The organism is Methanoregula sp., from assembly GCF_041645475.1.
GTDB lineage: Archaea > Halobacteriota > Methanomicrobia > Methanomicrobiales > Methanospirillaceae > Methanoregula.
In genome coordinates, this window is the sequence record NZ_JBAZQA010000004.1 from 115,344 (window position 1) to 171,458 (window position 56,115).

Here is a 56,115-nt window from a genome sequence, read left to right on the forward strand (position 1 = left end):
CGTTTGAAGGTAACCATATAGAGCCGGTCGCCCATGAACCGGGTAGAGTAGATCTTCTCCTGCTCGGCGATGTGCGTTAAGGAGCCGATGGTCTTCATCGCGGGGTCCAGGACAAAGACGCTGTTGTACTCGTACTGCCCCCGGGTTGTCCAGACATCGGAAGTTGTTGCAACGCGGAGGTTGCTGTTGTACTCGTCCAGGGCGAACTGGTTTTTCAGGTATCCCGGCACCTCGCCTTTGGCAGCATAGGCTATCGCACCGTTATCGATCGCAATCCTGTGGATGACGGTCGTGGTCTGGTCGATCTCCTTTTTGAGGAGGCTTTCCTCTTCCGCACCCTTCATCTCGGTTATCAGGCGCTGCTTATCGGTCTCACTTAATGCATTGAAGTTTTCCATGACCACAGGCACCGAAATCCCGACTGATGTACCAGCAGTGCCGGCCCGTGCAACCGCCGGCTCCGCCCCGCCCCGCATCGTCCGGTAGATCGGGTGGTATTTCTGGTAACTCAGGTAGATGGCGTCGGGTGAGACATAGAGGATATTGCCACTGCCGGCAAGGTATGTCTTTGCGTCCTTCTCGTTTCCGCTCGAGATATCAAACGAGGTTACTGTGGTAAAGGCGTACTGCCGCTCGGGGTTGTCGAAATAGTAAACATCCGGGGATGCGACAATGTTCCCGCTCTCTTTTATGACCGGGACCGTGAACTCCGCATCGCGATACAGGGAGATCTGCTCGCGGGTGATGAGGTAAAGGCTGCCGCCAATAAGACGGGCATCGATATAATCCCCGTCAATGGTGTAATCCTTTACGGGCCGGGGGTTCTTCCGGTCGCTGATATCGTAGAAGATCACGTGGGTGACCGGGGAATATCCCCCGTAGTAGGGCATGGACTTCATCTGCGATGCATACATGGGCCGGCTGCTGTCCGAAGCAACTGCGCTCCCTGTTGTAAAAAGAACAAGCCGGTTGCCCGAGACAAAGATCTCCCGGGGGGTATCTTCAAGAGCGGTCCTGGAGATGACCGAGGCGGAGGTTGCCGGGTACGCATCTGCGATCGTGAGGGTGTCCCCCGAGATAGCATAAATATACCGGCCATCGTTTTTCACAAAATCCGGCTCATCCACCCCGGCTACCTGGACGTTCGTCTCCGAATATCCTGTGGCTCCGGATGAGGGGAGGGCCGAGCCAAGACCTTTGGAAGTCGCGGTTGCCTCGGCCCGCTGGGGTACCGAAACTCCGGACTCCCCGACAAATACCGCATTGCCTGTCGCGAAACTTTCGCCCCAGGTATCCGTGACGATCCGGGAATTGTTCTCGATGTACTGGCGGATTTCGGCCGCTGAACCGAATTTTTTTATCTCCCCGGTGGCCGGTGTTTTCTGGTCAGTGCAGCCCGCGGTAATAAGGGCTGCGGTAAGGAGAGCCAGAAGAGCAAGGGAGATGAAGAACCTGCGGGACATAGTGGATCAATGACCCTTGGGGGGCGGAGCTCATCAATCTGGCGTTAACTGCGAAAAATCCGGTAGTTATCGGTTTTTTCCCGGGCCCGGAATGGCCAGGCCGGCTCTGTTACCCGCACCCGGCCGTTCCCGCCAAATCTTCATCTTGAGAAACGTCAAAAGGTAATGCGAAAGCATGGATGCCCCTCCCACGGATAAGCAATCCCTTGACAAACTCAAGGAAAAGACCGCCCACCTCTCCATCATCTCCAATACCGGCCTCGTGCTGATGAAATTTGTTGTCGGGTTTGCGATAGGTTCCGTCAGTATCATATCGGAAGCGATCCACTCCTCGATGGACCTGATCGCAGCCGTGATCGCATTCTTTTCGGTCCGGAAATCCGCAGAACCCCCGGATGCGGGACACTCGTTCGGGCACGGGAAGTTCGAGGATGTGTCAGGTCTTATCGAAGCCCTGCTGATCTTTGTTGCAGCCATCCTGATCATCCGCGAGGCGCTCATAAAACTGCTGGGGCACACACCGGAAGAGCTCAAACCCGAACTGCTCGTTGCCGGTATTGCCGTCATGGGAATCTCGGCTCTTGTAAACTGGTATGTCTCCCAGCGGCTCATGAAGGTGGCAAAACAGACGGAGTCCATAGCACTCGAGAGCGATGCCTGGCACCTGCGGACCGATGTTTACACCTCCCTCGGCGTATTCCTTGGCCTTATCCTCATCCGGCTGACAGGAATTACCCTCTTCGACCCGATCTTTGCCATCGGGGTTGCCATCGTGATCATGAAGGCCGCCTACGACCTCACCGTGCGGTCATTTGCCGACCTGATCGATCACAGCATTCCCGAGAAGGACGAACAGCAGATCAAGAAGATCATCTGCGAACACGCAAACGACTATGCAGGGTTCCACGACCTGAGAACCAGGCGCTCGGGTCCTGAGATCTTCATCGAGTTCCACCTGGTGATGCCGGGCGAGATCACGGTGTTGCAGTCCCACGACTTTGCCGATCACCTGGAGGCCGATCTCATGCTGGAATACCCGAGGGCGAATGTGACTATCCATATCGAGCCCTGTAACAAGGGATGCACCCGGTGCGGATCGTTCTGCACGTTTTATAAAAAACAGGGAAAGAAATAACCTCACAGACCAGGGACAATTCCCTGCTTTTTTTTATTATCCCCGTAACGCTCCTCAGTTGAGGCATCCCGTACCAGCCGGCAGATCGGATAATCGTATTCTCCCGACACAAAACACACAAAAATCCAGGTATAACTGCCTCATTGTGGAGACCATCCGGCAATCAAGCCAATAGAGCAGGAGCAGTACCCAAAAAAAAGCGAACCGGGTGAAAACTCCTTACCCAATCCACCCGGAAACGATAACCAGACCGATTGCCACCATCGCAATCCCGATGATCATCCGGAGGAGCCGCCGGTTCCCGAGCCGCCAGCGGTCCGCCTGCCGGGGGGAGAGGCCATACGCCACGAGGAGAACGACAAGGGCAAGGGGGAGAACAAAAATCACGTTATAGAGAATCAGGTAGGGGAGGCCGGTAAGGAGCGTGAAACTGCGGCCCATGAGCCCGAGGATGCTGATGTAGATCCCCCCGGTGCAGGAGAACCCGAACAGTCCTGCAAGAATACCGAGGATAAATGCCGCAGGCACGGACACTTTTTCCAGGTACCGTCCGAGAATGCCTTTTTTCGAATCGGGAACCGACAACAGGTAGGTCTCCTTATTCCTGATCACATCGAGAATGGTGACAAGGCCGAGCGCGATCGCAACAGCTGCGCCGATAAGCGAGAACATCCGGGAATATCCCGACAGGGAAATCACCGAGAAGAGGCCGATCCCGACAAGCAGGTGGAACAGGAACATCGCTGCTACATACGAACCGCCAACGAGCAAAATCCTCCGCCGGTTTCCTGCCACCGTCAGGGAGACCAGTAAAAAGATCAAAATGGCAAAGGCACAGGGATTGATGCTGTCGATCAATGCAGAAACGATCACCACCGGTATCGTGAGTGAGGTCATTCCTGCCGGATAGTCAAAGCCGGATGGCCGGATCTGACCAGGGGCCGCACCATTGCCCGCCGCCAGCCGATCCCTTTCGGCAAGGATGCTCTCTTCCAGATGATCCCGGATCTCAATATCCCCGATCAGAGCCTTGTTCCCGATGATGATGAGGGGGATGCCGGCATTCCCGAGGCCGTACTGCAGGTTCACTGCTGAAAAATTCTGCTGGTTAGTGGCATTGTTGTACACTTCCCGCATCTCAATTCGGAGATCCGGGTATTTTGCACGAAGAGTGGCAAGGACCGGCTTCACATTCTCGCAATGGCTGCAGCCGTCACCGTAATAATAGAGCGCGGAAATAGTTGTGCCGGGAGCCGGAATCCCGGGTCCGGGCACTGGGGATTTGAGCGTTTCAGCGGCGATCAGCGCTTTTTTTTTAACTGGTCAATAATGGCCTGTTCCAGTTTTTCCGGGATATCTTTCTCACCGATGAGGACGACATCTCCCACAACAGCTTCAGGCACGGCAGCGTAACGGACTCCCAGATCCTGGTTGACCTGAGTATACAGGATATAATTCGTCTGGTTGTGCCAGGTTTCCAGGAAGAGAATATCTGCCGCTGGATATTTCTGCTGGAGGGACTGCACAAAAGGCATAATTTTATGGCAGTGGGGGCATTCTTTCCCGTAAAAATAATACACGGTCACATTGCCGCCAGGACCAATGCCAGTACTCCCCTGAGAGGATTGGCCGGGGCTGGCAGCGGGATAGACGAATACCAGCGCAGCGCAGAAAATTATGACCGCAAACAATCCCACGGAGATCTTGATTATTTTATCCATAGATTACAATTCCAGTATTAAGTGTGGCAGTTACTGATTTAATAAAATACCCAGATTTTTTTAAAAATTACCTGAGCGAGATCATCGTGCCCACCCCGTCGTGGGTGAACAGTTCCAGGATGAGGTTGTGCTCAATGTTGCCGTTAATGACGTGGGAGTAGACAACGCCGTTCTCTACCGCTTTTACAACGGAGTTCACTTTCGGGATCATTCCTTCCCCGATTGCCCCGGTTTTCTGCAGTTCGCCTGCTTCAGCAATGGTGAGTTTCCGGAAGACTTTTGTCCGTGCCTTGTCCATGACACCGTCAACGTCTGTCATGTTGACCAGTTTGTATGCCCCAAGCGCGATAGCGATATCCCCGGCCGCAGTATCGGCATTGATATTGAGACTGCCCCCGTGCTTGTCGATGGCTATGGGAGAGACCACCGGGATGTAATTCTTATCCAGCAGGGTGTTGAGGATCGTGGGATCGATATATTCGATCTCCCCGACGTGCCCGAGATCGACTTCGGTCTGGACGCCGCCGACCTTGATCTTCTGGATCTCCATCTTCTTTGCAAGGATCAGGTTCCCGTCGCTCCCGGAGAGCCCTACCCCCCGGGCGCCGCACTTGGCAATGAGGGAGACGATGCCCTTGTTGATCTTGCCGACGAGCACCATCTGGGCGATCTCGAGGGTTTCCTGATCGGTGACCCGGAGACCTCCCACAAAGACCGACTCCTTTCCCATCTGCTTCATCTTCTCGCTGATCTCAGGGCCCCCTCCGTGGACCAGCACGACCCGGATACCCACATAGTGCAGAAGGACAGCGTCGCGGATGGCATTTTCCAGAACAACCGGGTCCACCATGGCGTGGCCTCCGAGCTTGATTACTATGGTCTTCCCGTGGAACTGCTGGATGTACGGGAGGGCCTCCATGAGAACGTCTTCGCGTTTCATTATGTGGTATACCTCCCGTTGATCTCCACGTAGCGCTCGGTCAGGTCGCAGCCCCATGCGCTCGCTTCTTCCCTGCCGGCTGCGAGATCGAGGATGAAGATCACGGTCTTGCCGCTCATTGCCTGCTTGGCCTTCTTCAGGTCAGCGATGATCTCGCCGGATTTGACGAGAGGGTACTTGTTCTTCCCGTCGCTTATCCAGAGGGAGACCGCATTCGGGTCGAACTTTACCCGGGCCCGCCCGGCTGCCGCAACAACGCGGCCCCAGTTGGGATCTTCCCCATAAACAGCGGTCTTCACCAGGGGGGATTCGATGACAGTCCGGGCCACTCTTGCTGCATCGGATTCCTTTACTGCTCCCGTAACCCGGATTTCAAGGAGTTTTGTTGCCCCCTCGCCGTCTGCGGCAATCTGCTTTGCCAGGGAGCGGCAGCACTCCTCAAGGGCGGCAGAGAACTCCTCTTCCCTGACTTTACCGGCTTCTCCGGTGGCCGTGCAGAGCGCGATATCGTTGGTACTCGAATCCCCGTCAACCACGACCCGGTTGAACGACCGCTTGGTTGCGAGCTTCAGGGAGTCCCGGAGCTGTTTTGCCCCGACATCAGCATCGGTATAGATGAACGCGAGCATGGTGCCCATGTTCGGGGCGATCATGCCGCTTCCCTTGCAGATCCCGGCAACGGTAAAGGTCTCTTTTTCAACAAGGGCATGCTTCTGGACAGTATCCGTGGTCATGATTGCAGCGGCGGCATGCGTCTCGGCTTCCGCGCTGGAGGCAAGAGCCGGTGCAACCGCGACACACTGCTTCCGGATGAGTGGAAGATCCAGGTAACGGCCGATAACCCCGGTGCTTGCAACACCGATACGGTCCGGCTCAAGCCCGAGAGCCGAACTGGCGTACTCGGTCATGACGACAGCATCCTCGTACCCTTTCTGCCCGGTGTAAGCGTTCGCACATCCGCTGTTCACGATGACCGCATCCAGTTTTCCTTTGCGGATCTGGGTGCGCATGAGCTGGATGGGCGCGGCCTTGACCAGGTTTTCCGTGAACACACCGGCGGCCGTCCCGGTTGCGCGGATCAGGGCCAGGCCGAACTTTCCTTCTTTCATCCCACAGGCAGTCACACCTTCAACTGCACAGATACTTCGTTTCTTCATTATTGATCAGATCCTTCAGCGGTATAGGACGAACCGACCGCGTTTATGATGTCTGCACGGGTAATGATACCCACGAGAGTCTTGTCGTGGAGGACCGGCAGGCGCGAGACCCCTTCCTTGAGCATCAGGGATGCTGCAGCCTCGATGTCCATATCCTCGCGGGCCGATATAATCCGGCGGGTCATGACTTTTTTTGCCGGCATATCACCGATATTCCGGAGTGCGTGCTTGGTCTTTTCCCAGTTGACGTACTCCCGGATGGGTATCTCGATGACCTCGAACGGGGACGGGAGCCAGAGATCGTCTGAGATCCGTTCCGTCTCTAAGAGGGAGATGAGATCGGATTCCGTGACCATCCCGACAAGTCTGCTCCCGTCCATGACCGGCAGGCCACCGATGTGGTGCTTCTTGAACAGCGCCACGACTTCGCGGAGCGGGGTATCAGCCTTGCAGGTTACCGGGTTTTTTGTCATAGCTTCGCAAACGAGCATCAGATCCTCCTATGGCAGCATCCCCGGGTGCATGAGTCCGTCCTGTTCCTTTAATCCGCACATCAGGTTCATGTTCTGGATAGCCTGGCCGCTTGCCCCTTTCACGAGATTGTCGATTGCGGATACTGCCACTACGCGGCTGCCCTCGCTCTCGACCATGATATCGCAGAAGTTGCTGCCCCGGACTGCCGCAAGCGAGGGCTTCTGGAACCGGACAAAGTATTCATCCTTATAATAATCCCGGTAGAGGTTCTCCACGTCTTTCTGGTCCATGGGTTCGTTCAGCAGGATATGTGCAGTAGTCAGGATGCCGCGGTTGACCGGGACGAGATGGGGCGTAAAGTAACATTTCGCAGCGGATCCCAGGTGCGAAAGCTCCTGCTTCATCTCGGCGAGGTGCCGGTGGGAGGTCAGCTTGTAGGGTCCGATGTTGTCCCCTACGTTGGGGTAATGGGTTGTTGCTGACGGATTGTCCCCGGCTCCGCTCACGCCGGTCTTGGAGTCATAGATCACCGTATGCGCGTATCTGGCGAGCGGCGCGGCGGCAAGGGTTGCACCGGTCGGGAAACAGCCGGGATTCGAGACGAACTTTGCACCAATACAGTCCTTGCGGTGGATCTCGGGAATGCCGTACGGTGCAGGGAAGTAATCCGTATGGGGGACCCCGTACGCTTTCTCATAGATCTCCTTTGGCAACCGGTAATCCGCGCTCAGGTCCACAACTTTGATCCCGCGGGAGAGCAGTTTGCCGGCATACGTCATCGCTGCAGTATGGGGAACCGCAAGGAATGCCACATCTGCATCGATGGCATCGATCTCGGGGTTCTCGAAGTTGAGGCTGGTAAATCCCTTCAGCTGGGGATGAACCTGATCCAGAGGGGTTCCCGCAAGTTTACGTGACGTGGCGCAGACAACATCTGCGGTGGAGTGGTGAACGAGGAGGCGAATCAGCTCACCACCGGCATAGCCGGAGGCCCCGATAATCGCAATTTTCATAGAAGAGTTTCAGGTTGTGGAAATTTAATGCTTTTTAGACGGGCAATCGATCGGTCCCCATAAAAAAAAGGTTTCAGACTACATCTGTTCGAGTTTCCGGTTATGGAGGTTATACAACCGCTGGCCGAGCAGTTCTATCCTCTGCCGGTCCTCAAGACCTTCGAGAAGATCGGCAGGCAGGGCATCCATGCCACGGGATGCACCGAGGTAGGCACCACAGAGGAGGGCGATGGTATCGGTATTTCCTCCGGCATTCGCCGACACGGTGAGGAGATCCGGGGGGTGGGCATACCGGCTGATGAGGAAGAAGGCGATGGGGAGGGTCTGGAACACCGAGACATCGTTGCCAATCTTCAGGAGCGCAGTTTCTGTATCCATGCCATCCTTTTCCATCATAAGGGCGTTCCTTATCTTACCGCCCAGGACTTCATCTTCCACCTGGGCCTGTTCAACGGCTTTCCTTATCGGGTCAGGTGTTTCGTGCAGGGTATGGTAGATGAGGGCGACAAACGTTGAAACCGCAGCATGGGCTGCCGGGTGGGTATGGGTGACGTTACAGGCGCGGACTGCCCACCCGGATCCTTCACTTATGCCCGGGAACGCCAGGGCAAACGGGATAGATCCCGGAAGGCAACCGGAGGTTGTGGACTTGACACCCTGGAGCGGGCCGTTTCCCTTACCCTGGTGCTCACAGACTGCCGAGATCGAGCCGTCGGGGAACCGGAGGGCTCCCCGGGAGTAGAGCTCGCGGAGAGCCGCGGCATACCGTTCTTCATTGTACTTGCCATCAGCAAGAAGGGTTCCGGTCAGGAGCATCAGCTGGGTATCATCGGTAAACTGACCGGGGTTGAGCCCTTCATTGGGGTGACCTTTGTACGGGCGCCGGTACCCGTATTTCATCTTATTGAGGTTGGGGGCATTACTCTCGTTGGGCATGCCGAGCGCATCGCCCATTGCAGCACCAAGCAGGCACCCCTTGAATTTGCTGAGCATCGATCTTATATTGAAAAACCCGGATAGATAACCCTTCGTATCACCATTCGTCAAGCGAGGGTAGCGGAAACTCTTGTATAATTTATCACGATTCTACACGATGTGGGAAATATTTAAGTCCCGGTAATCCAATTGTTCTTCATCACCACCAAATTATAAATATCATGTCCTACATGATTAATAATGTAGAATTGGAGACTGTATGACAGAAGACTTTGATGTCAGGCTGGTAGAGAGTACCGTCCGTTATACGCCCGACCCTTCCTACAAACGGAACTCCCGGGTGGGTGACTATGAAAAAGCGTACAAGGATTTCCTTGCGGATCCCGATGCATTCTGGAGATCCATTGCACAGGACCTGGAGTGGATACGCCCCTTCGATACCGTCAAGGAATGGAACTTCCCGTATGCGAAATGGTTTGTCAATGGAAAACTCAACATAACCGCCAACTGCCTTGACCGCCATGTCCGGGGAGACCGGCGCAACAAGGTTGCACTGATCTGGAGGGGTGAGGATGGCAAAGAACGCGTCTTCACCTACCAGAAACTGTTAACGGATGTGATGCGGTTTGCAGCCGGGCTTCGGAAAATAGGTGTTCAGAAAGGTGACAGGGTCTGTATCTACATGCCGATGGTCCCGGAGCAGATCATAGCCATGCTGGCCTGCGCCCGTATCGGGGCGGTCCACAGCGTAGTATTTGCCGGATTCGGCGTGACTGCCCTCAACATGAGGATTCGTGAAGCCGAAGCAAAAGTGGTCATCACGGCAGATATTTCCATCCGGCGCGGCAAGGCCATCCCTCTCATCACCACGGTCCAGGAATCGATCCTGAACGCCCCGAGTGTCGAGCACCTCATCATCCTGAGGCGGCGGCGGGAACCACCCATAGACATCCGGCCGGACTTCGAGATCGACTTCTACGGGCTCATGGAAGATGGGGGCACGGTCTGCCCCCCCGAGGTCATGGACGCCGAGGATCCCCTCTTCATGCTCTACACGAGCGGGTCGACCGGGACACCGAAGGGGATCGTCCACACCTGCGCCGGGTACATGGTCGGGACGTACTACACGACAAAATACGTCTTTGACATCAAGGAGAATGACATCTACTGGTGTACTGCCGACCCGGGATGGATCACCGGCCACAGTTACATAGTGTACGGCCCGCTTGCCGCGGGGGCAACGGTCTTCATAACAGAGATGACTCCCGACTACCCGGATCCGGGGATCTGGTGGAAACTCATCGAGGAGCAGAAGATCAATATCCTGTACACCGCCCCGACCGCCATCCGGATGTTCATGAAGATGGGGGAGGAGTGGCCGGACAAATACGACTTAAGTTCCCTCAGAGTCATCGGTTCCGTGGGAGAACCCCTGAACCCGGAAGCGTTCGTCTGGTACCACCATGTTATCGGAAAAGACCGGTGTCCCATCATCGACACGTGGTGGCAGACCGAGACCGGCATGCAGATGATCACGACCATGGTCGGAGAGCCGATGCGCCCGGGATTTGCCGGAAAACCCATACCCGGCGTTGTGGCCGACGTGGTCGACAAGGACGGGAAGTCCGTGCCACCGGGAACCGGGGGGTTCCTTGTCATAAAGGAGCCCTGGCCCGCAATGTTCCGGACCGTGTACGGCGACGATGAACGCTACCGAAAATACTGGTATACGATCAACGGGATGTATACGGCAGGCGATCTTGCGGTCAAAGGCAAGGACAATTACATCATGGTTCTCGGCCGGGCTGACGACATCATCATTGTTGCCGGGCATAACATCGGCACTGCCGAAGTGGAAAGTGCCCTTGTTTCGCACCAGGCCGTTGCTGAAGCGGCAGTTATCGGCAAGCCGGATCCCATGAAAGGCAACTCGATCAAGGCGTTTGTCATCCTGCGCCACGATCACAAACCCAGCGAAAAACTCATCCACGACCTGATCTATCACGTCCGGATGACACTGGGCCCGATAGCCGTTCCGCACGAGATAGAGTTTGTCGACAAACTCCCAAAGACCCGCAGCGGCAAGATCATGCGCAGGGTGCTCAAAGCAAAGGAGATGGGCATCGACCCGGGCGACATTTCCACCTTAGAGGACTGACGCCACAATTTTTTATAATGAGAAAAGAATGGAAATTCAACAATCATCCACCACACACGGAAGGGAATTATGACGCAGGAATCAAAAACAGAATGTGTTTCGGTAAAGAATCTTGACATAACCGCAAACCCGGCGCCGCTCGGGCTCATAGCGTTTGGTATGACCACCGTGCTCTTAAACCTCCACAATGCGGGGTTCTTTGCACTGGGATCGATGATCCTTGCCATGGGGATCTTCTACGGGGGACTCGCCCAGATCATTGCCGGTATCGAGGAGTGGAAGAAGAACAACACGTTCGGGGCAACCGCCTTTACCTCGTACGGGCTGTTCTGGCTGACACTTGTCGCCATTCTCATGCTGCCAAAGCTCGGCCTCGCAGATGCAACGGACAAGACCGCCATGGCTGCATACCTCTTCATGTGGGGGTTGTTCACCGCGGTCATGTTCATCGGGACGCTGAAGGCAAACAGGGCGCTCCAGTTCGTGTTTGCAACGCTTGCGATCCTGTTCTTCCTGCTCGCCCTCGGGGACATCACCGGTAACGCGACCATCACGGTGATTGCGGGCTACGAAGGGATCATCTGCGGATTCTCTGCAATCTACGCGGGTCTTGCCCAGGTCCTCAACGAGATGTACAAGCGGACGGTTGCCCCATTAGGATAACCCCTGTTCTTTTTCTTTTTTTATTCCATTGTGGAAAAGGTTTCACCGGTACCCGTTCCATTCCGGGCAGGGACCGGGTGAATTCGTTTCCGCTGGGCTATCCGGTATCCTGATATAACCTGTATGGACGGCCCGAATGCCGCATCGAGAGCCTGATCCCCGGAATCGATATAGAGCTCGGGTGTTTCCTGCAGTTTATGCGGGGTTGCGACAACGATGAGGTTTTTTATCCCCGCAAGCCTGACAAGACCCGCACTGATCTGCTGGTTGCCCCGGCCAAGGATGAAACCCTGTGCGCCGATAGGGCTGATAAGGATCCGGACCTCCTCTTCCTGCCGGGCCAGTTCAAGAAGGGTTTTCTCATCCGCATCCGCGGCAACGAGCACCCCGTCCCGGATGGCATCGACACCGAGAAGGGTCTTCTTTACGCCGATACGATGCGCTATCGCTTCCGTTGTTGTCCCGGCCCCGAGGATATAGAGCGTGTCCGGCAGGATCACTTCCTGCATGAACCGGGCGATCTCCTGCTTGGCGCGTTCTTCGTCGGGTTCCTCGTACACCTGTTTTGATACCTGCACCTTCCCCGGGAGGGCGGGTGTCCGGGCAATACCGAAGATCCGGGTCTTCAGCACTCCCGCCCGGTAGGCCTCTTCATCCACGTCAAGGATCTCGGAGTCCCGGAGGTGTTTCGTACCGGATACCTGCACGAGTTCGGCAGCCGTTGCCGGATCAACGGCAAAGACTGCGGAGTACATCTTGACTCCCGCCGGAATCCCGAGCAGCGGCAGATCCCTGCCGACAATGGCGAAAATATCCCGGGCGGTCCCGTCGCCGCCACAGAACAGGATCAGGTCAGCACGGGCAGCCAGGAAGAGACGGGCTGCGGCCATGGTATCCCGGGCGCTGCTTTCCCCGGAAAACGTGTACCCGGTTTCGAAATCCCCGATACCGGCTTCCCGCAGGAGATCCTCTCCCATTGCACCGGAACACGTGAGGAAATGCAGGTCTTTTGCCCGGGCAAGATGCCTAAGGGTGATGAGCGCCCGGTTCTGGGCCCGGGGGAGTGCCCCGCGCCGGCGGGCCTCGTCCACATTGCCATCGGTCCCCTTCAGCCCCACCGGGCCGCCCATCCCGGCAACCGGGTTGACGATGAGACCGATCCGTTTCATAAAAGAGATGGGGGGACTCCTTTATTGGATCTTGGGTATCCGCCCGATGGCCTGTTTGATGAGCTCATCGGGATACTCGTAGTCCACAAGCTTTCCCGAATAATAGTCATCATAGGCCGTCATGTCGAAATTGCCGTGGCCCGAGCAGTTGAAGAGGATCGTCTTCTCCTCACCGGATTTTTTGCATTTCATGGCCTCGTCAATTGCACATTTCACCGCGTGGGAAGTCTCGGGGGCCACAATAATTCCTTCGGTCCGGGCAAAGGTCTGGGCCGCTTCAAAGACTTCGCTCTGGTGATAGGAGACCGCCCGCATAACGCCGTCATGCACGAGACGGGATACAATCGGGGAATCCCCATGGTAGCGGAGCCCCCCGGCATGCATGGAGGGCGGGACAAAGTCGTGGCCGAGCGTGAACATCTTCATGAGCGGGGTGAGGCCGGCCACATCGCCGAAGTCATAGGTGTAGAGACCTTTTGTCAGGGTCGGGCAGGATGCCGGTTCAGCCCCGATGATATCCACGTCCTTGTGTTTGCCGGTCATCTTGTCGCCCGCAAACGGGAACCCGATCCCACCAAAGTTCGATCCGCCGCCGACACACCCGATCACGACATCCGGGTAGCTATCCACCATAGCCAGCTGTTCGCGGCATTCGAGCCCGATTACGGTCTGGTGGAGGCAGACATGGTTCAGCACCGAGCCGAGCGCATAGTTGGTATTGGTATGGGTGGCCGCATCTTCAACAGCCTCGGAGATGGCGATCCCAAGGGCCCCGGGGGTATCAGGGTCTTTCTCCAGAACAGCCCGCCCGGAGTTTGTCCGGGTGCTGGGGCTCGGGATACACTCTGCTCCCCAGACATGCATCATGGATTTCCGGTAGGGCTTCTGGGTGTAACTGGACCGGACCATGTAGATGGTGCACTCGAGATCGTAGAGCATGGTTGCAAAGGCAAGAGCTGAGCCCCATTGCCCGGCGCCGGTCTCGGTTGCGATACGCTCCATTCCCGCCTTCATGTTGTAATAGGCCTGGGGGATCGATGTGTTCGTCTTGTGGCTCCCCGCCGGGCTGACGCCCTCCCACTTGTAGTAGATCTTTGCCGGGGTCTTGAGGAACTTCTCAAGCCGGTGTGCCCGGTACAGGGGGCTCGGCCTCCAGAGCCGCAGGACATCCTGCACCTCTTCAGGAATGGCGATATGGCGTTCCGTGGAAACTTCCTGACGGATCAGCTCCATCGGGAAGATCGCCGCAAGATCCTGGGGACCAACCGGTTTCTGGGTCTTTGGATGAAGCGGGGGATCGAGCGGTGTGGGCAGATCTGCCTGGACATTATACCAGTTCTTTGGCATCTGCTCCTCATCGAGGAGGATTTTCGTCTGCATACCCAATAGTTGCTTTGTACAAATATATACATTGTGGAACATAATTGTTTAATGATGTAATTTATTGTGCGTTTTGAGGGATCGTGAAACGCGCCCACAGGGAATGAAATGACCGTAATTTCCTGATACATCCTGTTCCCGCAAAAACATATTATTCCCGGCATACAACACAGAGTAGAGACAATTATCGCGCGGTCGACAGGACCGGTAGTTCGGAGAGGTAATGAAAAAACCGTTTTTGGGGAGATTGTCACATCCGGCGGGAAAAATGTTATGGGTTCGATGAGGAGGGCGGCGGAATATTTATTTCAGTCAACATCAAAGCGTTGACACACACCTTCCCCTCCCGGGAAATGTATCCACACAACAATTGTAGTTTAACATGAAGCGGTGAAACCAATGAATCGTTCCTTTACTGATATATTAATAAAACCGAATGAATTCTTTGCAGACGTCATGGGCGAACAAGAGAATTTCAGGCTTCCCCTCATTATCCTGCTCGCAGGCGGGATCATTGCTGCCGGGTACGGGTACCTGATCGGCGGGGTGACGGCAAAAATGATGTCCGGTGCCCTTCCGGGTATTGACATCATTATCACGCTCTCCTCTGCAATTGGCGCACTCATCGGAGTGTTCATCTTCTGGATCGTCTGGGCCGGGATCGTCTTTCTCATCTCCTCAGCGTTCAAGGGCAAGGGCACGTTCAGGCGGACCCTGCAGGTCACCGGGTACGGGTATCTCCCGCAGGTGTTCGGGTCGCTCATCACCCTGATTGCTGCATTTGAATATGTGCCAAGAATCGTAGTACCCCAGATCTCTTCGGCAATGATGCAGGACCCGGCTGCTATGCAGGGCTTCACAACTGCCCTGCTGCACGATCCCGCCATGCTGGAGCTCACCCAGATCACGACCGTCATTACAATCGTATTCCTCCTCTGGAGCGCCAATATCTGGATATTCGGGCTCCAGCATGCTCGGGGAATCAGCACACGGGATGCAGCCCTCACGGTTGGTATCCCCATCGTTATTTACATCGCATACCTTGTCTACACTCTCGGAGCTTTCTGAATGAGAAGATCGTCGCATATTACCATTGTCCTTGCCCTCCTGGTCCTGGCAGCCCTGGCCGGCGTTGTCCAGGCATATGAAACACCGGAATCCATTGTTGCTGCAAGCAAAGTCTATGTATCGAATGTTGTCTATGACCCCGGTTCGTTCTTTACCGGGGACCAAGGAACCGTCACCGTGTACGTGACCAATGCCAACACCAACCAGAGCGCGGTAGTAAATCACGTCTCTTTCGGCGACACGGATATCCGGCTGACGAGCCGGCCGTACGACAGCACAACCAATATCGGCCCTCTCCAGACCCAGCAGTTTGTCTTCTCAGTCGTGACCCAGGCAAAGGAGGGGACCTATTACCCGGCGTTCACCCTGACATTCAGGGATGCCGACAGCCTGTACTACCGGGCAACCGTCAAAGTGGACAACACCCCCCTTGAGATGAGCATTGTCGACAAGCCGGATGCCTACTCTGCGGGCAAGAAGAAAACCGTGTACGTCCTGGTTGCAAACCCGCGGGACAACACGGTGAACAACGCAATCCTTGAGGTCACCGGCCCGGGAATCTCCACAACCCCGTCAAAGACATTTATCGGGGATATAGCCCCCGGGGCAAAAATCCCCCTGAATTTCACCATCAGCGCAGAACAGCCGACCACGGCAACTTTAACCCTGAAGTACGACAACGGGGATGATACCCACAGCGTTACAACAGAACTCCCCGTCACGTTCGGCCTGGATAAAAAGCAGGCTAATCCGATCATCAGCAATGTCCAGGTCAAGCCGGATGTCGGTTTCTACCACATTACCGGGGATGTGACCAATGCCGGCCTGGAGAATGCAAACTCGGTCACCGTGACCTCCCTCTCACCGGCAGAACCACGGGACCCGTACCGGACCTATGTGATTGGGATCCTCAAACCCGATGACTTCGGGAGCTTCGAGGTCACGTTTGCCGCCGCGACCAACGTGACAAGCGTCCCCCTCCAGATGTCCTTCAAGGACGCAGACGGGAACATCTACACGTCCGTTCAGGACGTCCAGGTCTCAGGGATCACCCCTGCATCCACGCAGAAGAGCACCGCGCCAATTATCCCTGTTATCGCCATCGTGATCATTGTCGCAGCGTTTGCGGGCGGATGGTACTTCTATCTCAGGAAAAAGAAGTGACACCCCTCATGGCAGACATACCCGTAATGTCCTTTGAGGACGTTGTCAAGGTCTACCCGCTCCCTGCCGGGGATGTAACCGCACTGGACGGGGTCTCGTTCCGGGTTGACCGGGGCGAATTCATCTCCGTCATGGGCCCGTCGGGATCGGGAAAATCCACGCTCCTGAATATGATGGGGTGCCTGGATACACCCACGTCCGGCGATATTTACATTAGCGGCACACGCATCGGCGATATGTCGGACATGGAGCTCACCAACCTCCGCAGGGACCGGATCGGGTTCATATTCCAGTACTTCAACCTCTTCCCCCTCCTCAACATCATCGAGAACGTGACCTTTCCCATGTTGCTGAAATCCCAGAAATCGGTTGATCCCGAGCGGGGGAAGGAGGTGCTCCGGTCCGTCCAGCTGGACGAGAAACTCTTCACCCACACGCCAACCGAACTCTCGGGAGGCCAGCAACAGCGGGTTGCAATAGCCCGTGCGCTCATCAACAATCCCGACATCCTCCTCTGCGATGAACCGACGGGAAACCTTGATTCGAAAACCGGTGCCGGTATCATGGACCTGATGACCGAGCTCAACCGGAACGGCACAACCATCATCATGGTCACCCACGACCCCCACATAGCTGAATATTCCCGGCGGACGATCCGGATTGCTGACGGGAGGATTGTCTCATGATCTTCTGGGAGATCGCCAAACGGAACATCCGGCTGCACTTTCTCCGGTCAACGCTCGCGATGCTCGGGATCGTGATAGGCGTAGTAGCCATAGCATCGATGGGGATCCTGGGAAACAGCCTTGTCGCAACCGTATCGGACAGCCTTTCATCGGTCGGGGACAGTGTCATCGTTACCCCGTATACCGGTGGCGGGGGTATGAGGATGGGGGGCGGAGGTACTGGCAGCACCGAGAACCTGAAGATCACCGATCAGAACTTCCAGCAGATCAAACGGGCGGTGGCACCGGGTGTTGCGATACCGGTGCTATCGACATCTGAGCGGATGAAGGTGGGTGTGGGCAGCGATGATATCGTTGCAACGGTATATGGTGTCGATCCCAAGTATCTCCCGGATCTCAACCTTGAGTTAACCTCGGGGAGTTTCAACAATGCAAACTCCGGGTGCCTTGTCGGGTCGGAGTTCGCCAAGGATAACAATATCAAAGTCGGCTCCCGGATTTCCATGGGCACCGATGGTTCGAAGGGGGCGCTCCGCGTTACCGGGATCATCGAGGAACGGGGGATGAGCTTTGATCTCAGCACCGATAATGCGGTTGTTGCCACCCAGGACTGGTTTGACAACACCTATAACCGGGATACCTACGACCAGGTAGTTGTCAAGGTGAAAAGCGGTCAGGATACCGCGGATGTCAAGACCACCATCGAGAAACAGCTCAACAAGCGGGACAAGATAGTCTCGGTGATGGACAGCAAGGCCACCCTCGCCTCAATCTTCGAGACGTTTGGGGCGGTTACCACATTTGTTACCGCAATCGGCGGGATCTCGATGATTGTTGCCGGGGTTTCGATCTTCAACATCATGATGATGTCGGTCAACGAGCGGATCAAGGAGATCGGGATCATGCGCAGCATCGGGACCCAGAAGAAGGAGGTGATGAGCATGTTCATCTACGAGGCGGCGATCATCGGCGTTATCGGGAGTGTTATCGGGGGAATTCTGAGCCTTGTTGCGGGATATGCCATCAGCGCCCTGATGCTCCAGTCAACCAAGTACCTGTTCACCGTTGCAACCGCGATCTCTGTTGCAGAAGGCGTTGGGTTCGGGATCGTGATCTGCCTTGCCTGCGGCCTTTACCCGGCCTGGCAGGCAGCGAACATGAATCCCATCGACGCCCTCCGGCACGAATGATTTTTCTTTTCACTATTTCCCTTTTTTCAGGTGAGCCTTATTACCGGTCACAGACATACTCAGTGCTATGACTCCTTCGGTACCGGCAGCAGTTGATCCTGACTGGAACGAAGTCTGGAAAATGCGACAGGAGAGTCACGAGTCCTCAAAACTCACCAGCGATCCTTCCCACGACTGGAATAAAAAGGAGAACGCGGAGCGGTATGATGCGAATGCGAGGGGCGAGTATGATGACCGGGTAAAGACCACCATCGCTTCCCTTCCGATTGACAGGAATTCCCGTATACTGGATATTGGTGCCGGTCCGGGAACGCTTGCTATTCCCCTCGCCCCCTTTGTTCAGGAAATCACCGCCGTGGAACCCGGAGCCGGGATGGTGGGGCTGCTCAAAAACCGTGCAGAGCAGCAGGGGATACGGAACATAACCTGCGTGCAGAAGACCTGGGAGGATATCGGCCTTACCCGCGATCTCGCGGCGCCGTATGACATCGTGATAGCCTCGCTCTCCCTGACCATGCATGATATCCGCGAGGCGTTAAAAAAGATGGATGCTGCGGCTTCCGGTTCAGTCCACCTTTTCTGGTTTGTGGATATGCCCTTCTGGGAGAAGATGTATGCCGATCTCTGGGAGCCGCTCCATGGGCGCCCGTATTACTCAGGGCCAAAGGCGGACTGCCTTGTTATGGTCCTGTATCAGATGGGGATCTATCCCGACGTGACAATGCTTCCTATCGCCAAAGAGTACCGGTTTACGAGCCGGGAGGAGATGCTCTCATTCTTCGTGACACGATTCGGTGCCACCACGCCACTGCAGGAACAAATTGTCAAAGAGTACATCACGCCACGTATGCGGCAGCAGGGCAGCGACGTGGTCATTTCAGGAGATTCCACATTTGCCCACATCCGGTGGAAGAAGAAGCAATCCAAAAAGATTGAGGGAAATAATCCACGGCATACCGATTTGCGGTAAACTCCTGCAGGAACACCATATAAAACCGGTCAGAGTTCCTGCGGGCGCTTTTCCTTAACTCAGGCAATCCCGTTCCCGATCCGGATCACTTCCCGCACCAGCAGATCGAAGTCGTCTCTCCGGCTGCGGTGGTTGGTGATGGCAACGTGCAGGTACTTCCTGCCCCGGATGCTGACGGTCGAGGGGACGGCTATTCCCTGCTCCTGAAGTTCGGTCTCGATCTGCTTGTTCAGGTCATTGAGCCGGGTATCGGCAAGACCGGGACGCACATAGCGGAAGTTCACGATATTCAGCGAGACCGGCAGCGCAAGCTCGAGCTCCCGGGCATCCCGCACCAGCCCTTCCAGGTAGTGCGCCTGTTCGATGTTCTGCTGGATCAGCCGGCCGTATTTCTCGGTGCCTTGCTCTTTGATGGTCATCCAGGCCTTGAGCGCGAGGAATCCCCGGGAGAGCTCAAAACCGTAGTCGGAGAGCCATGGCACGTCCACGCCGGTCAGGCCGCGATCGCCTTCGCCATGGGCAAGGTAGGTCGGGGTGAGGGAGAAGGTATTGCGGTGGGCCTGGGCATCCCTGACAAGGACACAAGCGATGGGGTACGCCAGGTACATCCACTTGTGCAGGTCGAACGCGAGCGAGTCCGCCCGTTCCATCCCCGCTACGAGGTCCCGGTACTTCGGGGAAATGGCAGCCCAGGCGCCAAAAGCTCCGTCAACATGGAACCAGCACCGCTCCTCCGCACAGATGTCGGCCAGGGCACCCAGATCATCGATGGCCCCGGTGTTTGTGGTCCCGGCAGCCCCGACAACGCAGACCGGGTGGCAGCCGCGTGCCCGGTCGGCTGCGATCATCTCCCGCAGGGCCAAAGTGTCGATCTGCAGGGATTCGTTCACCGGTACCCGCCGGAGTGCATCGTTGCCGAACCCGAGCAGTTCAACCGCTTTCTGGACCGAGGAGTGGACTTCTTCGGAACAGTACAGGGTCATCTGCTTTCCTGCTCCCTGCATTCCCTGTGTCCGCACATCGTACCCGGCCATCGTGTTCCGGGCCACCGCGAGGCCGATCAGGGTCGAGGACGAGCACCCGCTCGTGATAAGTCCGCTCGTGCCGGGCGGGAAACCAAGGAGCGCCCTGCACCAGTCCACGACCTGCATCTCCACGTAGTTGTTGCTCATGTAGGAGAACGCACCGCTGACCGCGTCCGTCGAGGCTGCCAGCAGCTCGGAATACATCCCCATCACCGTCCCGCACCCCGCAACCCAGCCCCAGAAACGCGGGTGGCTGTTGCCCACCTGGTACGGAAGGACCGACCGGACGTACTCCCGGTACACCTCTTCCGGGGGCAGAGGGCCGGTGGGGGGAGGCCCATCGAAGCCGGCCCGGATCTCCGGCGGGGCATGCTGCCAGACCGGCCGGTCCCGGATCGTCTCGATATAGTCCATCGTATCATCCACGATACGGTGACCCAGCGCCCGCATGGAAGCCCAGTCTTCAGGGTCCAGCGTCTCTTCCCGGATTATCTCTCTTCGCTTCTCCATTCGTATCCTTCCCTGAAAGGGCATGGGCAGCGTTTCACTGGCAGGGGAATTGCCGCTCCAGCCCGGAATGAATAAGAGTGAACCGGTAACCAAGAAATCAGTTGCGGGATCCGGTGAATTCAGCATAGGCAGGCCGGGGGGAGGGTTTTGAAATGTATGCAGCGTTCAGAAATACCGGGTCGCAACGTGCGACACCTGCTTTCAGATAATTTCTGTTAAAAAGCGTAGATGATGTAAAGAATAATTTGTGGATCAACTCCGGTCAGCTTAAAAAAATCCCGGCCTGACTGCCCCTGCCCGGCTCCCGCACACGGTTGCAAGGGAATATATAATTTGAATAATAGATTGGAAATATTATGATTAAGATACTAGTACTTGCCCTTCTCATCTTCGGCATCATAACTGCAGGATGCAGCAGTCCCGCGCCGCAGCAGGCAGCCGGTACGCCCAAGCCGACCCAGACCTCCCACTACTACTATGGAAACGGCAGCTTCAATGTCAACGGCACGTTCCAGCAGGTGAACGGCACGCTCCATATCACATCGATGCCCCCGGGTGCGGATGTCTATATGGATAACACCTACCTGTGCCGGACCAATTGCGGCCTCTCCTATGCCATCCCGCCCGGCCGCCACTCCCTTGAGTTCCGCATGGACGGGTACGAGACGGTCATGTACCCGGTCACGGTGGAGAAAGGAGGCATGGACGGGATCAACGTAACCCTTGGAAAGAAAGCAGGCAGCCTGCCGGTTACGTCTGCGACCGCGACCGGGACATCATAGGATCTCCGGGAGGATTTCCCCATGACAACGCACTGCGGGAGGAGGAAAACCGTGAACACACGGGATCGCAGCCGGCATATGTACAAAAAGGACAGGAGCTGATGCTATCGACCGATTCGATCAGACACTGATCAAAAACCGGTCAGCGGATGAACACCGGCCCGCCCGAAAAATCCCGGCCGGAACATCCGGGAGCCGGCCATGACCCGCGGACGCAAACCGCTCATGGCGCTCCGCGAGGCCGTGCTGATCGCAAAGAAGCGGGGCGAGACCCGCCAGTTCATGCACGAACCGGGTATAATCTGCAACTTCGTGATCTACTGCATCTGTTTCGTGGCGCACGTCCGGATAAAAAGGGTCACCCGGGTCCACTGCTCCCATGCATGGATCGAGCGGGAGGCGGCCGATGCGCTCGCAACCCTTCGGGCGATTGCCTCCGGCCCCGGAATCTCCCGCGAGCTCTGGGTCTTCCTGCTCCGGGGGTCGTTCCGGTTCTTCCGGGTCACAGACACCGGGCTCATCGAGCTCAGTCGTGACGGCTCGGTGATGCCGGAACCGGAAAAACCCGGGCCGAAAGCCCGGGCACAGCCGGCTATGGTTGGACGGGGGGCAATTTCCCCGGACCCCTTGCCCGGCAGCGAAAGATGAGGGTCCGGAAAGCCGGGACACAGAGACATCCTTTTATTTTCCGGTATACGTATCACTCAATACAGTACTATGTCACCGATATTCCGGTTCCTTATTCCTGCGCTTGTCATAACGGCCATACTCCTTGCCGGCTGCACCCAGCCCTCACCCGGAAATATTCCGGCACCCGCCACACCTTCCCTGAATATGACCGTACCGTTTGCACCGGTCCCGGTCCCTGCTGCGAGCGGAACGCAGATTGCGTACGAACTCGAACTCGTCCCGGCCGATGGCAAAGTACCGGTCATCGATAAGGTGGAGGCTCTCGATCCTGCCACCGGGACCGTCCTTTTCAGCGCCGATGACGACCTGCTTGCTGCGATCTACCACCCGGCTGCCGTCCCGCCCCCGACCCCCGGGGAACTCTTAAACGGCACGGGAAAAGTGCCCCGGCCCCGCATTTCCATCTGGTTTGACGTAAAGCCCGGTGCCATGCCGGACCGGCTCGTCCACACCATCACCCTGAACCGGTCGGCTTCCGGCCTGCCCCCGGCAACCATCACCGGCGGGGACGTTGTTGTGCGCAAGGATGCTGCACCGGTTGTGATCGGGGCCCCGATGTCCGGCCCGGGCTGGATGGCCATGGAGACAACATCGCCGCTGACCCACCACTTCCGCGCCCAGATCACGATGAACGGGACAACCCGGGTTCCCCAGCGGTTCGCCCAGGACTGGATCCTGCTGGACCCGAAAACGGGGCAGGCCGCCAGCGGCAATGCATCGCTTGCCCGGAACTATTTCGGGTTCGGGAAGGAGATCCTTGCAGGAGCGGACGGGACCGTGGTTTCAGCTTCAGACGGCCTGCCGGACATTGAGACGATCTACTCGGCCCCGCCGGCAACCATTGATACCGCAGCCGGCAATTACGTGATCATCGATATCGGGAACCGGAAATACGCGTGCTATGCCCACATGGTCAACGGGTCCATCCGGGTAAAAGCCGGTGATGTTGTAAAGGAAGGGCAGGTGATCGGCCTTATGGGCAACAGCGGGAACTCCGATATCCCGCACCTCCATTTCCAGGTTGTGACGGGTACGCCGTCATTTTTAGGAGCGGAAGGGTATCCCCACGTGTACCGCTCGTTCGATTCCCTGGGCAGGGTCAACCAGACCAAAGCTGCAGAGCGGCAGGCCACCCCGGGATATACCATGAACCGGCTCTGGTCGGAGATGGGGATCTTTGCGGAGTATCTGAAAACACCGGTATCCCGGCAGAACCTGTTGCCGGAGAATAACGAGATCGTCAGGTTCCCCTGACGGTTCATCCCGTTTATTCAGCAAAATACCGGTCAGTGCCTGGGTGGGACGGCGAGCAGGCAAAGACGCCGGGGAGCGGCTGATCGGACGGATTTTCTCTTTCCGGGACAATGTTATTATCAGGGAGGTGACATCCCCGGGCAGTACCCTCACGTGCGGGGTCCGATCTTCAGGATCCGCTCCGTTGCCATGATCCATGCCATCCGTCCTTTCTCCGGATCTTTTCCTAGAATGTGTGTCATCATCCCAAGACCGATGGTCAAGGCATAGATGGCCCGGACCGCCTCGTCCAGGTCAACATCTCCCGGGATCTGGCCGGACTTCTGGAAACGGGCGATAGCAGTTTCGATGAGGGCGCTGTTCTCTTCAAGCAGGCTGTCGATCTTTTTGCGGAAGACCGGATCTTCCGGCAGCCCGGCCATGGCCTGGATGAAGATCGGGATGAACGGTTTTGGCTGGAGGAAGATGAAGTCTGCGGCCCGGTCGAGGACTTCATGGATATCATTCTCATCCTGCCAGGGTTCAAGGATGTGGTTGCGAATGATACGGATCAACTCAACAATAACGTCCTGCATGAGCGAACCGCTGCTTGTGAAGTACGCATAGAACGCACTCTTCGTGACGCCGACTTTTTTTGCTAACGCATCAAGGGTCAGCGCTCCCCAGCCCTCGGACGCTGCTACATCAAGCGCAGCTGCAATGATCTTCTTCCTGGCATCTTCCCGGTATTCAGCATTGATCCGTGGCATTCTTCCGCAACCCCCTGCTCCTCTCTTTTCATCTTGGATGTCCGGAAATAAAATTCTGTTCATCAAACTAAACATATGTTTAATTAATTGAACATCTGTACACTTTTCAGGGCATGAGTCCTGCAGAATACCGGAATTTACAGAGGAATGAACGATGGCCCCGGACAATGGAACACAACACGATCGGATGAGCGCGAAGAACACTGCACCCGGAAAACGGCGGGAAGGCGTTGGTCTGGTACTTTTCGGAGCCGTCCTTGCCACCCTGATTCTCATCGCCACGGCAGCCGCGGGGGACAACGGAGCCAGCTCCACGAATCCCACGGTGATTGTTAGCAACTATCAGGTGACACCGGCCGTCCTCCTCCCGGGGGACAAAGGGATGATCACGCTCACGATAATGAATACTGCCCAGAGTGCCTCCATTAAGGAAAATACCGGGAGCGTCACGGGCGGGACGTTTGAGAAGACCAGGAGCACGGACATCAATGTCTTTGTCGAGAACGTACACCTAGAAGGCAACGGCATCCTGATACTGACAAAGGACTTCGACCGGATCGGGGAGATCGGCCCCGGCCAGTCCGTCCCGGTCACGTTCGTCATCCAGGCCCCGGAGGAGAGCGGGATCTACTTCCCGGAAGCCTGGATCGACGTGAAGGACGGGAGGAGCACCCGGTATCCATTCACGGTGAACGTGAACACCGATCTCTCGACCCTGAAAAAGCCATCGCTTTCCGTTATCCAGGATCTTCCGGAACGCGTGGCGCCGGGTGAATCCTGCACCGCCCGGGTCACGATCCGGAACACCGGCCTCACCCGCGCCAGCGACATTTCGGTCACCGTCAACTCGAGTACGACATCCCTTGTTCTCACAACGCCGGGCCGTTCCTGGAGGGAGCAGCTGAATCCCGGCGAGGTGATGAACCTCACGCTCGGGTTTGCCACCGACAAGAACACGCCCATCGGCATCGATCCGGTCACGCTGGCGATATCCTACCGGAACCCTGACGGGAACAGCGAGAAGCAGACGGAGACCCTCGGGATCCCGGTGAAGGGAAGGGCAGCCCTTTCCGTCAAATCGCTCTCGACTGACCCGGTCCGCCCCGCGCCGGGCAACCCGTTCATGCTGGTCGTCCGCGTGGAGAATACCGGTACCGACCAGGCCACGTCCGTGAAGGCATCCCTCGACAGCCCGTTTTCGGGCACGAAGACCGCGTTCATCGGATCGGTTGACAAGAACAGCGATGCGCCGGCAGTCTTCTACCTGCAGGCAACAAAAGACGGCACGGTCCCGGTCAACCTGACCCTTTCCTACCTGGACGATTTCGGGGCGCACGAGATCACCGAGCAGGCCGAGGTCGCAACCGCACCCGGGCAGGGTCTCCTCCCGGCTGCCGTCATCCTCATCGTGCTCGGGATCGTGGGTGCTGCATACTGGTATCTCCGCATCCGCCCGGGGAAGTCTCATGCCGGGGAATGACGGGGGATGGGGGGTCTCGGTCTATCTCGCCACCCGGGCGATCCGGCGCGGGAACCGGAGCACGCTCCTCTTAACCATCCTGATCATAGCGCTCGTTGTGGTGCTGATGAATTTTCTCGGGATGATCATCAGCGGCGTTGTCACGCTCTATAACGACCAGATGATCGATTACCAGTACGGGACGGTCACCATCGAGCCCCGCGACAAGCAGACCATCATTCCGGAAGCCGGCAGTCTGGTGAAGCGGCTCAAGCAGATACCGGGCGTTGCCGGGGTTTCGGCCCACAGCTCCGCGGGGGTGACGATCACGAACACCAAGAACGGGAAGTTTCAGTCAAAATCCCTGGTTGCATTCAATCCCGCGGACGAGCAGGAGGTGACGGACTACCATCTTGTCCTGACGGACGGGGATTACCTCTCGGCAGGGGATACCGACCAGATTCTTATCGGCACGCTCCTTGCCGGCAACGAGGACGAGTCGCAGGACAAGCTCCCGTCGCTCGGGGGGGTGAAGGTCGGCGACCGCGTGCAGGTGGCCTACAGCAACGGCGTTAAGAAAACCTACCGGGTCAAGGGGATCTACGAGTCGCTCGGCGCCCTGATCGATTCCTCGGCGTTCATCACCCTTAACGAGATGGACTCGGTGATGCATACGGGGGATTCGGCAACGGAGATCCTTGTGCGGGGATCATCGGCAGACAATGCAATGCAGCTCAAGTACACCATCATGAGCTATGGCGTGGATGCGAAGGTCAAGACCTGGAGCGAGAAGGGCAAGGGCATCCTCGGCGACGCCATCTCGAGCCTCAACCTGATCAAGAACATCATGACGGTCGTGGCCCTGATCGTGGCAAGCATCGTGATCTTCATCGTGACCTACATCAACATCATCAACCGGAAGAAGCAGATCGCGATCCTCAAGGCGATCGGCGTCCGCAAGCAGGTCATCGTCGCAAGTTACCTCATCCAGGTTCTCTTCCAGTGCGCCCTGGGAATCGTTACGGGAGTCCTGCTGCTGAACGCGATCAGTTTTGCGCTGACCGTGTACCGTATCCGCTTTCCCATGGGGTATCTCACCCCGTCTCTCGAGTACGGTTCTGTTGCGCTGAGCGTGGTCCTTCTCTGCATTGTTGCAACGATCTCCGGGTTCGTGCCGGCCCGGCAGGTGGCAGACGAAGAGATCCTCGATGCCATGAAGGGATGACCATGATCGAGGTTGCGGAATTAAAAAAGATTTACCGGATGGGTGCCGTGGAGGTTGCGGCGATGCGGGGGGTTACGATCCGGATCGACCGGGGCGAGTTCGTCGGGATCATGGGGCCGTCAGGGAGCGGGAAGTCCACGCTCCTGCACCAGCTGGGCCTGCTCGACCGGCCCACGTCCGGCCGGATCATCCTGGATGGGACCGATGTGTCGCATCTGGATGACGAGCAGAGGACACGGTTCCGGCTCATGCACCTGGGCTATGTCTTCCAGGACTATGCCCTTGTCTCGGAGCTGACCGTGCAGGAGAATGTTGCGATCCCGGCCCTCATGCAGGGCCGGCCCCTGCCGGAGTGTTATGCCGCAGCAGCGGACGTGCTGGAGAATGTGGGCTTGCAAAAACGCCTCGGCCACCTGGTGCACGAGCTCTCGGGGGGCGAACAGCAGCGGGTCAGCATTGCCCGGGCGCTCGTGAACCGGCCCGCGATCGTCTTCGCGGACGAGCCGTGCGCAAACCTGGACACCGAGAACTCGCGGACCGTGCTCGATCTCTTCCGCACCGTGAACCGGGATCTCGGCCAGACGGTTGTGATGGTCTCGCACGAGCCCTGGCACATGGAGTACTTCGACCGGATCATCTTCATCCGCGACGGGATGCTGGACGAGGAGCGGATCGCCCGGGAGGGAAAGCAGGCGGGGTCGGGATCATGACCCCGGCCGGAACCCCCCCTCCCGGTCCCTATGGCTTTGCCGATGCCCGTGTGCTCCGGCCGGAGGCGGTTGTAACGTTGCTACATATTACCTCACGGAATCCCGCCGGAAAACCCTGATTTGTTCCGGGAGAATTACCGCATTTTTCCGAATTATTGCCTCCCGGGAAAAGGGGGGTGAGGCAAAACTGGTACAACGGGGTCCTATACGGGCCCGGATTGATTTTACCACGCCGATACCTTGAAACTAGCTAATTAGCATCAATTGGGAGCAGAAAGTCCCCTGCGATCGTACTGCGGATTGGGGATTTGGAGGGAGAAGGGGGGTCCGGTGACGAAATGATTGGATATTTTTCTCAATCTCAGCGATGAACCATATTCTGGCAATTTCGGGCCGGAAAAATGTGTGAGTGCCATTTCTTGAAAATTTTTTTAGAGATTCGATGAATGACTGACAGAATCATATTGGCGTGAAGGTGAACATTTTCATTTCAGAGCAGAAAAGAACCCAGAAAGTACGATGCGAAATCCTCTGGAGTGATCCGTTTTTTGGAAATTTCATATGCGGAATAAACCGACGTGCTTTCATGAACAAAAATGCCAGGTTGTTTTTATAATATTGGAACAGTACAATATTGTATGAGTACACTATCAAATATGGAGGCAGTACTGCTCGGACTCCTGACCGAGAAACCGATGCACCCGTACGAGATCGAGAAGAATGTGGTTGATCGCGATATGCGGGGCTGGACAGAGATCTCGATGTCCTCCATCTACAAGGTGCTCGGGAAACTGGAAAAGAAACTGCTTGTTGACGTGAAGATCGAGCAGGCCACGACAGGCATCCAACGGAAAGTGTACACGATCACTGACCGCGGGAGAATGGAAGTGAAGGAAAAAGTGCAGGAACTTGTTTCCGAAATTCCGGTGATCATTTACCCAGTCGAGCTCGGCCTCCACAACCTCCACCTCCTCTCCGGGGCAGAGTCAGAGGAAGCCCTTTCCTCCTATATCCGATCCATCGACCGTCAGCTCGATTGTTTTACCGGGCTCGAGACATATCTTAAAAACGATACCTCCTGCCCTTTTTACCGGATCGCTCTTGCAATACGCCGCCAGTATATCCTGAGGGCCGAGCGGGAATGGGCCAGGAGCTTCCTTTCTGAGGTGAAGAATGCCCACCACTAAGCAAAACCCCGGAGCTGCCATAAAGCAAAAAACCCGTCTCCACGACCACCTGGTCTTCCTTGCCGGGACGATTGGGGAGCGGCCGACAGGATCGGAACGAAACAGACAGGCTGCGCAATATATCGGGGAAACGCTTTCCGGACTCAGGTATGATATGGAATTTCAGAATTTCCCGATTGGTGAATGGAATGCTGCACGGGTGCAGCTCACCTGCGGCGATCTGGAGCTGCATGCAGAAGCAAATCCGTACAGCCCGGCGTGCAACTGCACAGCAGAGCTCGTGACGGCCGGTACGCTTTCGGAACTGGAAACCGCCGACATTACCGGAAAAATTCTGCTTGCCCATAACGAGCTGACAAAGGAGTACCTGATGCCACGGAACTTCCGGTTCTATCACCACGATGAGCACTGCCGGATCGTGCAGCTCATGGAAGAGAAAAAAGCCGCTGCCGTAATCACGGTCTGTCCCCGAAGCGACCAGCCGGTACATGTGATTATTGACGGTGATTTTCCGGTTCCTTCCTGCACGGTCACAGCACCAGAGGGCGCCGTTCTTTTGAAGAACGCGGGAAAGCAGGTTTTGCTCCGCATTGACGCCACAACCATGCCGGCTGTCGCAGCCAATGTCATCGGACGGTCAGGTGACAGGAGCGGGAAGAAGATCGTTCTCTGTGCCCATTTCGATACCAAGTTCTCGACACCGGGAGCGCTTGACAATGCCACCGGTGCAGCTGTACTTCTCGAGCTTGCCCGGGTCTTTCACGAACAGCCTGTTACCACCGGTCTTGAGTTTGTTTTTTTCAATGGCGAGGAATGCTACTGTGCACCGGGGGAATGCGCATATCTTGATGCCGGCTACCTTATCCCTGCCCGGGTGCTTCTCGGCATCAATGTTGACGGTGCAGGGCTCGCCGGCTCACCGGTCGGGATTTCCTGGTACGGCTGTCCTGACATACTTGTTGCAGATACTCAAAAATTTCAGGCACAATATCCGGGGATCGATCCCATGGACCCCTGGCCGCAGGGAGATCACATGATCTTCTTCATGCACCAGATCCCTTGTATCGCTATCTCTACCAAGGCAGACCCGGCCGTTATCGCACGGATAATCCATTCGGAGAATGACACCCTGGAGGGTCTTGACGAAGAGAAGATACAGGCTGTCATCGATCTGACAGAAAGGATCATCCGGCAGGTTGCCGGCACATCGAAGATATATTTCAAAAATATATCCTGATTCATTTCCTGAAATCAGAAATTTAAATGATTGTCGAAAAAAGTGTGTTCGAATCCTTGATCAGATACCATCAATTTCCTGATTTGCACATTTCATTTTTTAGGCTCCTCAACAGGAGTCATTCTATAACCATTTACCCAACCCGCTTAATCCGGTCCATTGCCTCTTTGAGCCGGTCCATCGAAGTAGCGCACGACAGCCGGATCCATCCCGGGGCATCGAACGCAGCGCCGGGGTTGCCGCAACAGGGCCCTTGTCGAGCCAGCGGGAGGCAACTTCCCCATCATCGCCTTTCACCTTCACGAACGCACAGAACGCCCCGTCCGCAGGGACGAATCCAGGAGGTGCCTGTCCAGTCCGGATTTGCCCACATGATGTTGAAGACATTATTCATGGCTTTCGTCACCATCTCGTTCTTCACCCAGAGGGCAACAAGGTTTGCGCGGTCCGCAGACTCGGCCTCGGGCAGCGGGAACATCATCCGTATCTCACGGCCGTCGATGGTCAGGGTCCGGATGAAGGGCTCGGGCGCAACCTGGATGCCGGAGGTCACCGGTGCAAAGGACTCGTGGACATTGAGGATCTTCTCTTTTGTTTTGACCGGGTTGTTTGCAGAGATCCGGATGATGACGCCCCTCCGTTTTGCGGCAGCGATCTGCTGCTTGATCGGATCGGGCTCCTCGGGGTAGTACAGGGTACCGGACAGGTACAGGCTGGTCCGGGCCCTCTTCATCATGCCGGAAGTAGTGGCAGCAATGTTATCGATGCCGCGGACAATCCACGTCTCCGGCGGTTCCTGTTCCACCCTTTTTTCATAATCCGGGGAGAACTCCTGGGTCATCCGCTCGATCTCCGCGACGGGGACTGCCTTCCGGCTCCCGATCGCCTCGGACGAGCAGACCGGCGAGACCTTCCCGGGCCTGCCCTTCTCGACCGTGACCCAGTTCTCCTTCCCGGGCCGCTTGATTGTCTCGTAGATCTTGGTGCGGGGAATGCCCACCTCTTCTGCCAGGGCAAAGGGCGTCAGGCTGCCGAGCCGCGTAAGGGCTGCGTATGCTTTGGATCATATGCAGTCAGCCCGAGTATCTGGAGGAGACGGACAGACTTTCGATCACCGGTCATACAGAAAGTACTCCAACAAATACCCGTATATCAGTTACAAAACCTTTATCCAGCCACCCGGGAATTCACAATTGTAATTGCGGTGAAGCAGCCTATCCGGAACTGAGCATGGCATGCGCCGCAGAAAGGTGCCGTGCGGGATCCGGACGCGTTCAGAACAGGAAGCATTCACCCATGACGGCAGACACCCGGAGCAGTGTCAGGAGCGATACCATGCCAAACCAACAAGACGGAAGACTGGAACTGCTGAGCGATAAGAACAGCGCCCTTGTCCTTGTGGACTACCAGCCCACGATGTTCTCCGGGGTCGGGTCCGGGGACAAGACGATCATCCGCAATGCCGCGTACTGCTCGGCAAAAGCCGCTGCCATCCTCGGCATACCGGTTGTGCTGACATCCATCAACCCGGCGGGCAATGGGAATTTCCTTGCCGAGATCAGCAGCCTGTTCCCGGGCCAGGAAGTCTATGCCCGGGCAGTGCCCGGATTCGATGCCTTCGAGGACGAGAAGGTCTGGAATGCTTTCAAAAAGACCGGCCGTAAGAAGATGGTCGTGTCCGGGCTCTGGACGAGCATGTGCTTTGCCTACACGGCCCTGCATGGCCTGAAGGAGGGCTACGAGGTGTACGGCCTGATCGACGCAGGGGGAGATTCCACGCCCGATGCCCACCGCTACGGGATCGAGCGGATGCTGCAGGCCGGTGTCGTCCCCATCACGGTCGAGTCCCTCGTCTCGGAGTGGATGCACACCTGGACCAATCCGAAGGCCGGCGAGCTGGTAAAGGAAGTATATTCGCGGTACGGCTACATGATCGGCCTCGGGCGGGTCTGATTTCGGGGTCCATGATGGAAAAGAAACCTTCGGACAACAAGGATCTGAAGATCACGGTCACAAAGAACGGCCCCTATGTCGTGACCGGCAATGTCCCGCTCTACCAGGAAGAGATCTGCAATGATGAGGAAGGGAACTGCCGGACCTGGAAGAAGACCAGGGAATTCCCCGTATCGGAGCCGTACGCCCTCTGCCGGTGCGGGCACTCGAAGAACAAGCCGTTCTGCGATGGCACCCATGCAACGATCGGCTTCAATGGAACCGAGAGGGCAGGAGACGAACCGTACCTGAAGCACCCGCGGATCATTCACGGGCCGGAACTGGAACTGCTGGACTACGAGAACCTCTGCGTCCATGCCCGGTTCTGCATGCGGGCCGGGGGGATCTGGAACCTCACGGAGCACTCGGATGACCCGGTTGCGAAGGCGACCGCGATCGAAGAGGGCTGCAACTGCCCCTCCGGGCGTCTCGTGATCCGCGACGCGGCAACAAAAAAGGCGATCGAGCCGGCCCTGGAGAAATCCATCGTGATCATCGAGTATCCGCCCCGGGGCGAGCACGGGCCGCTCTGGGTGCGGGGCGGGATCCCGGTCGTTTCCGCGGAGGGCAGGCCCTACAAGGTCCGGAACCGGATGACGCTCTGCCGGTGCGGGCGGTCGCAGAACAAGCCGTTCTGTGACGGGAGTCATGTGCAGCAGTAAAAGAAGACCCGAATTCTGCAACCATGAGGAAGAGTATGGCTTTTGTGAAAATTGAGTTCAACGACTGCCTGATTGCAGCCACTGCACTATCGCCCGGATTTGATGAGATTGTTACAAGGAACTGCGATCACTTCAGCCGGATCGATGGTTGTTCTGCAATCGTGCCGGAAAATCTCAATTTCTAAAAATGTCCTTTTTTCAATTGTTATTTGGACTTTTGCATCAGGTTTTTTTTAAAATGCAGATCGGCAACCAGATCCGCTCCGGAGCACAGAACGCACTGCCCGTGGTTATTGCAACACTGCTATGCCCTGACTGGAGATAACCGATAGTTCCGGAATCCAGGACAAATATCTTATGCACACTGCTTACATATTCCCAAGCAGGGAACAACGATGCCTGACACCAGCATGAATGCCCGCAGCCTCTACAAACCGGCGCAGTTTTTCCTGATCGCGTACAGCATTGCCTGGGTCTTCTGGTTCACCACCGCGTATTTCAGTTATCACGGGGGCACGGGAGGACTGCTGGGACTGCTGATGTTCCTTGGGTTGTGCGGTCCCCTTGCTGCAGCTCTCGTCATGTTCTGGAAATCAAAGAGCCCGGAGCTCTGGGACGATTACAAGGACCGGCTGTTCAGTCTCCGGCGGATCAACCCGCGGATGCTCCCGTTCATCCTCTTCCTGGTCCCGGCGGTAATGATTGTTGCGATCGGGATCTCCGTTCTTTTCGGGAAGTCTCCGGGCCAGTTCACGATCCTGCTCGGCTCCTCCTTCATGACCCTGCCCGGACTCATCGGTCTCTTCGTTGCCCCGGCCTTTGAGGAGGCGGGGTGGCGGGGATACGGGGTTGACAGCCTCAGGAGCCGGTCCACGCTGTTTGTGACCTCGCTCTCTTTTGGCCTCCTCTGGGCGTTCTGGCACACGCCGCTCTTTTTTATCAGCGGTTTCTACCACAACACCCTCCTTTCCAGCTGGCTGTATACGGCCAATTTTTTTGTCAGCGCCTTTGTGCTGGCATTCATCATCAACTGGCTGTTCTACCGGAACAACCGGAGCATAATCGCCTGTTTCCTCTTCCACCTCTCGGCAAACATCGCCATGAGTTTTATCCCGGCGGAGCAGTTCACCAAGTGTATCATCACGGTGCTGCTGCTTATCGTTGCAGGGGTAATCGTCATAATGAACCGGAAGCTCTTCTTTGAAGACAAGTGGTGCGGTGACGGGGCGCCCGGGGAGTAATTTTGGGAACTGGGCACGGGTTTCATCACGGGCCGGGCCGTAACCTTGACCCCGGCCGGAAAACCCCCATCCCGGACTCTATAGCTTTGCCGATGTCTGGTTGCCCCTGGCGGAATCGATTGTAACGTTGCTACATATTACCTCACGGATTCCCACCGGAGAACCCTGTTCTTTTCCGGGAGAATTACCGTTTTTTTCCGAATTATTGCCTCTGCGAAAGAGGGGGGTGAGGCAAAACTCGTACAACCGGGCACGATACGGGCCGGGATTTATCTCCTCGGGAGACGGGGTAAAAGAAGGGGTTCTCCGACGGAGGGGGTCCCGGCATGGCGGGGATATTCAATCCGTAGCCATAGGTATCGGGATTGAACGGATCAGCCCCGGGCGGGTACTTCACAAACACCGGCAGGTTGCCGCCAAGCATCTCGTACCCGTCCGGGACACCGTACTCACAGGACGATGTCGATCGCCGCCCGTATGTTCGCACAAACCTTAATGGCAACGGGCGTGATATGCAGTGTACGGTAACTCGTATGACAACGATTAAGGCGAAAGTCATCGATGGTTTTCATCTCGAACTGGAGAAGGGGATCCAGACGAAAACCGGTGATGAAGTGTTCATAAAAATTATAGAAAAAAAACCGGTCGCAGAGCTGAGCGCTGGGGCGGCAGTGCTCGTTTTGGGTGATATGGGGGCATCAACCCCCTTCATTAATATTGAAGATTTCAACAGAGCAAAAAATTGAAAATTGACAACATCAACCCCATTTAATTTTATTATATAATACAGCGATTTTGATTTAAGGCATAATCAAATGAATGAAACAATAATCATTACATCTGAAATGGCAATCAATTGGTTGAGTAATTTTTCATTATTGTTCCAATTAATTTGTAGTTTTTTGATTGCTTTTTTTACGATAAGTTATTCACTGTACCTTCGAGAGAAGAGAGATTTTGAAGCTGCAATCGCATGTTTTCTGGCTGAAACTGGATTTTTTCAAACATGTGTCGAAACTGATTTAAAACCCTCAATAATTTCACATATTAAAAAAATCAAGAGTCATCCTGATGAAAGAACGTTTGGATTGATGCAATTTCCTTCAATCTCGTTTAGTTCGATCGAGTTTCTATTAACACATGGTTATATTCTTCAACTAGGTCAGGACAATTTCGATACGCTAATTACTTTAAAATATCAACTGGCAAAATTAGAATATCAAAAATCTGGATATTTCTTACTTCTAAACTATCCTGAAAGACCACTTACAACCGTAGAGTTCAATAACGGTTCATACTACATGTTAATTGCCATGAAGGATCTACTTGATGCAATTGATATTTCCTTTCAAAAATTTTAACCTCCAAAATACCCGTTATCGTTTAGACAATACCTCTTCGGTTATATCCTAAATCATTAGATCCCAGAAAAATATTGTTAACTGGACCGGATACAGACTTACCCAACCTTTCGGATCCGCTCCATAGAAGCAGCATACGACAACCGGACCCATCCCGGGGCATCGAACGCAGCGCCGGGGGTCGCTGTCACATGGCCCTTCTCAAGCCAGCGTGAAGCAACATCCATATCATTTCCGGGAACCTTCACGAACGCATCGAACGCCCCGTCGGCCGGTACCGTCTCGTACCTCATCTTCTTCAGTCCGGCGATGACGTACTTGCACCGGCGCCACAATCGTTTCTGCAACACGGGGCCGGGTTAACCATTTGTCCTTTGTCTCTTCCCCCGGAGCCGGATCTGCCCGAAATAGAACATCTTGACCAGCTGGATTACCGTCACAAAGCCGATAAAAATGCCGGCCAGCCAGACAAAGAAGAGGGCCGGCATCGGAACCAGGGATAGCGTCTCCGCGAGCGGGGAGTAGGGAAGCAGGATGCCGACCAGGCAGACGATCCCGGTTGCAAGCCCGAACGTGAGGCTCGCCCTGCTCTGGAGGAAGGGGATCCTGTCGGTCCGAAACACGTGGATCGAGAGGATCATGATGATGACCGACTGGACAAACCAACCGGTCTGGAAGAGTGCGGGATCTGCAAATGCACCAAAGACGAAGATAAGAACCCCCCAGGTCAGATAATCGAACGCCGAGACGAATGGTCCGAACAGGGTGATAAAACGGGAGAGACCCGAGATATCCCACCTCCTGGGTTTTTCCAGATATTCCTTATCCACGGCATCGGTGGGAAGTGCTGTCATGGAGATATCAAAAAGGAGGTTGTTTACAAGGATCTGGATAGGAAGGACGGGGAGGAATGGGAAGAGGAGGCTTGCACCGACATTGCTGAAAATGTATCCCACGTTCACACTCGCCTGGGCGCGGAGGTATTTCAAGATATTTGCAAAAACCTTCCTCCCTTCTGTTACACCCTCCGAGAGAACAAGGAGGCTCCTTTTGAGGAGGACGATGTCCGATGCCTCCTTTGCAATGTCGACAGCGGAATTGACGGATATCGCGATATCTGCCGACTTCATCGCAGAGACATCGTTGATGCCGTCGCCAAGGAAACCCACGACATGACCGCGCTTTTTATACGATCGCACGATCCGCTCCTTCTGGTGTGGCAGGAGGCGGGCAAATACGGTGACCGAATCGATCCCCTGTTCGAGTTCCTCGTCGCTCATGTTGTTCATATCATCGCCGGTAAGAACACCGGTAACCGGAAGGTTCACCTGCCGGCAGATGCTCTGCGTCACATCCTCGTGATCTCCCGTGAGGATCTTCACCGATATCCCCGCAGCCTTCAGCTCATCAATGGCCTTTGCCGTAGTGTCCCGCGGCGGATCGCTAAAGACAAGGAAACCCGCCAGAACAAGATCCGCCTCGTCCAGCAGGCTGTACCGATCTTTACTTCCGATATCCCGGGCAGCAACCGCAATGACCCGGAAACCTTCGCGGTACAGGAAGGAGACCCTTGTATCGACACTATCCCGGGGCAGGAGACCCCTTCCTGTCCGTACCAGGTTCCCGTTATCCAGGCAGAGGGGAAGCACGTTATCTGTCGATCCCTTGCAGAGAAGGGCGGTTTTACCGCCATGAAAGGATACAATGACCGACATCCGCTTCCGGGAAAAATCGAACGGAATCTCCCCGCATTTGGTATACGAGGTGCCGTGTGCGATCTCATGCCCGACAGAGGGATGGCGGAGGACCGCTTCATCGATGGGATTGCAAAGACCGGTCTGAAACCTGCTCGTCAGGGCGGCATACTCCAGTATGGCGGGATCCTCTTCTCCATCGGGGGATATGTATGAGGTCAGGGATACTTTTCCCTCGGTGATAGTCCCGGTCTTGTCGGTGCAGAGGAGGTCCATGGCACCAAATCCCTGGATCGACCCAAGCCTTTTTACAATCACGTCCTTTTTTGCCATTTCAATGGTGCCCTTCGAGAGGTTCATGGTCATGACAAGTGGGAGCATCTCTGGCGTGATACCGACAATGAGTGCAAGCGAGAAGAGGATGGCTTCCGCGATATTTCCCTTTGTCAGGGAATTGATCACAAAGATGAGCGGTGCGGCGATCAGCATCATCACGATCATGAGCCAGGTGAACCGCGTGATCCCATGGTCAAACTCGGTCTCAACCTTCACCGTGCGGGCAGCCTTGACAACGCTCCCGTATTCCGTCTGCATTCCCGTCCTGATGACAATCCCCGTGGCGGAGCCGGAGTCAACACTTGAGCCAAGGAAGCAGATATGGGAACGCACGGCGTCATCCTGTCCGTTCTCTGTGCAGCAGCCATAGACGGGTACCGGTGTCTTCTCCCGGGGAATGGCTTCTCCGGAAATTGGCGCGTCGTTGCAGTATAAGTCAGTGGCTGAAATGAGGATCAGGTCGGCGGGAATGAGATCCCCGGCTGAGATCTGTACAACATCTCCCGGGACAAGGAGGGTGGATTTGATCTCAAGGATGGTCCCGTTCCGGTTCACACGGGTTGTCAGGGCAACAAGATCCCTCAGTGTCCTGACCTTTCCTTCTGCCCGTATCTCCTGGAACAGCTGGAGGGAGAGGCTGAGTAAGACCATGACGACAAGGACAATGGTTGTCCTCATATCGTTTAAGAGAAAGGAGATCAGAGAGAGGGTAATGAGCAGGAGCGTAAACGGGTTGCAGAGAATGGTAAATAATTTCTTAATACCGCTTAGGGGGTCGGCGGGGAAGAGATCGTTTAAACCATACCTGCGCCGGCGGGCTTCTGCTTCATCATTGGTGAGCCCGGAGAGGGACGACCTGAGCGCTGCAAGGACCTCATCCCGCCCGGGACAGCGCCGGTCCCATTCCTGGAGAAGGTCTTCCCCTGTCATGCCTGATGTAGTGATATCGGTGCCCGGATGAAAAGGTTTGGGTCGGGGGAGCATCAGTCATACAACGCAATGGGAAACCGGAGTAATAACAAGCCTGCACAGCCGATGAGAGAGAAATCTCAGCAGGTAACCCCCTTGTTATTTCCTGAAGTGTTGTTCTTACGTGCGAAAGAGGGGATTGCTATTTCAAAATCCTGTTTACAATGATCTTAACAGACAGGGAAGGTATTTTTATTTGTCAAAAGAAGAACCACACTCATCATCTTTTCGACAGGAAATTGACAGAGAGGGGTTACTACAATGGTGTATGAAGTGTCATGGGACCGGATTGATGAAGCCGCGGATGCAACCGCGGACGCCTTCATCGGAGCACGCTGCCCCATCGGGACATTTGTGTTCCAGAACGAACCGGATTCCCCGGTTCTGAAACGGAGGTTCTACCGCTCCCTTGTGACCTCCTGCTCCAGAAAGGTGGTAATCCAGGGAACATCCCCGGGTCTGGAGGCGTTGAGCATCTGGTTTCCGCCGGGCGTAGATCACTCAGAGGACACAGACCCCGACCCCTTCAGTGCAGAGGAGTTCACGGACCCAAAAACAATGGAGAAGCTGCAGGCAGTGAACAATGTTATCGAAGTGCTGACCGGGCATCTGGGCGAGGAGCCGCAATGGTATCTTCACCTCGTGGTTGTTCGCCCGCAGTTCGCTGGCCGCGGATACGCCTCGCTCCTGGTCAGGCCGATGCTGGCCCGGGCTGCCAGGGAGGGGCTCCCCTGCACCCTTATCACCCAGACCATGGAGAATGTCAGCAAGTACGAGCGCTGGGGCTTTAAGGTGGTAAAGGAGATGGCAGTGCCCGGTTCGCAGGAAAAATTCTGCTCCATGAGAAAGGATTAGGCGTCGCCAGGTGTTTTTTATAACCGGTTTTTTTTAAAAAGGATCTTTTTACCCAACCCGCTTAATCCGGTCCATTGCCTCTTTGAGCCGGTCCATGGACGTTGCGTACGACAGCCGGATCCATCCCGGGGCATCGAACGCAGCGCCGGGGGTTGCCGCCACATGCCCCTTGTCGAGCCAGCGGGAGGCAACGTCCACATCATCGCCGTTCACCTTCACGAACGCATAGAACGCCCCGTCGGCCGGTGCGGTCTCGTAGCCCATCTTCATCAGCTCGCCGATAACGTACTTCCGGCGCCGGTCGAACTCCTTTCGCATCTCCTCAACGCAGGACTGGTCGCCTTTGAGCGCCGCAACCCCGCCGTACATGGCAAAGGTTGTTACCTGGCTGATGGAGTGCTGCTGCACCTTGGACATCTCGGCAATGATCTCCTTTGGGGCCACGGCATACCCGAGCCGCCAGCCGGTCATTGCGTACGCCTTCGAGAAGCCGTTGATGGTGATGGTCCGCTGCGCCATGTCGCCAAGGGATGCAAGCGAGATATGCTCCTTACCATACACCATCTTCTCGTAGATCTCGTCCGACATTGCGTAGATGTCGTGGTCCTCGCAGAGATCCGCAACAAGCTGCAGGGATTTTTTATCGAGAACCGCACCCGAGGGATTCGAGGGGGAGTTGACCACGATCATCTTGGTCTTCTTGTTCACCCGTTCCAGAAGCGAGTCGTCGAGCTGGAAGCTCTTCTGGTTGACCGCGTGCTTGACCGTCTTCCCGCCCGCAATCTGGACGCAGGGCTCGTACGAGACCCACGCCGGGGTGAGGATGATCGTCTCGTCCCCCGGGTTAAGGACAGCTTCCATAGCCTCGTAGATCGCATCCTTTGCCCCGCAGGCAACGATCACCTGCTGGGGAGTGCAGGGGAACCTGTTCTCCTTTGTGATCTTCTCGCTGACAGCGTTCAGGAGCTCGGGTATGCCGCTGCTCGGGGCGTAATGCGTCTCGCCGCGTTTCAGGGCATCGATGCAGGCATCCGTGATGTGCTGCGGAGTGGCGAAGTCCGGTTCGCCGATCGACATGCTGATGACATCGATCCCCTGCCGCTGCATTGCCTTGGCTTTGTTGGAGATCGCGATCGTTGCCGACTCGGTAACGCCGGCGATCTTCGCCGAGAGGGGCTTCATCTCAACCGTTTGACCATCTTGATAGCTGACTCAACGGCCCGCTTTGCGTAATCGATCCGCTCGTTCGCTTCAAGCCGGGTCATACCGGGGCCGGAGATGCCAAGCGAGACCGGCTTGCCGAACTCCAGCGAGAGGTCGATGATCTTCCGGGCTGCGTGCTGTACAACGATCTCGTCGTGCTGGGTTGCACCCTCGATAACGCAGCCGATCGTGACGACAGCGTCGACCTTTCCGGCCGTGAGCAGCTTCTTGATCGCAAGCGGCATGTCGTATGCCCCGGGAACATACATGGTCTCGGTCACTTCTGCACCGAGGAATGCTGCATGTTCGCGGCCTTCAATCTCCATCATGTAGGTGATGTCGCGGTTGAACTCCGCAACAACGAATCCCAGTTTTATCGGGTTGGTGTCACACATAGTCAGATCATCTCTTTTTTATTGTATTTCATAAATCTGTACGCTTTTGCATCAGCGGCGTGCAGGGCCGGCATCGGCAAAGCCCTGGCGCTGGCCGGTACCGGCCTCTTTTTCCAGCTCTTTTGGGTGGAGCACGAGTTTCACGGCATTGACCGCATGTTCCCGGGTCCGCTGCTCCATGAGCCAGGCAAGCTCGCGGTCATCCTTGGCCTCGTCCTCGTGGACAAAGACCTCGATGATGTGCTTGTTCGTCATGAGCTGGCACATGATGAGCCCCTGGGAGGCCTCGTGGGCGCACATCTTGTCCTTGTCCTTTCCCCCGGGCATGCCCAGCGCCATGACGATATCGCACCGGCGTTCTTCGATCAGTTTCTTGCAGGCAACGGGGAGGTCTTTGACCCCGGGCACCGTTGACCGCTCGATTGCCACACTGGCATGTTTCTTGAGCTCATCGATGGCGATGGCTCCCATGTTGACGCGCGAGAAGGTGGTGTCTGCAACACCAACCCTCATCCGAGCACCTCGGCTGCGGCTTCAACGCCGTCGCCCTTTGCCTTGTACCCGCACTTCTTGAGGGCGTGCTGGGTGATGGCAAGGGTTGAGAGGATCTCCGGTGCGCCGACTGCGCCCATGCTGCCGATGCGGAAGATCTTTCCCTTGAGGTGGTCCTGGCCACCGGCAATGACAATGCCCATCTTCTTGACAATGCCCCGCATCTCGTCGTCCTTGACACCGGCCGGGTATTCAATGGCCGTAACCGTGGACGAGTAGCTGTGGAGCTTGTCGATCTTCGGGAAGAGAGGAAGACCCCAGGCCTTTGCTGCTGCCTGGACTGCTTTCGACATCTTCTGGTGCCGGGCGATCCGGGCGGGAAGACCCTCCTCCTCGATAATCAGGCAGGCCTCGCGGAGCGCAAGGAAGAGCGGGACGGCCGGGGTGTAGGGTGTCTCCATCGGGGTTCCGCCGGCACTCTTCCTGTACGCTGCAAGGTCGAGATAGTACGGCGGGTTCTTCGTCATCCGTTCCCATGCCCGGCTGCTCACCGAGACCATGGCAAGGCCCGCGGGTGCAGCAAAACACTTCTGGGAGCCGGTGATGGCGATATCAACGCCCCACTTGTCAACCTCAACGGTGTCGCCGCCAATGGAAGTGATGCCGTCCATGATGAAGAGGGCGTCGTGCTTCCGGCAGAGCTTGCCTATCTCCTCTGCCGGATTCTTGATACCGGCCGAGGTCTCGTTGTGGATGAGAGTGACTATCTGGGCGCCGGCCTCAAGCTGTGCCTTGAGGGCTTCAAGATCAACCGGTGTTCCCCACTCGGACTTGATCTCGTGCGCCTTTCCGTAGCGCTGGCTGATCTTATAGAGCCGCTCGCCGAACTTGCCGTTGACAATGCACGCGATATCCTTGTCACGCCCTACGTTGGCAACCGCGGCTTCCATGCCGGCGGTTCCGGAACCGCTGATGATTACGAGGTCATTCTTCGTTGCAAACGCTGTCTTGAGGACACGCACACAGTCGGCATACGCGGCACCAAACTCGGCGCTGCGGTGGTTTATTGCCTGGCGCGACATCGCGAGCCTGACCCGTTCCGGTATCGGCACCGGACCCGGCATCATCAGGAGGAGTTCTTTTTCCATAAGGATCTGCTCATAGTATATCTAGATAAGCACAATATATGTTTGGATGGCTGACATGGCTGACGTTGCTATCATCTCGGGATCCGCGTCGGACGCGGCAATTGCGGACAAGGTCAAACGAGTCCTTGACGAGAATAAGGTGTCGTATGACGCCCAGATCATCTCCGCTCACCGGGATCCCGACAAACTTGATGCCTACATCAAGACCAGTACCGTGAAAATTTATATTGCGATCGCAGGCCTCTCGGCGGCACTGCCGGGTGTCATTGCTTCAAAGACGGAGAAGCCGGTCATCGGGGTTCCGGTCAGCGGCACCCTCAACGGGCTTGATGCCCTCCTTTCGATAGCCCAGATGCCCAAAGGGGTGCCGGTTGCCTGTGTTGGCGTGGACAACGGGGACAATGCCGCGTGGCTGGCAGTGCGGATCCTGAAATTATTGAAACACTAACCCCCTTTTAAAAAATTATTCTGTCTGTCTGCCGGACTGTGATCGGTTCTTCCTGCCATGCGGGCAGACCCAGACACAGAGCCCGCAGACCGCGGCGCTCCCCGTGTTCTTCTCAAGTTCCTTGTAATAGCGGTCGCATCCGGCTGCATTGTACCGTGCCTCGCGGGGCTCACCGGGCGAGAAGGTCCTGCCGGTGAATGCATGGACCGGGCAGATATCAACGCATGCCGTGCATTCCCCGCACCGGGGCTCCATCGGAGAGCCGGTAGGTTTGAGCGGCGCATCAGTGAGAACGGTCACCCACCGCACCCGCGGGCCGTGATCGGGCGTGACCAGCAGGCAGCTCTTCCCGATCCAGCCAAGGCCGGCCAGATGCGCCGCGAGTTTCTGCGAGAAGATCCCGCAGATGTGCTCGTCATCCGTCCGCTTCGAGGCCGGTACGGGAAATGCCCCATACCCCTCCCGCTGGAGGGCATTTGCGATCCGGAGGGCTGCCTGGTCAAGGGCAGTGTTGACAACATCATAGGTTGTGTGACGATAGAGGATTGCTCCCTCGCGGTCCTTCTCAGGCAGAAGATCCACAACACGGTCCTGCAGCCGTATGCCAACAACCACGCCCCGAGGGTAACAGCTCGCCCGCTCCCCGCCCTGCGCCCGGATGAAGTCCCGTGCGGGGGTGAGATCCGCCACGCCAAAGTAATCCGCATCCAGGGTTCGGGCGAGATTCCGGATTTTGTTATCGATATCGTCGGACATTGGTATGTACCTGAGGTCTGTCCGGAGATTTCAGGATCGCGGTCGGTGCTGATAATCAGGACGCTCCAGAAAATCAAAAAAATCAGCAGCCGGGGGCCTCTCCCGTAAGGAGATACATTAACATCCGATAAATTACATAAAAGCAACAAAATGAAAATGCCGGGGAATCCCCATGATCCCAAAATATTACATCATCATCGCTGCTGCGTGTATCGTCCTGCTGTTTCTGGCAGATCCTGCCTCCGCAACACCGATCCCTGTCATCATCAGGGGTTCTGTTGTTGAGATGAATGAGAGCGCCCACACCGTGACCCTCCGTGCGGATTGTGAACGCTATTCGTGCCGGTATAATGTCACCGGGCTTTTTGTGGGCCGCGTGCCCAACAGGGAGATTTTTTCCCGGGTAAAACCGGGCGAGGTTGTTGAAGCGGTCTTCAAAGACTGGATCTTCCAGATCACCGACCCGTCTTCGGGATATATCGTCCCCTCCAGAGACACACACAATATCCGCCAGTGGTACACCATACAGAGCCTTGCACACGGGGACAACGGAACCCTTGTCAGCACGGAGCTGTTCGGCGATCCCGGGTATGTGGATACACCCCTCGATGCGGGCTACCGGGTGGACTACCGGCTCTCCGGGTCTGCACCGCACGCTTATGATTACGCTACATTTCCGAGGGACACCCTTGCAAATACGTCCGTGAGGAAGGATGCGGAATTCAGCAGGTCGGTCGTTCTTGCCACGGGAAAGGTTTGCCGTTATTCCGATACCCGCGACAACACAACGATAACGATCCAGTTTATCGGGGGGTACGATGCCGGCGGTATGGAGGGGAAAGCCTGCCCCTGTGCAGATTATCACATCCGCGTACTCTCAGAGAAAGACAGGACTCCCCTTGCCATGGGTCGGGAGGAGGAATCCGCAGCCCCTCACAAGTCCCCGAGCGGTCCACTGTTGCCCGTTCTCGTTGCCGGTGCGATGATACTTGTTGCCGGCTTCCGGAGGATGCAGGAGTAAGTCCGTGCACGGAGGGAGGTTTCCGCCAGGAAAATCCCCCGTTCGCCTTTACGGATTCTGCATCACGAAGAACGTATACCCGTAATAGCGCTTGTACTGCCGGTACATGTCCGCCTCGTGTTCCAGTGCATCGAGGAGGGCGGCGTTGCCGGGATCCGATCCGTGCGTTTTCCGGAGTTCCGCGATCCGGGCAAGCATCGGGACATGGTAGTTATCCCACCACCCGGCTTCCGGCAGCCGGTATGTTGCGACGAGCCGGAGCCCGGCCCACCTGACCCGCTCCTTCATCTCCTCTTCGGGTACGGGGACGTATCCCACGCTCTCCCACCATTTCATGAGCTCTTCCGGGGGATTTGCTTCGAACCAGTCGGCATCGGACACGACCATGTACCCGCCCTTTTTCAGGAGGGGCTTCCAGAGGTTGAGACCCTGCTCGAACCCGACAATGAAGATGGCCCCTTCGGACCAGATGAGATCGAACGATCCTTTGTCAAAGGGCAGGGTGTCCATGGAGGCACAGACCGTTTTGACCCGGTGTGTCATGCCGGCCTGTTCTGTCCATGTATCGATCGCGTCCAGGAACGGCTGGTGGTTGTCGACAGCAGTGATCGTGCCGGTCGTGAGCTTTGCGAGATCCCGTGTCTGCGTGCCGCTCCCGCATCCCACGTCAAGAATGGCAGCATCTCCGGGGAGAGGGGGAATAAATGAGAACACTTTCTTTGTCGCACCTGCACAGCCCGGCCCCTGGCGGGGAAGAGACTCGAAAATCTGGTAAAAAAACGGTGGTAATGACATGATGTTCAAAAGGTTATGGAACGGAGGTTTGAGTGCTTTGTGGTCGAAGTGGCAGGGAGACGACGGTACTTGTGCAGGGGATGACGGATGCCCGCACGGGAAAAAACGGAAAAAAGAGAGACAGGAAAATATTCCTGTTCCCGTGGCATCTCACCGGGTTTTTGGATTGAGGGGGAGTCGGAAATGCATGATGATTTCGTTGCTCTGGAGGAGGGAGCCTGCCGGCACCTCAGGGAAAATGACGGCAGTCCCATGGAAGGGTTCCCATAATGCCGAAAGCGACCGGGGCGTTGCGGGCTGCCCGGAAGAGCAGCGGGAGGTGGCTTTCCTGATCCCGGATTTCACCCGGTCATGGTCTGCGTTCACGGTCACTCATTCCAGCCCGGGTCTTCCCGGATCTGATCACGAGGTTGGTGCGGGGGAATAAAAAGGACGGGATATTGGAAAATAACGCGGGAGATTATTCCACACGGCCGGTTGCAGTCACATCTGCCCGGATTCTGGGATGCTACCGGGCACGCAGGTCTTGTCATCCCTTCGGCCCGGTGTCGTTCACTCCAGGGGTTTGTTGACGGATCCCGATCCGGGTGCGGGAAGCACCGAAGATCGCTTGAACCCTTCGGGATCACAATAGGCTTCAACCACCAGGTCTGCCTTGCGGTGAGTGGCATCGCCCGCGACAGGACAGGGAGGCGTTCCCCCATGCATCCATGCCATGGTATTGAGCAGGAGCGGGCCTTTTCCGGTCATCATGATCCGCGTACTGGCAGCCCCGTACCGGATCCGGAGCGCTTCAAGGGCACTGACCGTATACCGGATCACCTCGGTCTGTTCCTCATCCGGCGTGTCCTGCTCCCGGGCCCGGTCTCCCGTATGGCTGGCGGGCACGTCATTCCTGCACGTACGAATCCCGGCCAGGCGGTGTTTCCCGTCACGGGAGACCGTGTCCACGCAATATTCTGTCCCGACCAGGCACTCCTCGACCAGCACCGCGGCATTTTTCTCCCCGTTCTCATGCATTGTCGTAAGGAGTTTCCGGAATGCCTGGAGCACTTCTTGTTCTGAAGTGCAGTATAGGATTTCCATTCCCGATGCACAGTTCGCCGGTTTTATGACAATCTCCCCAAACCTGCGGGACCTGTACCATGCAAGGAGATCGATCTCGTCGGAGGCAAGTATGAACTCCTTTGTCGGGACGCCCGCATCGATTAAGGTCTGCTGCATCTGGAACTTGTTGAACCTTGCAGCGGATCGCCGCGTCCCGTTCGTGCAGAGGTTCATGCGTTCGCTCAGGGTGTCTGCAAGCAGGAGCCCCGTCCCGCTCCCGGGAATGATACCTATCACGGCATAGTCGTCAAGTTCGCGGAGGACCGCGCCGGGATCGCCGGTAAACACAATCGTTTTCTCGAACAGGGCTTCCTGCAGGCCGGCGTTGCCGGAATGCCGCTGCAGGTCCTCTGTCTGGAGCTCTTTAGTGCTGAGTACCCCGATGCAGGAGATCCCCTGTGCCCGGAATCGGGACGTGAGAAGCCGGCCCGTGACGGTAAAACCGTCAACGATGACAACTGCTCCCGGCTTGTTCATGCAACCCCACCGGCACCTTCCCGGGGGGGGATCCGGGATTTGCGGGGCATGGGGCAGGAACCCGCCCGGAGCCGCTCACCGGGGGGACCATGTCCACACGCTCTTTGCACCCTGCTGGGACAACCGGTACTCCCCGCGTTGTTGCGCTCCGGGGCTGGCGGGGGACGATTAAGCCGGCGCAGTCCGGGGTTTGAAGAAGATATATGCCGGGGAGGCGGGGTTTTGCAGGAAAACCTGAGGCGTTTCTGATAATGTCCGGTGTCATCCGGCGGCCGGGTTTTCCGGTGATGGAGATCCCTGTTTTTCCCTCAGGTCCAAAGCAATTGATCTGCATGAAAATTCTCCTTGATCGGTTGTTGCAGAGACTGGTTTCATACACGCGGGTATAAGGGGCAGGAAGTTGGAAAAAAAGGGGATGATTTTTTCCATTCCCTAAGGAACGGAGCAGCCGCAGGCGGGCAAAAAACGAATTTAAATAGTTCTCTCCTGAACTAGTACGTACCAATGTACCCGGACCCGATTATGTTCCAGCGGATGGTGGAAGAGGAGAACCTCTCCGGCGCCGGCAGGCAGACCCTCCTTGCCCTGTATGACGGCCCCCTCCGCCTCCGCCAGATCCTGGATATGGTCAATACCCCGGGGTGCGGAACCGGAGGAAAGAACATCACCGAATCCGCACTCCGCAAACGCCTCGACGTCCTGATCTCCCGGGGCATACTTGCACGGGCAGGCAGCGAACGCACCAATCCCTACTACTACATCCGCCGCCCGTGGATCTTCAACAAGTACGTCCTTGTCCGGTGCCGGGACAAGCCGGGCAAGGAACTCCTTGAATTAACCATCCTCCTCCACGAGATCTCCCAGATGGCAGCCGGGGGGGATGCCCTGCTCCCCCAGCCGAGGTTTATTTCTGCCGTTGGCGAGCGAACCGAGCGCAGCCACCAGGTAGAAGACGATTTTGCCGCCTTCCAGAAACTCCTGGGTAACAAGACTGCCATCGGAGACTGCCTTGAGACTATCTACGAGGATATCTACGAGGGGAAGGTGCCGGCAAGCGATATCGATGCCCTGGTTGCCCGGGACTTCCTCCGGTTCGTGGCAACAGCCCCGGATGAGGAGCGGGAGATTCAGCTGTGCTTCTGGTATGCGGCCTTCTTCCATATTCTCGACCGGTACCCGGAGGCCTTCAGGGCATTCCGCAGGGGAGTGGCTCTTGCCGGGGAGCAGGGACTCGATCTACCTGCGATCCTGTCAGGCCAGAGAATCTCGGAAGGGCACATCCTCCTGGACCTCAATGATTTTGCAGGGGCAAAAGAGGCGTTCCTAAAAGACGGCCAGATGAAAGGAGCAACCCCTTTTGCAAAAGCGAAAAGCCTGTTCGGCGCCGGCGAGGCGGAACTCCTCATGGGGGACGCGGACTTGTTGTTTGTCCAGGGGCGCTTCAGGCAGGCGCTGGCGCTCTGCACCTCCGCAGATCCCGCAATTAAGGATCCTGATGTAATGGAACTCCGGTCAGACATCATTCGCCGGATTGGCTCAGTCCACCGGGTGATCGGGAAATTCGATGAGGCTGAGGCATGTTATGAAGAAGCAGAACGGGTTTCCGGCAGCAGCATTTCCCGGAGTCTTGTCATGCTCCTTCCCGAGAGGGGGGAACTCATGCGGGCACGTGCATTTGCTGCACCTCCCGATGCGGCAGGGGAATATCTTGCCGGGGCGGAGAAGAGATTCGAAGAGGCAAAAGCTGCATCCCAGCGGATCCGGAATATCACCTGGTTTGCAGGCTGCCTTGTCGGGGAATGCGAGCTGGCTCGTATTGCTTACGAGCGGTTTGACAAACCCCTCCCGAAAAACCTGACCGCAAAATATGCAAATGCGTTTGAGATCTATTGTCAGATCTCATCCCGGTGGGGCATTGTCCAGACATTTATTTCCGAAGCGCTCCTCTATCATGCCGCTTCCGATGTGCTCCCGGATATGTATGCCATCACGGCCGATAAGCTGGCGCAGGCAGAGGTCTTTGGCAGGGAACTCGGGCTCAAACGGGAACTTGCGCTTATCAGGCAGCTCAAAACCGGGGGGAAAACCGAACCTGAACTCAACCCGCTCACCTTTCTCTGATATCGAGATTTGAAATTTGTGATGCGAGGTTTTGGGCTAAGATTGGTCTAAAAAATCCCTATCTGTTATAGTTTCATATTTGCCAAAATCTGAATTACATTTCGGCTCCATTAGAGTGCTTTATTGCATTCTATAAAATTAAAGGTCGCTCAAAATCCGTTTTGATGACAAATCACTAGAACGGAAGATACAACATCATTTTACCATTATATACATCAAATATCCATGTAATTTTATGATATGTCCAAAATGTGGTACCAGATTACCAAAGGATGCTGTAAAATGTCATTTTTGTGGATATGAATTTATTGAAAATTCGCATCAATGTCCAATATTAGGAGTGCAAAATGCCAATTCCGAAGATCCTAAATGGAGAATAACTTCTTATCAATCTGCTCAAATCAGCATGTTATCTGTAATAATGGCAGCCTTTGCTTTTGTTTTTGCATCATCCAGCGTATTATCGGAAGCAACATTTCCAAAATATAGTATTACTATTAAAAATGTAACAACATCATATCCTACACTTTTTACCGTTCAAGGATTTAGTTTTCCAGTCATACTAATACCATTTTTATTCTCCATTTTTGTTTTGGCGGTCATATTTGGGGTTTTTCTCTTTTTAACACGCAGGGATGAAGTGCATTATGAAAAGGAAAAATAAATAGACACAATATCAAAAATTATAATTTTTCTTTATAACCCAACATTGAATTTCCTTTCCCTTCGCAATCTTTGGGCTATATTCTCTCTCTAAATTTGTCGAGTATATTCTCGTTGTGCTTCTCGCGGGTCTTGATGATTCTTGATTGTTTCAAATGTAGCAATCCATTGATTTATTTTAGGTGTACTTTTTGATGCCATAATGAAAATTCTTGTAGCCAACTTCCAGAAATTGGATTTTCAAAAATTTGAACTCCAATTTTCATATTTCTGAATAAATCATTCGATTCCGTATTATTCTGAAATTAGCGGGCATTCAGAACCGATTCTAACCCCTAAAATGAATGCAATACGAATACTAAATATTGAGATTTGGCAGCCCGCATCCGTCAATAGCAGGTGGGTGCGAAGGATTCTTCCGGGTTCATAACCCGCCCAATGCAGAAAAGATCCATACCCTCATCATTCTTCAGATGCAATATCTCTTTTACATGAACGAGGACAAAGAGAAGCACATTCTTCTGCTCGTTGCCTCCCTGGCATCCTTCCTCGTCCCGTATACCGTCTCGTCCTTAAACGTAGCCCTCCCCGCCATCAGCGCCGCGTTTGGCCTCGATGCCGTAATGCTCGGCTGGGTAACGTCGGCGTACCTGCTCACGGCTGCGATCTTCATCGTGCCGTTCGGCAAACTGGCCGACATGTACGGGAGGAAACGGTTCTTCATCCTCGGAAACATCCTCTTCGCAGCAGGATCGCTCCTTGCAGCCCTCTCGTGGTCCGGCCAGGTCATCATCATCGCCCGGATCATCCAGGCACTCGGGGGAGCAATGGTCTTCTCCACCTCGATTGCGATAGTCACCACCGTCTTTCCCCCGGGCGAGCGGGGAAAAGCCATCGGGATCATCACCGCTACCGTGTACGCCGGCCTCTCGCTTGGGCCCTTCATCGGCGGGATCCTCACCCAGAACATCGGCTGGCAGAGCATCTTCCTTGTCAATGTTCCTCTCGCAGTCCTGGTGATCATCCTCACCCTGCTCTTTATTCCCGGTGAATGGGCGGAGACCGGAGACCGGCGTTTCGATCTGGCCGGGGCAGGACTGTACGGCGTGATGCTGTTCGGCTGCATCTATGGCCTCACCCTGCTGCCGTCTGCCACCGGCATCCTCTGGATGGCGCTCGGCCTCATCGTCCTGCTCCTCTTCCTCTGGTGGGAGCAGCGCATTACGGCACCGATGGTAGACATCGCACTTTTCAGGTCGAACCCGGTCTTCCTCTTCTCCAACCTTGCAGCCCTGATCAACTATGCCGTGGTCTTTGCCGTAGGGTTCCTCTTAAGCCTGTACCTGCAGTTCAACCGGGGCATTGATCCCCAGACCGTCGGCCTCATCCTCATCGCCCAGCCGGTTGTCCAGGTGATCGTCTCCCCTGCCGCAGGTCACTTCTCGGACAGGATCGAACCCCGGATCCTTGCAACGGCCGGCATGGCCCTCACCACGGCCGGCCTCGGCATCCTGATGTTCCTCTCGCCTTCAACCCCGCTAATGGTCATCATCGCAGGGCTCGCCATCCTCGGCCTCGGGTACGGCCTCTTCTCGTCGCCGAACACGAATGCCATCATGAGTTCCGTGGAGATACGGCATCTCGGGCTGGCGTCCGGGATGGTCTCGACCATGAGAGCCATCGGCCAGATGCTCAGCCTTGCGATTGCGATGCTCGTCTTCTCCGCCATCATCGGGACGGTCCAAATATCGCCCGATGTTTATCCCCAGCTGCAGCAGAGCGTCAATATCGCATTTGGCGTCTTCTTCATCCTCGCACTCATCGGGATCGCTGCTTCGTATGCCCGGGGCACGGTCCGGGGCCGGTGAGACGGGAATTCCGTTCCCCCTCTTTTTGGATCAAAGGGAGATGATGAGGGGGAGAGCCATGCCGTTGCCGTTAACCGGCCTGCCGTTCAGCAGCAATAGAGATTTTTGACAAGAGTCATGACCGCCATCCCTTTTTCAGTAAGGCTGTAAAGCCCCGCCGGTTCGGTCTTGACGACAAGGCCGGCCTCGACCAGTCTTGTCACGTGGAAGAGGAGATGCCCGCCCTTGTAGCCGGTCAGGGCGCTCAGCTCCGAGTAGGACATGCTGCCGCTGAAGAGTGCCTTGAGCATGGCAAAGCGGACGGGGTGGGAGAGCGGTTCGATGAGGGTAGAGATGACCTGCCCGTCGGGCAGATCGGCAATGTACATATCCGGTTTCTTCTGGCGGAGCACCTGCCGCGTTGCCGAGAGCCTGCCAACGGCCTGCATCAGGGAGTCGCGCTCCTGACAATAGGTGTCGTAACAGGACCGGCAGGGAGGCCGGTCCAGTTCCGGGTAGCGGACGAGCAGCTCCTTATCCTGCTGTACCTGGGCTGAAAGGAACCGCTCCGCCTCATCCGGGTCCATGCGCTCGGCAGTGTCCTTGAGCCGGCAGAGAAAGAAGTCAATGCACTCCGACCGGTTGAAGAGCGAGCAGGGATCCGGGCAGACCGTATCGAACTCCCGCCTTGCAGTGGAGAGGATGAAATCGAGAAGGAGTCGCTGGTGGCTCTCTGCCATCTGCTGGCGCATGGACTCGATCCGCTCCTCGATGATGAGCCCCTGGAAGGACCGCAGCTCGGCAATGACCGCGTCGCTCGTCTGCCGCTGACCTGCCTGCAGTTCGCGGAGGGTCTTCTCGATCTGCACGATCCGTTCCTCGATCTCGTCCTTTCTCATGATGTGTATCCTGTGAGTATACTGGAATTACCTTATTTTATATTTTGTTTTTCTTCCCACGATCTGGTATGACCATGAAAAAGGCCACAGGCAGGGCATTGCCCAGAACCGATCAGCCGGATATCCGGGCATGCTGCGGGTTTCACTGCAGCAGTTGCCCATCGTATAAGATGAACGCCAGGACCGATGCCGACCGGAAGCGGGTGAGCGAAGGGTGGCAGAAACTCTACGGGCTTGCCATCCCGCCCGAAGCTCTCTGCTGCGACGGCTGCCTTGAGCCGGACGAGAACCACCCCCACCGTATCGGGGGTGCCTGCCCGACACGGACATGCGTGCTCGAAAAGAAGATAGCCCACTGCGGGGAGTGCAGTTCGTTTCCCTGCGAGGGGATGGAGAAGCATTTCCAGTCGGTAGAGACCGTAGTCCCCAAAGCAAAGGAGATCCTGACGCCGGAGGAGTACCGGGATTTTGTTGAGCCGTACCTGGCCAGGGAATTCCTCACCGAGCAGGCAGGGAAATAATCTTTTTTCTTGTCCTGGTCCGGCTTCCCGCAGGGTTACTTTCGCACCCCGCAGGCTCTTCTTTTATGCTGCCCGGGCCACAATCCGGAGGTATGACAAAGAAAATCGAGACTGTCTGCGGCTATTCCTGTACCGGATGCGAGCACCATGAGAAGGAGTGCCCTGGATGCGAGGCAACGAAGGGCAAGCCGTTCTGGACCGCGTTTGTGGACGCGGATGCCTGCCCCGTCTATTCCTGCTGCACCACGGAGCGCAAGCTTCCGCACTGCGGGAAGTGCCCCGACCTGGTATGCGAGCGGTTCACCCGTTTCAGGGACCCGGGTATGAGCGACGAACAGGTGAAGACCGGGCTTGCTGATATGGAGCGGGAGCTCCGGGCAAGAAAGTAACCGGCCCGGTTTCTTCCGGGCTGCCTTTTTTTAATTCACCTGCGGGAAAACAAGGGGGGGTCCCCACCAACCCCCCCTCCATTTTTTTTCACAACCGGGCGAACCCCCCTCCCTGACCCCGGGGGGGGTATGCTGACTACCCCCCCAACCATTCAGGCCCGGCAGTTCCTCTTACTCAATTGTGGGAACCATGCGATTCTTACGACCACGCCGGGGGACCACACGAAATGCCAGACAGGCGGTTGCACAAAAGGAGGTGTTACTCATAATTGAGGCGGGGGGTGCCCGGGGGACCACCCCCTCGTTTATTTTTTAAAACGATCGGACCCCCCCTGCATGGGGGTGGGGGGGTCAGCTGGAGGAGCGGGTTTTTTATTGGGGTGGGAATGGGATCGGTTCCGATCGTGTGTTCCAGTCATCCTCAAAGGTTGCCTGGATTTTCGAGAGAGTTGCGGGATCCGCAAGAAGGATCCCGAGTTCCCGGTCCGTATCCAGGTGCTGGGTCTCGAAGTTCTGGGACCCGGCAAAGGCCCGCTGCGCGACGGTGCCGTAATCGGCGATGAGCACCTTGGCATGGATGTAATATGAGGTCCCCTGCCGGATAGAGACCCCGCTACCGGCCAGCTGTTCAGCGGCCTTGAGCCGCTTCTTCCCGCCTTCGGCAGGATCGGCGATGAGGATACGGACCGATACGCCCCGCTTTGCCGCACGGCTCAGGTTCTCCACAACCAGCGGGTCCTCCAGATTCTCGTTGTAGATGATGATGTCCGAACGGGCACCTTCGATAAGCGACAGGATCGTTGCCCGGGCATGGTCCGGGCTCCAGACCAGGGTCGGGACATGATACGTTGCGGTCCGGTTGTTCCAGTCGGCATCGAAGACTTCCTCGATCTCCTCAACCTCCGTGAGGTTGTCGGTCCGGATGATGAAATCCCGGGTCGACGTGAAGGTGTCGGGTTTCAGGTTGCAGGTCATGATGAGCGAGTACTTCCCGTCGATGGTGAAGGTCTTCTGGTGGGTTTTGGGGAAGACCGCGGGGCCGGGCCGGGTGAGAACCCCGTACGCTTCCAGCTCCTGCATGCGGGGCAGGTTCCGGTCGGTCACATTGGATTCGGGATCCTTGCCCCCGTCATAGATGACCCGGACCGCAACCCCGCGAACCGAGGCGTTCTCGAGCGCTGCCATGGTCTTCTTGTCGTTCAGGTTGTAGATGGTGAGGTTGACGGACCGCTCGGCGGAGTTGATGGCGTCAAGGATGGGCCCCCTCCCGTTATCGGGTTCGATGAAGAGGGTGTACGGGGAGGAGGAGGATATGACCGGGGTTCCCGGTACTGCCGTGGGCGAGCGGGAGAAGAGCCCGGCAATTGCGGGGCTGGACCCGGATTCGGCTGCAAGGAATCCGAGGGATGCCAGTATGACAAGAAAGAGCAGGATGAGAACTCCATTTTTCTTCTGCATCGGGATCAGGAGAAGATGGACTGGCAGGGATATACAGGTAGCGGAACGGATCGGGAGGGGATTTTTTCCGGGGGAGTCACCTTGTGATTTCCGTTCCCATCCTCAGAACGGGAAAATAATTCTTTTTGCCTGCGGGGGAAGTTCAAGCCGCATCACAGTATCATTCGTATCCGGTCTATCCATGGTAGTGCGTTGCGGTCCACCGGCCCTCGATCTTCTGCCAGATCCACGTCTCGGTAAAGGATGAGGCTGTCGATTCCCCGGCTTTCGTCTCGGTCCGTCCTTCACCATACCCGATCCATAACGCGGACTCGGGGCCGAGTTCGATCGTCTCCGAATGCGAGATATGGAACTTCTGGGACTGCAAACGCTGGTATTTCTCGCGAAAGTGGGAGAGGAGCAAGTTTCGGGTGTAATGCATGTTGTCCTGGAAGAATACCGCATCCGGATCGGCTGTCAGGTACGAGAACGTCCTATCGGCATCTGCCTTTTCTGCTGCGGCAATTATCTCCTTCATGATTACCGTTATCTCCGCAACAACGGAACGGTGTCCCGCAGACTCATTGTTCCTGATATGCTCTCTCATAATGGGAGGTAGCTTCACGGGCATAAAGTATGTTCTTATTGTGGCGGAGCAGATTCCCGCAGAGAGGGGCCCAGAAACAGCGGCAATAGTTCCGACGATCTTTTCAAAGGCTATTTGTAGGAACCAGATCAAGAGGGGGTATACGTCACATCACTGGTGCTGTTCAGACAATCGGGTGTCAGGCAACTCCGGTACCGTTGTGAACCGGAAACAAAGGAGAGGGAACAGTGAAAACTATCATCAATAATGGCCAGGTCCTGAATGTCCACACGTCACAGTATGAGAAAAAGAACATTGTCATCGAATCCGACAAAATCACCGGCCTTGCGGATTCGCCCGTTACCGGCGAAAAAGGTGATGTGGTCATCGATGCCGCGGGAAAATATATTATCCCCGGTCTGATCGATGCACACGTGCATATCACCTCTGCGACCGTGGACCTTGCAACGCCTCAGTTGCCCATCACCTATACAACCTGCTGCGCAGCGAAAAACCTCGCTGATGCATTGCTCAGAGGGTTCACCACAATGCGGGATGTGGGCGGGGCCGACTTTGGACTCGCTA

General features: G+C 56.2%; 57 protein-coding genes (2 of these 57 running past the window's edge). 32 read left to right on the plus strand and 25 right to left on the minus strand.

What is annotated here, in order from left to right:
- Positions 1-1,463, minus strand: partial view of a beta-propeller domain-containing protein gene (locus tag WC598_RS05450; RefSeq protein ID WP_372960466.1) — the 5' portion only. It extends 658 nt beyond the left edge of the window; only the first 1,463 of its 2,121 coding nucleotides appear in the window; its start codon is at positions 1,461-1,463; the stop codon falls past the left edge of the window.
- Positions 1,464-1,638: 175 nt separating this feature from the next.
- Between WC598_RS05450 and WC598_RS05455 the strand changes: the two genes are divergently transcribed.
- Complete coding sequence (locus WC598_RS05455) at positions 1,639-2,598, plus strand: cation diffusion facilitator family transporter (protein WP_372960467.1); 960 nt, start codon at positions 1,639-1,641, stop codon at positions 2,596-2,598.
- Between the two features lie 219 nt (positions 2,599-2,817).
- Here the strand turns inward: WC598_RS05455 and WC598_RS05460 are convergent, their stop codons facing one another.
- From WC598_RS05460 to WC598_RS05490, 7 genes are all read right to left on the minus strand, one after another.
- Entirely contained in the window at positions 2,818-3,873 is a 1,056-nt protein-coding gene (locus WC598_RS05460) for a hypothetical protein (protein WP_372960468.1), read from the minus strand.
- 26 nt (positions 3,874-3,899) lie between these two features.
- Positions 3,900-4,319, minus strand: a complete 420-nt coding sequence (locus WC598_RS05465) for a TlpA family protein disulfide reductase (RefSeq protein WP_372960469.1) — start codon at positions 4,317-4,319, stop codon at positions 3,900-3,902.
- Between the two features lie 67 nt (positions 4,320-4,386).
- Positions 4,387-5,259 (minus strand): acetylglutamate kinase, encoded by an 873-nt coding sequence (gene argB / locus WC598_RS05470; protein ID WP_372960470.1) that lies wholly within the window; start codon positions 5,257-5,259, stop codon positions 4,387-4,389.
- Positions 5,259-6,416, minus strand: coding sequence for a bifunctional ornithine acetyltransferase/N-acetylglutamate synthase (gene argJ / locus WC598_RS05475; protein ID WP_372960471.1), 1,158 nt, complete (start codon positions 6,414-6,416; stop codon positions 5,259-5,261). The genes argB and argJ overlap by 1 nt, the downstream gene beginning before the upstream one ends.
- Positions 6,416-6,907, minus strand: a complete 492-nt coding sequence (locus WC598_RS05480; RefSeq protein WP_372960472.1) for a CBS domain-containing protein — start codon at positions 6,905-6,907, stop codon at positions 6,416-6,418. The genes argJ and WC598_RS05480 overlap by 1 nt, the downstream gene beginning before the upstream one ends.
- 9 nt (positions 6,908-6,916) lie before the next feature.
- Positions 6,917-7,903: an N-acetyl-gamma-glutamyl-phosphate reductase gene (argC, locus tag WC598_RS05485; RefSeq protein WP_372960473.1), complete on the minus strand. Its 987-nt coding sequence runs from the start codon at positions 7,901-7,903 to the stop codon at positions 6,917-6,919.
- A 78-nt stretch (positions 7,904-7,981) separates the two neighbouring features.
- Complete coding sequence (locus WC598_RS05490; RefSeq protein ID WP_372960474.1) at positions 7,982-8,896, minus strand: ADP-ribosylglycohydrolase family protein; 915 nt, start codon at positions 8,894-8,896, stop codon at positions 7,982-7,984.
- A gap of 202 nt (positions 8,897-9,098) precedes the next feature.
- Between WC598_RS05490 and acs the strand changes: the two genes are divergently transcribed.
- Together acs and WC598_RS05500 are read left to right on the plus strand one after the other, a co-directional pair.
- Positions 9,099-10,997 (plus strand): acetate--CoA ligase, encoded by a 1,899-nt coding sequence (gene acs / locus WC598_RS05495; protein ID WP_372960475.1) that lies wholly within the window; start codon positions 9,099-9,101, stop codon positions 10,995-10,997.
- A gap of 69 nt (positions 10,998-11,066) precedes the next feature.
- A complete protein-coding gene (locus WC598_RS05500; RefSeq protein ID WP_372960476.1) occupies positions 11,067-11,660 on the plus strand; it encodes an acetate uptake transporter in 594 nt (197 codons plus the stop codon).
- Positions 11,661-11,680: 20 nt separating this feature from the next.
- Here WC598_RS05500 and WC598_RS05505 read toward each other — a convergent pair whose 3' ends face one another.
- Positions 11,681-12,829, minus strand: coding sequence for an ATP-NAD kinase family protein (locus WC598_RS05505; protein ID WP_372960477.1), 1,149 nt, complete (start codon positions 12,827-12,829; stop codon positions 11,681-11,683).
- Positions 12,830-12,850: 21 nt separating this feature from the next.
- Complete coding sequence (locus tag WC598_RS05510) at positions 12,851-14,209, minus strand: TrpB-like pyridoxal phosphate-dependent enzyme (protein ID WP_372960478.1); 1,359 nt, start codon at positions 14,207-14,209, stop codon at positions 12,851-12,853.
- Between the two features lie 399 nt (positions 14,210-14,608).
- On the opposite strand from WC598_RS05510, the gene WC598_RS05515 reads away from it, so the two are divergent.
- The 5 genes from WC598_RS05515 to WC598_RS05535 all read left to right on the plus strand — a co-directional run bounded on the left by WC598_RS05515 (position 14,609) and on the right by WC598_RS05535 (position 19,287).
- A complete protein-coding gene (locus WC598_RS05515) occupies positions 14,609-15,277 on the plus strand; it encodes a YIP1 family protein (protein WP_372960479.1) in 669 nt (222 codons plus the stop codon).
- Positions 15,278-16,441 (plus strand): hypothetical protein, encoded by a 1,164-nt coding sequence (locus tag WC598_RS05520; RefSeq protein WP_372960480.1) that lies wholly within the window; start codon positions 15,278-15,280, stop codon positions 16,439-16,441.
- Complete coding sequence (locus WC598_RS05525) at positions 16,411-17,127, plus strand: ABC transporter ATP-binding protein (protein ID WP_372960481.1); 717 nt, start codon at positions 16,411-16,413, stop codon at positions 17,125-17,127. The genes WC598_RS05520 and WC598_RS05525 overlap by 31 nt, the downstream gene beginning before the upstream one ends.
- Positions 17,124-18,317, plus strand: coding sequence for an ABC transporter permease (locus WC598_RS05530; RefSeq protein ID WP_372960482.1), 1,194 nt, complete (start codon positions 17,124-17,126; stop codon positions 18,315-18,317). The genes WC598_RS05525 and WC598_RS05530 overlap by 4 nt, the downstream gene beginning before the upstream one ends.
- A gap of 67 nt (positions 18,318-18,384) precedes the next feature.
- Positions 18,385-19,287 carry a class I SAM-dependent methyltransferase gene (locus WC598_RS05535; protein WP_372960483.1) on the plus strand — a complete coding sequence of 301 codons (903 nt, stop codon included), beginning with the start codon at positions 18,385-18,387 and terminating at the stop codon, positions 19,285-19,287.
- Positions 19,288-19,346: 59 nt separating this feature from the next.
- On the opposite strand, the gene WC598_RS05540 is transcribed toward WC598_RS05535, so the two are convergent.
- Positions 19,347-20,822, minus strand: a complete 1,476-nt coding sequence (locus WC598_RS05540) for an aspartate aminotransferase family protein (protein ID WP_372960484.1) — start codon at positions 20,820-20,822, stop codon at positions 19,347-19,349.
- Positions 20,823-21,178: 356 nt separating this feature from the next.
- On the opposite strand from WC598_RS05540, the gene WC598_RS05545 reads away from it, so the two are divergent.
- From WC598_RS05545 to WC598_RS05555, 3 genes are all read left to right on the plus strand, one after another.
- Entirely contained in the window at positions 21,179-21,604 is a 426-nt protein-coding gene (locus WC598_RS05545; RefSeq protein WP_372960485.1) for a PEGA domain-containing protein, read from the plus strand.
- A gap of 201 nt (positions 21,605-21,805) precedes the next feature.
- Positions 21,806-22,252 carry a hypothetical protein gene (locus WC598_RS05550; RefSeq protein ID WP_372960486.1) on the plus strand — a complete coding sequence of 149 codons (447 nt, stop codon included), beginning with the start codon at positions 21,806-21,808 and terminating at the stop codon, positions 22,250-22,252.
- 69 nt (positions 22,253-22,321) lie between these two features.
- On the plus strand, positions 22,322-23,548 hold the full coding sequence (locus WC598_RS05555) for a M23 family metallopeptidase (RefSeq protein WP_372960487.1): 1,227 nt from the start codon (positions 22,322-22,324) through the stop codon (positions 23,546-23,548).
- 149 nt (positions 23,549-23,697) lie between these two features.
- On the opposite strand, the gene WC598_RS05560 is transcribed toward WC598_RS05555, so the two are convergent.
- The gene (locus WC598_RS05560; RefSeq protein ID WP_372960488.1) at positions 23,698-24,297 is read right to left on the minus strand and encodes a TetR/AcrR family transcriptional regulator; all 600 of its coding nucleotides are present in this window, start codon (positions 24,295-24,297) and stop codon (positions 23,698-23,700) included.
- 154 nt (positions 24,298-24,451) lie between these two features.
- Here WC598_RS05560 and WC598_RS05565 point away from each other — a divergent pair, with 154 nt between their 5' ends.
- The 5 genes from WC598_RS05565 to WC598_RS05585 all read left to right on the plus strand — a co-directional run bounded on the left by WC598_RS05565 (position 24,452) and on the right by WC598_RS05585 (position 30,115).
- The gene (locus WC598_RS05565) at positions 24,452-25,777 is read left to right on the plus strand and encodes a COG1361 S-layer family protein (protein ID WP_372960489.1); all 1,326 of its coding nucleotides are present in this window, start codon (positions 24,452-24,454) and stop codon (positions 25,775-25,777) included.
- Positions 25,764-26,981 (plus strand): ABC transporter permease, encoded by a 1,218-nt coding sequence (locus WC598_RS05570; RefSeq protein ID WP_372960490.1) that lies wholly within the window; start codon positions 25,764-25,766, stop codon positions 26,979-26,981. Before WC598_RS05565 ends, WC598_RS05570 begins: the two co-directional genes overlap by 14 nt.
- Positions 26,982-26,983: 2 nt before the next feature.
- Complete coding sequence (locus WC598_RS05575) at positions 26,984-27,691, plus strand: ABC transporter ATP-binding protein (RefSeq protein ID WP_372960491.1); 708 nt, start codon at positions 26,984-26,986, stop codon at positions 27,689-27,691.
- A gap of 638 nt (positions 27,692-28,329) precedes the next feature.
- On the plus strand, positions 28,330-28,878 hold the full coding sequence (locus WC598_RS05580; RefSeq protein WP_372960492.1) for a PadR family transcriptional regulator: 549 nt from the start codon (positions 28,330-28,332) through the stop codon (positions 28,876-28,878).
- Positions 28,865-30,115 (plus strand): M28 family peptidase, encoded by a 1,251-nt coding sequence (locus WC598_RS05585; protein ID WP_372960493.1) that lies wholly within the window; start codon positions 28,865-28,867, stop codon positions 30,113-30,115. Before WC598_RS05580 ends, WC598_RS05585 begins: the two co-directional genes overlap by 14 nt.
- 283 nt (positions 30,116-30,398) lie before the next feature.
- On the opposite strand, the gene WC598_RS05590 is transcribed toward WC598_RS05585, so the two are convergent.
- Positions 30,399-31,115, minus strand: coding sequence for a TrmB family transcriptional regulator (locus WC598_RS05590; protein ID WP_372960494.1), 717 nt, complete (start codon positions 31,113-31,115; stop codon positions 30,399-30,401).
- A 296-nt stretch (positions 31,116-31,411) separates the two neighbouring features.
- Here WC598_RS05590 and WC598_RS05595 point away from each other — a divergent pair, with 296 nt between their 5' ends.
- The 6 genes from WC598_RS05595 (at position 31,412) to WC598_RS05620 (ending at position 35,371) form a co-directional block, all read left to right on the plus strand.
- Complete coding sequence (locus WC598_RS05595) at positions 31,412-32,068, plus strand: isochorismatase family protein (RefSeq protein WP_372960495.1); 657 nt, start codon at positions 31,412-31,414, stop codon at positions 32,066-32,068.
- A gap of 11 nt (positions 32,069-32,079) precedes the next feature.
- A complete protein-coding gene (locus WC598_RS05600; RefSeq protein WP_372960496.1) occupies positions 32,080-32,769 on the plus strand; it encodes a CDGSH iron-sulfur domain-containing protein in 690 nt (229 codons plus the stop codon).
- A 35-nt stretch (positions 32,770-32,804) separates the two neighbouring features.
- A complete protein-coding gene (locus WC598_RS05605; protein ID WP_372960497.1) occupies positions 32,805-32,954 on the plus strand; it encodes a hypothetical protein in 150 nt (49 codons plus the stop codon).
- Positions 32,955-33,164: 210 nt separating this feature from the next.
- Positions 33,165-34,010 carry a CPBP family intramembrane glutamic endopeptidase gene (locus WC598_RS05610; protein ID WP_372960498.1) on the plus strand — a complete coding sequence of 282 codons (846 nt, stop codon included), beginning with the start codon at positions 33,165-33,167 and terminating at the stop codon, positions 34,008-34,010.
- Positions 34,011-34,543: 533 nt separating this feature from the next.
- Positions 34,544-34,756 carry a hypothetical protein gene (locus WC598_RS05615; protein ID WP_372960499.1) on the plus strand — a complete coding sequence of 71 codons (213 nt, stop codon included), beginning with the start codon at positions 34,544-34,546 and terminating at the stop codon, positions 34,754-34,756.
- Positions 34,757-34,825: 69 nt separating this feature from the next.
- The gene (locus tag WC598_RS05620; protein ID WP_372960500.1) at positions 34,826-35,371 is read left to right on the plus strand and encodes a hypothetical protein; all 546 of its coding nucleotides are present in this window, start codon (positions 34,826-34,828) and stop codon (positions 35,369-35,371) included.
- Positions 35,372-35,469: 98 nt separating this feature from the next.
- On the opposite strand, the gene WC598_RS05625 is transcribed toward WC598_RS05620, so the two are convergent.
- Together WC598_RS05625 and mgtA are read right to left on the minus strand one after the other, a co-directional pair.
- Complete coding sequence (locus tag WC598_RS05625) at positions 35,470-35,721, minus strand: aminotransferase class I/II-fold pyridoxal phosphate-dependent enzyme (protein WP_372960501.1); 252 nt, start codon at positions 35,719-35,721, stop codon at positions 35,470-35,472.
- A gap of 9 nt (positions 35,722-35,730) precedes the next feature.
- A complete protein-coding gene (mgtA, locus tag WC598_RS05630; RefSeq protein WP_372960502.1) occupies positions 35,731-38,331 on the minus strand; it encodes a magnesium-translocating P-type ATPase in 2,601 nt (866 codons plus the stop codon).
- A gap of 300 nt (positions 38,332-38,631) precedes the next feature.
- Between mgtA and WC598_RS05635 the strand changes: the two genes are divergently transcribed.
- The gene (locus WC598_RS05635; protein ID WP_372960503.1) at positions 38,632-39,225 is read left to right on the plus strand and encodes a GNAT family N-acetyltransferase; all 594 of its coding nucleotides are present in this window, start codon (positions 38,632-38,634) and stop codon (positions 39,223-39,225) included.
- A gap of 48 nt (positions 39,226-39,273) precedes the next feature.
- On the opposite strand, the gene WC598_RS05640 is transcribed toward WC598_RS05635, so the two are convergent.
- Genes WC598_RS05640 through WC598_RS05655 form a run of 4 tightly spaced genes read right to left on the minus strand, consistent with a single transcriptional unit; the run spans position 39,274 to position 42,463 of the window.
- Positions 39,274-40,407, minus strand: a complete 1,134-nt coding sequence (locus tag WC598_RS05640; RefSeq protein ID WP_372960504.1) for a pyridoxal phosphate-dependent aminotransferase — start codon at positions 40,405-40,407, stop codon at positions 39,274-39,276.
- Positions 40,404-40,823, minus strand: a complete 420-nt coding sequence (gene ribH / locus WC598_RS05645) for a 6,7-dimethyl-8-ribityllumazine synthase (protein WP_372960505.1) — start codon at positions 40,821-40,823, stop codon at positions 40,404-40,406. The genes WC598_RS05640 and ribH overlap by 4 nt, the downstream gene beginning before the upstream one ends.
- Positions 40,824-40,874: 51 nt before the next feature.
- Positions 40,875-41,336 carry a riboflavin synthase gene (gene ribC, locus WC598_RS05650; protein ID WP_372960506.1) on the minus strand — a complete coding sequence of 154 codons (462 nt, stop codon included), beginning with the start codon at positions 41,334-41,336 and terminating at the stop codon, positions 40,875-40,877.
- Positions 41,333-42,463 carry an alanine--glyoxylate aminotransferase family protein gene (locus WC598_RS05655; protein ID WP_372960507.1) on the minus strand — a complete coding sequence of 377 codons (1,131 nt, stop codon included), beginning with the start codon at positions 42,461-42,463 and terminating at the stop codon, positions 41,333-41,335. Before WC598_RS05655 ends, ribC begins: the two co-directional genes overlap by 4 nt.
- A gap of 55 nt (positions 42,464-42,518) precedes the next feature.
- Here WC598_RS05655 and WC598_RS05660 point away from each other — a divergent pair, with 55 nt between their 5' ends.
- On the plus strand, positions 42,519-42,911 hold the full coding sequence (locus tag WC598_RS05660; protein WP_372960508.1) for an AIR carboxylase family protein: 393 nt from the start codon (positions 42,519-42,521) through the stop codon (positions 42,909-42,911).
- A 15-nt stretch (positions 42,912-42,926) separates the two neighbouring features.
- On the opposite strand, the gene WC598_RS05665 is transcribed toward WC598_RS05660, so the two are convergent.
- A complete protein-coding gene (locus WC598_RS05665; RefSeq protein ID WP_372960509.1) occupies positions 42,927-43,667 on the minus strand; it encodes a 4Fe-4S double cluster binding domain-containing protein in 741 nt (246 codons plus the stop codon).
- Positions 43,668-43,839: 172 nt separating this feature from the next.
- On the opposite strand from WC598_RS05665, the gene WC598_RS05670 reads away from it, so the two are divergent.
- Positions 43,840-44,688, plus strand: coding sequence for a hypothetical protein (locus tag WC598_RS05670; RefSeq protein ID WP_372960510.1), 849 nt, complete (start codon positions 43,840-43,842; stop codon positions 44,686-44,688).
- 48 nt (positions 44,689-44,736) lie between these two features.
- Here the strand turns inward: WC598_RS05670 and WC598_RS05675 are convergent, their stop codons facing one another.
- Positions 44,737-45,483 (minus strand): class I SAM-dependent methyltransferase, encoded by a 747-nt coding sequence (locus tag WC598_RS05675; RefSeq protein ID WP_372960511.1) that lies wholly within the window; start codon positions 45,481-45,483, stop codon positions 44,737-44,739.
- Between the two features lie 187 nt (positions 45,484-45,670).
- On the opposite strand from WC598_RS05675, the gene WC598_RS05680 reads away from it, so the two are divergent.
- Positions 45,671-45,910: a hypothetical protein gene (locus WC598_RS05680; protein ID WP_372960512.1), complete on the plus strand. Its 240-nt coding sequence runs from the start codon at positions 45,671-45,673 to the stop codon at positions 45,908-45,910.
- Positions 45,911-46,035: 125 nt separating this feature from the next.
- On the opposite strand, the gene WC598_RS05685 is transcribed toward WC598_RS05680, so the two are convergent.
- Positions 46,036-47,067, minus strand: a complete 1,032-nt coding sequence (locus WC598_RS05685; RefSeq protein WP_372960513.1) for an ATP-grasp domain-containing protein — start codon at positions 47,065-47,067, stop codon at positions 46,036-46,038.
- Positions 47,068-47,571: 504 nt separating this feature from the next.
- Between WC598_RS05685 and WC598_RS05690 the strand changes: the two genes are divergently transcribed.
- From WC598_RS05690 to WC598_RS05700, 3 genes are all read left to right on the plus strand, one after another.
- Complete coding sequence (locus WC598_RS05690; protein ID WP_372960514.1) at positions 47,572-49,188, plus strand: hypothetical protein; 1,617 nt, start codon at positions 47,572-47,574, stop codon at positions 49,186-49,188.
- Between the two features lie 235 nt (positions 49,189-49,423).
- Positions 49,424-49,852, plus strand: coding sequence for a zinc ribbon domain-containing protein (locus WC598_RS05695; RefSeq protein ID WP_372960515.1), 429 nt, complete (start codon positions 49,424-49,426; stop codon positions 49,850-49,852).
- Between the two features lie 490 nt (positions 49,853-50,342).
- Positions 50,343-51,719, plus strand: a complete 1,377-nt coding sequence (locus tag WC598_RS05700; protein ID WP_372960516.1) for an MFS transporter — start codon at positions 50,343-50,345, stop codon at positions 51,717-51,719.
- A gap of 86 nt (positions 51,720-51,805) precedes the next feature.
- On the opposite strand, the gene WC598_RS05705 is transcribed toward WC598_RS05700, so the two are convergent.
- Positions 51,806-52,597: a winged helix-turn-helix domain-containing protein gene (locus WC598_RS05705; protein ID WP_372960517.1), complete on the minus strand. Its 792-nt coding sequence runs from the start codon at positions 52,595-52,597 to the stop codon at positions 51,806-51,808.
- Between the two features lie 74 nt (positions 52,598-52,671).
- On the opposite strand from WC598_RS05705, the gene WC598_RS05710 reads away from it, so the two are divergent.
- Both WC598_RS05710 and WC598_RS05715 read left to right on the plus strand, forming a co-directional pair.
- Positions 52,672-53,118: a DUF3795 domain-containing protein gene (locus WC598_RS05710; RefSeq protein ID WP_372960518.1), complete on the plus strand. Its 447-nt coding sequence runs from the start codon at positions 52,672-52,674 to the stop codon at positions 53,116-53,118.
- 92 nt (positions 53,119-53,210) lie between these two features.
- Positions 53,211-53,507, plus strand: a complete 297-nt coding sequence (locus WC598_RS05715) for a DUF3795 domain-containing protein (RefSeq protein WP_372960519.1) — start codon at positions 53,211-53,213, stop codon at positions 53,505-53,507.
- 372 nt (positions 53,508-53,879) lie between these two features.
- Here the strand turns inward: WC598_RS05715 and WC598_RS05720 are convergent, their stop codons facing one another.
- Together WC598_RS05720 and WC598_RS05725 are read right to left on the minus strand one after the other, a co-directional pair.
- Positions 53,880-54,965 (minus strand): phosphatidylserine/phosphatidylglycerophosphate/cardiolipin synthase family protein, encoded by a 1,086-nt coding sequence (locus WC598_RS05720; RefSeq protein WP_372960520.1) that lies wholly within the window; start codon positions 54,963-54,965, stop codon positions 53,880-53,882.
- A 175-nt stretch (positions 54,966-55,140) separates the two neighbouring features.
- Positions 55,141-55,551 carry a DUF4440 domain-containing protein gene (locus WC598_RS05725; RefSeq protein ID WP_372960521.1) on the minus strand — a complete coding sequence of 137 codons (411 nt, stop codon included), beginning with the start codon at positions 55,549-55,551 and terminating at the stop codon, positions 55,141-55,143.
- Positions 55,552-55,778: 227 nt separating this feature from the next.
- On the opposite strand from WC598_RS05725, the gene WC598_RS05730 reads away from it, so the two are divergent.
- Positions 55,779-56,115: the start of an amidohydrolase family protein gene (locus WC598_RS05730; RefSeq protein ID WP_372960522.1), read on the plus strand. It continues 890 nt past the right edge of the window; 337 of the gene's 1,227 nt are visible here — the first part of the coding sequence; its start codon is at positions 55,779-55,781; its stop codon lies off the right edge, out of view.

Bases quoted from the DNA above. Each gene is read 5' to 3' on its own strand.
- argC (WP_372960473.1), bottom strand. From the start codon at position 7,903: ATGAAAATTGCGATTATCGGGGCCTCCGGCTATGCCGGTGGTGAGCTG.
- WC598_RS05465 (WP_372960469.1), bottom strand. From the start codon at position 4,319: ATGGATAAAATAATCAAGATCTCCGTGGGATTGTTTGCGGTCATAATT.
- WC598_RS05690 (WP_372960514.1), top strand. From the start codon at position 47,572: ATGTACCCGGACCCGATTATGTTCCAGCGGATGGTGGAAGAGGAGAAC.
- WC598_RS05670 (WP_372960510.1), top strand. From the start codon at position 43,840: ATGATCCCAAAATATTACATCATCATCGCTGCTGCGTGTATCGTCCTG.
- WC598_RS05720 (WP_372960520.1), bottom strand. From the start codon at position 54,965: ATGCAGAAGAAAAATGGAGTTCTCATCCTGCTCTTTCTTGTCATACTG.
- WC598_RS05580 (WP_372960492.1), top strand. From the start codon at position 28,330: ATGAGTACACTATCAAATATGGAGGCAGTACTGCTCGGACTCCTGACC.
- WC598_RS05545 (WP_372960485.1), top strand. From the start codon at position 21,179: ATGATTAAGATACTAGTACTTGCCCTTCTCATCTTCGGCATCATAACT.
- WC598_RS05685 (WP_372960513.1), bottom strand. From the start codon at position 47,067: ATGAACAAGCCGGGAGCAGTTGTCATCGTTGACGGTTTTACCGTCACG.
- WC598_RS05510 (WP_372960478.1), bottom strand. From the start codon at position 14,209: ATGCAGACGAAAATCCTCCTCGATGAGGAGCAGATGCCAAAGAACTGG.
- WC598_RS05715 (WP_372960519.1), top strand. From the start codon at position 53,211: ATGACAAAGAAAATCGAGACTGTCTGCGGCTATTCCTGTACCGGATGC.
- WC598_RS05530 (WP_372960482.1), top strand. From the start codon at position 17,124: ATGATCTTCTGGGAGATCGCCAAACGGAACATCCGGCTGCACTTTCTC.
- WC598_RS05570 (WP_372960490.1), top strand. From the start codon at position 25,764: ATGCCGGGGAATGACGGGGGATGGGGGGTCTCGGTCTATCTCGCCACC.
- WC598_RS05515 (WP_372960479.1), top strand. From the start codon at position 14,609: ATGAATCGTTCCTTTACTGATATATTAATAAAACCGAATGAATTCTTT.
- WC598_RS05480 (WP_372960472.1), bottom strand. From the start codon at position 6,907: ATGCTCGTTTGCGAAGCTATGACAAAAAACCCGGTAACCTGCAAGGCT.
- WC598_RS05575 (WP_372960491.1), top strand. From the start codon at position 26,984: ATGATCGAGGTTGCGGAATTAAAAAAGATTTACCGGATGGGTGCCGTG.
- WC598_RS05535 (WP_372960483.1), top strand. From the start codon at position 18,385: ATGACTCCTTCGGTACCGGCAGCAGTTGATCCTGACTGGAACGAAGTC.
- mgtA (WP_372960502.1), bottom strand. From the start codon at position 38,331: ATGACAGGGGAAGACCTTCTCCAGGAATGGGACCGGCGCTGTCCCGGG.
- WC598_RS05500 (WP_372960476.1), top strand. From the start codon at position 11,067: ATGACGCAGGAATCAAAAACAGAATGTGTTTCGGTAAAGAATCTTGAC.
- argB (WP_372960470.1), bottom strand. From the start codon at position 5,259: ATGAAACGCGAAGACGTTCTCATGGAGGCCCTCCCGTACATCCAGCAG.
- WC598_RS05705 (WP_372960517.1), bottom strand. From the start codon at position 52,597: ATGAGAAAGGACGAGATCGAGGAACGGATCGTGCAGATCGAGAAGACC.
- WC598_RS05600 (WP_372960496.1), top strand. From the start codon at position 32,080: ATGATGGAAAAGAAACCTTCGGACAACAAGGATCTGAAGATCACGGTC.
- WC598_RS05585 (WP_372960493.1), top strand. From the start codon at position 28,865: ATGCCCACCACTAAGCAAAACCCCGGAGCTGCCATAAAGCAAAAAACC.
- WC598_RS05540 (WP_372960484.1), bottom strand. From the start codon at position 20,822: ATGGAGAAGCGAAGAGAGATAATCCGGGAAGAGACGCTGGACCCTGAA.
- WC598_RS05655 (WP_372960507.1), bottom strand. From the start codon at position 42,463: ATGGAAAAAGAACTCCTCCTGATGATGCCGGGTCCGGTGCCGATACCG.
- ribC (WP_372960506.1), bottom strand. From the start codon at position 41,336: ATGAGGGTTGGTGTTGCAGACACCACCTTCTCGCGCGTCAACATGGGA.
- ribH (WP_372960505.1), bottom strand. From the start codon at position 40,823: ATGTGTGACACCAACCCGATAAAACTGGGATTCGTTGTTGCGGAGTTC.
- WC598_RS05605 (WP_372960497.1), top strand. From the start codon at position 32,805: ATGGCTTTTGTGAAAATTGAGTTCAACGACTGCCTGATTGCAGCCACT.
- WC598_RS05615 (WP_372960499.1), top strand. From the start codon at position 34,544: ATGACAACGATTAAGGCGAAAGTCATCGATGGTTTTCATCTCGAACTG.
- WC598_RS05565 (WP_372960489.1), top strand. From the start codon at position 24,452: ATGGCCCCGGACAATGGAACACAACACGATCGGATGAGCGCGAAGAAC.
- WC598_RS05505 (WP_372960477.1), bottom strand. From the start codon at position 12,829: ATGAAACGGATCGGTCTCATCGTCAACCCGGTTGCCGGGATGGGCGGC.
- WC598_RS05640 (WP_372960504.1), bottom strand. From the start codon at position 40,407: ATGAAGCCCCTCTCGGCGAAGATCGCCGGCGTTACCGAGTCGGCAACG.
- WC598_RS05635 (WP_372960503.1), top strand. From the start codon at position 38,632: ATGGTGTATGAAGTGTCATGGGACCGGATTGATGAAGCCGCGGATGCA.
- WC598_RS05620 (WP_372960500.1), top strand. From the start codon at position 34,826: ATGAATGAAACAATAATCATTACATCTGAAATGGCAATCAATTGGTTG.
- WC598_RS05490 (WP_372960474.1), bottom strand. From the start codon at position 8,896: ATGCTCAGCAAATTCAAGGGGTGCCTGCTTGGTGCTGCAATGGGCGAT.
- WC598_RS05680 (WP_372960512.1), top strand. From the start codon at position 45,671: ATGATGATTTCGTTGCTCTGGAGGAGGGAGCCTGCCGGCACCTCAGGG.
- WC598_RS05520 (WP_372960480.1), top strand. From the start codon at position 15,278: ATGAGAAGATCGTCGCATATTACCATTGTCCTTGCCCTCCTGGTCCTG.
- WC598_RS05610 (WP_372960498.1), top strand. From the start codon at position 33,165: ATGCCTGACACCAGCATGAATGCCCGCAGCCTCTACAAACCGGCGCAG.
- WC598_RS05700 (WP_372960516.1), top strand. From the start codon at position 50,343: ATGAACGAGGACAAAGAGAAGCACATTCTTCTGCTCGTTGCCTCCCTG.
- argJ (WP_372960471.1), bottom strand. From the start codon at position 6,416: ATGAAGAAACGAAGTATCTGTGCAGTTGAAGGTGTGACTGCCTGTGGG.
- WC598_RS05660 (WP_372960508.1), top strand. From the start codon at position 42,519: ATGGCTGACGTTGCTATCATCTCGGGATCCGCGTCGGACGCGGCAATT.
- acs (WP_372960475.1), top strand. From the start codon at position 9,099: ATGACAGAAGACTTTGATGTCAGGCTGGTAGAGAGTACCGTCCGTTAT.
- WC598_RS05525 (WP_372960481.1), top strand. From the start codon at position 16,411: ATGGTACTTCTATCTCAGGAAAAAGAAGTGACACCCCTCATGGCAGAC.
- WC598_RS05675 (WP_372960511.1), bottom strand. From the start codon at position 45,483: ATGTCATTACCACCGTTTTTTTACCAGATTTTCGAGTCTCTTCCCCGC.
- WC598_RS05550 (WP_372960486.1), top strand. From the start codon at position 21,806: ATGACCCGCGGACGCAAACCGCTCATGGCGCTCCGCGAGGCCGTGCTG.
- WC598_RS05595 (WP_372960495.1), top strand. From the start codon at position 31,412: ATGACGGCAGACACCCGGAGCAGTGTCAGGAGCGATACCATGCCAAAC.
- WC598_RS05725 (WP_372960521.1), bottom strand. From the start codon at position 55,551: ATGAGAGAGCATATCAGGAACAATGAGTCTGCGGGACACCGTTCCGTT.
- WC598_RS05455 (WP_372960467.1), top strand. From the start codon at position 1,639: ATGGATGCCCCTCCCACGGATAAGCAATCCCTTGACAAACTCAAGGAA.
- WC598_RS05555 (WP_372960487.1), top strand. From the start codon at position 22,322: ATGTCACCGATATTCCGGTTCCTTATTCCTGCGCTTGTCATAACGGCC.
- WC598_RS05695 (WP_372960515.1), top strand. From the start codon at position 49,424: ATGATATGTCCAAAATGTGGTACCAGATTACCAAAGGATGCTGTAAAA.
- WC598_RS05665 (WP_372960509.1), bottom strand. From the start codon at position 43,667: ATGTCCGACGATATCGATAACAAAATCCGGAATCTCGCCCGAACCCTG.
- WC598_RS05710 (WP_372960518.1), top strand. From the start codon at position 52,672: ATGAAAAAGGCCACAGGCAGGGCATTGCCCAGAACCGATCAGCCGGAT.
- WC598_RS05560 (WP_372960488.1), bottom strand. From the start codon at position 24,297: ATGCCACGGATCAATGCTGAATACCGGGAAGATGCCAGGAAGAAGATC.